Source organism: Mesorhizobium sp. WSM1343 (genome assembly GCF_055901535.1).
Genome location: NZ_CM148370.1, coordinates 4898425 through 4953800 on the forward strand (window position 1 = coordinate 4898425; position 55376 = coordinate 4953800).

Here is a 55376-nt window from a genome sequence, read left to right on the forward strand (position 1 = left end):
GCCGAAATAGACCGCGACGCCGGCCGCCAGAACCACCAGCATCACCGAGGAGATGACGAAGTTCATGAACACGACGACCTGGCTGCGTGACGCACGCGAGCGCTTCGGCGGCGGCGTGCCGGCCTCTGGCCGCAACGCCTCGCTGGCCGTTTTCGGCACGATCGGTCCGGATGTTGCCGGCCGTTGCCCGAATTCTCCGTTGCCTGCCGGATTTGTGTTCATTTCGCCCTACCGTTTGATCGCCCAACGAATCCCCAGCGGCAGAGTAGAGGCGAATATGGCAAAATTGGCGGCACGCCAAAGCGTCGCCCGGCAGCCGGACGATCAGCCATTGTAGCGCTGGAAGACCAGCGACGCATTGGTCCCGCCAAAGCCGAACGAATTGGACAGCGCCACGTCGATCTGGCGGGCGCGCGGCTTGTTCGGCACCAGGTCGATCGCGGTTTCGCGTTCGGGGTTGTCGAGGTTGATGGTCGGCGGCGCGACATTGTCCCTGATGGCAAGGATCGAGAAGATCGCTTCGGCGGCGCCGGCCGCCCCAAGCAGATGGCCGATCGACGACTTGGTCGACGACATCGAAATCTTCGATGCGGCATTGCCGACAAGCCGCTCGACAGCGCCGAGCTCGATCGTGTCGGCCATGGTCGAGGTGCCGTGCGCGTTGATGTAGTCGACGTCGGCAGGCGTAAGCTTGGCCCGGTTGAGTGCTGCCGTCATGCAACGGAAGGCACCATCGCCATCCTCGGCGGGCGCCGTGATGTGATGCGCGTCGCCGGTGAGACCATAACCCGTCACCTCGGCATAGATCTTGGCGCCGCGCGCTTTGGCATGTTCGAGCTCCTCGAGCACGACAACGCCGGCGCCCTCGCCCATGACGAAGCCGTCGCGGTCGCGATCATAGGGGCGCGACGCCGTTTGCGGCGAATCATTGCGTTCCGTCGACAGTGCCCGGCATGCGGCGAACCCGGCGATCGACAGCCGCGTCACCGGCGCTTCGGCGCCACCGGCGACCATCACGTCGGCATCGCCCCACATGATCAGCCGGGCAGCATCGCCAATGGCGTGCGCGCCGGTCGAACAGGCCGTGACGACGGCATGGTTCGGGCCTTTCAGCCCGTGCCGGATCGAAACCTGCCCGGAGACGAGATTGATGATCTGGCCCGGGATGAAGAAGGGGCTGATGCGGCGCGGGCCGCGCTCCTTGAGAACCATCGCGTTCTCGGCGATGCCCTCGATGCCGCCGATGCCGGAGCCGATCAGGACGCCGGTGGCGCATTGCTCTTCATGCGTCTTGGGTTCCCAGCCGGAATCCTTCAGCGCCTCGTCGGCGGCGGCAATCCCGTACAGGATGAAGTCGCCGATCTTGCGCAATTCCTTCGGCTCGAGCACGGCCTCGGGATTGAAGGTGGCATTGCTGCCGTCACCACGCGGAATGACGTGGGCGATCTTGCAAGCAAGGTCCTCCACCTCGAACTCGGTGATGCGCTTGGCAGCGCTGCGGCCGGTCAGAAGCTCCTTCCAGCTGTGCTCGAAGCCCATGCCGAACGGCGACAGCAAGCCAAGGCCCGTGACGACGACACGCCTCATCGCAGGTCCTCCCCGGTGATGACTGCAGAAAGCGTCAGGCCGAAGCCTTGTCGATGTACTTCACGGCATCGCCGACGGTCAGGATGGTCTCGGCCGCGTCGTCGGGGATCTCGACGCCGAATTCTTCTTCGAACGCCATGACGAGTTCGACCGTGTCGAGGCTGTCGGCGCCCAGATCATCGATGAAGCTCGCCTGCTCCGTCACTTTGTCGGCATCGACGCCAAGGTGCTCGATGACGATCTTCTTGACGCGCTCTGCGGTGTCACTCATTTGGGCATCCTCGTCTTTTGTTTGTCTGTCTTCGTTAGCGGGCAGAATGCCGCTAATCAAGCTGAAAGATGGTCCTGCCGGAAACGCAACGACTACGGACCGATTTTTGCCCGAACCGCCGGGTTGCGGGCCGCATTACACGAAAAATAGCTGAGGTCCAAGCCGAAATGGTCTCTTTACACAACCCGCCGGCGTTGCTGCAGAACCTCGTTCAAATCATAGCCATGCCGCCATTTACGTGGATGGTCTGGCCGGTGACGTAGGCGGCTTCGTTGGAGGCGAGATAAGCGACGGCGGACGCGACTTCGACGCTGGTGCCCATGCGCCGCGTCGGGATCGCCGCCATGATCGCCTCTTTCTGCTTGTCGTTGAGCTTGTCGGTCATTGCCGATTCGATGAAGCCTGGTGCAACGCAGTTAACGGTGATGTTGCGGGTGGCGATCTCCTGCGCCAGCGACTTGGAGAAGCCGATCATGCCGGCCTTGGAGGCGCAGTAATTGGTCTGGCCGGGGTTGCCGGTCACGCCGACCACCGAGGTGATGTTGATGATGCGGCCATGGCGGCGGCGCATCATCGGATGGGTGAGTTCGCGGGTGAGCCGGAAAACGGCGGTCAGATTGACCTCGATCACGCTGTCCCAATCGGCATCCGACATGCGCACGAACAGCCCGTCCTTGGTGATGCCGGCGTTGTTGACCAGGATGTCGACGCCTTCGAGATCGGCCTCGGCTTTCTGGCCGAGCGCCTTGACGTCGTCACGGTTGGACAAATTGGCCGGGAACAGCTTGACCCGGTCGCCAAGCTCGCTAGCCAGCGCGTCCAATTTCTCGATGCGGGTGCCATGCAGGCCGACGATCGCGCCTTGCGCATGCAGCATCCGGGCGATCGCCTCGCCGATGCCTCCCGATGCGCCGGTGACGAGCGCCTTGCGGCCAGTCAATTCGAACATTTTTGTCTCCTGATTGAGAAGAGAACACCCCTTTGCAGGGAATGGGATCAAATGGGGCTTTATGCAAGCGCTGCTAGCGTCGCCTCGACCTCAGCCGCCGAGCCGACCGACGCAGTGGCGATGTCGCGGTTGATGCGCCGCGCCAATCCCGAAAGCACCTTGCCGGCGCCAATCTCATAAAGCGTGGTGACGCCATTTGCGCCGAACCACTCCACGGTCTCGCGCCAGCGTACGCGGCCGGTTATCTGCTCGACCAGGCGGCGGGCGATCTCGTCCGGATCGCTGGTCGGGCTGACCGTGACATTGGAGAGGACGGGAACGACCGGCGCATTCTTTGTCACACCGGCGAGTGCGTCGCGCATGACGTTCGCGGCCGGCGCCATCAGCGCCGAATGGAAGGGCGCGGACACCTGCAGCATCAGTGCGCGCTTGGCGCCTTTCTCAGTGCACAGTTTCGCCGCCAGTTCGACCGCGGCCCTGGCGCCGGAAATGACCAGTTGGCCGCCGCCATTGTCGTTGGCGATCTGGCAGACGGAGCCTTTGGCAGCCTCGGCGCAGGCTGCTTCGACATCGGCCTGTTCCAATCCGATGATCGCCGCCATGGCGCCCTCGCCGGCCGGCACCGCCGCCTGCATGGCATTGCCGCGGATGCGCAGCAGCCTGGCGGCATCGGCAACCGAAACGAAGCCAGCGGCCGCGAGCGCCGAATATTCGCCCAGCGAATGACCGGCGACATAGGCGATCTTGCCTTTCAGCGAGAAGCCGCGCGATTCCAGCGCCCGGATCGCGGCCAGCGACACCGCCATCAGCGCCGGCTGCGCGTTGGCGGTCAGCATCAACGTCTCTTCCGGCCCTTCCCAGATCAGCTTCGACAGGTTTTCGCCGAGCGCGTCGTCGACTTCCTGGAAAATTCTGCGCGCCTCGGGAAAGGCCTCGGCGAGATCCTTGCCCATGCCGACTGCCTGGCTGCCTTGTCCAGGAAAGGTGAATGCAACGGCCATGCGCGGGCTCCCAAGGGCTGGTTTTGCTTGCCTGATAGACGAGTTTTTCTTGCCTGTGACGCAAGGCAGGCCGCCAAGTCAAGCCCGGTTCGACCCTGCTCGACGGCAGCTTCATCCGCCGAGTGCCTGTTCCGAAAGGCTTTTTGGCGATCACTCCTGATGAAAACCGCTCACGATTCGTTTGCTGGCTCTTCTTATTTTGGCCACAGGCGCTAGCTTTGCGTGACAATTCCATGACAATCGAGTGACGTGCTTGTCGCTGGGTGGGGAAGTTAAAGTGGCAAAGAGTTACAAACGCGCCGGCAAGGCCGCGCCACAGTTCCTGGAAGACGACCCCTCCACCGGCTATCTGCCGGGCAGGAGATGGCCGGTCGTGCGCTATGGGCTGATCAGCCTGGCGATCGCCGCCGTCCTGGTGTTTGCCATCGAACTGATCGTGCGCGGCGACTTTGCCGGCACGGTCTCCTTCTTCCTGCAGCCGCTCAAGCCGGGCTGGACCACCATCGTCGTGTTCGCGCTGATCCTGATCGGCCTCGATGCGGTGCTGGGCCGCAGCCATCAGAGCCTGATGATCGTCGCGCCGCTGACGCTATCGCTTGCCTTCGTCGGCCACCAGAAGTCGCATTATCTCGGCGATCCGCTCTATCCGACCGATTTCCTCTATGCCCGCCAGATCTTTGCGCTGTTGCCGCTTTTGGTGCGCGACCGGCCGATGACCGCGCTCGCCATGGTCGTCGGCATCGTCGCCGGCCTGTCGCTGCTCGTCTATGGCTGGCGGATGTGGCGCCGCAAGGTTCCCGCACTCAGCCGCAAGGGACGCCTTGCGCGGCTGACGCTGGCAGTGCCGCTGCTCGCCTTCTTCGTTTCGATCATGGACTATGCCACGTTCTCCTGGACCAGGGACCGGTTGCAGATCATCCCGATCATGTGGGACCAGAAGGAAAACTATGCCTCCAACGGTTTTGCGCTGGCCTTTGCGCTCAATGTGCCGATGGCGCATGTCTCTGCGCCGCCGGGCTATTCCGACAAGGCGATCGCGGCGATCGCCAGGCCCGATGTGACCGCCTCGGTGCCGGCCGAGAAGCCTGACATCATCATCGTCATGAGCGAGTCCTTCTGGGACCCGACCAAGCTGCCCGGCGTCACCATCACGCCCGATCCGATCCCCAATGTGCGGGCGCTGCGCTCCGGCTCGATGTTCTCGCCGGAGTTCGGCGGCATGACCGCCAATATCGAGTTCGAGGCGCTGACCGGCTTCTCCAACGCGTTCCTGCCGGCCGGCAGCATCCCCTACCAGCAATATGTGCGCACGCCGACGCCGTCGCTGGCAACCTTCCTCAAGAGCCAGGGTTATCGGGCGCGCGCCATCCATCCGGGCACCAACTGGTTCTGGAACCGTGGCGCGGTCTACGCCGATTTCGGCTTCAACGATTTCAAGTCGGAAGAGACGCTGCCGCCAATGCAAAAGCGCGGGCCACTGGCATCGGATGCCGCGATGACCGACGAGATCATCAGCGAGGCCGACGCCAGCGAAGAGCCGGTATTCTTCTTTGCGGTCAGCCTGCAAAACCACGGTCCCTACGAACCGAACCGCTATTACAGTCCCACGCACAGGGTGCAGGCGCCGATCAGCCAGTGGGCGCGCGAATCGCTGCTCAGCTACGCCGAAGGCTCAGCCGATGCCGATCGCGGTCTCGAACGCCTCGTCGAATGGGCAAAGACACGCTCCCGCCCAACCGTGATCGCCTTCTTCGGCGACCATCTGCCGCCGCTCGGGCCGGTCTATGTCGAAACCGGCTTCCTGAAGGACAATGTCGCGCCGCGCAAGGAAGCGTCGCCCGAGGCTGCCCTCGAGCATCATGAGACGCCGCTGGTCATCTGGTCGAACCGCACCGGGCCGGCTGAGCACATGGGCGCTGTCAGCCCGGCCTTCCTGCCCTATCATATCCTGAAGACGGCCGGCATCAGCCATCCCTACTACACCGGCTTCCTGGGCGAGATGAGCGAACACTACCGTGTCGTCGACCGCAATTTGCTGCTGACGCCGGCTGGCGAGGCCACGCCCGATTGGGCGCGGCAGAAGGAGATCGATCCGGCGATCCGCGATTTCCGCCTGCTGCAGTACGATATGATGTTCGGCAAACGCCACGCAGCGCCCGACTTCTTCCCCGAAACGGTCGACAAGATTGTCGCCGCGCATACGAGTTGAGGCCAGCGATTTCCTCAGAGCCTGCTGGTCCGTCTCGGTTCGCGTGTTCAGTTGGTCAATTGCAGCTTCGTGAAGTTGTTGGCGATCTGAAGGAACACGTTCGGCAGTTTGGTCGGATCGTTGACGGCATAATAGTTGCTCGGATCCGAGGCGCAGGCGCTGTAAAGCGCACGGTTGGCTGCGGTGTCGGATTGCAGCACCATGGTGTAGATCTGCACGCCCTCGTTCTTCAATTGCGTGCAAACGTTTTTGGTCCAGCCGTCGACATTGCGCGCAGCGGTCGTCTGGTTGTCCGATCCGAAGCGGCCGCCAGCCAGATAGCCATAGGATGTGTAATCCGACTTTGTCGGTTCTTGTTCGCTGGCGCCATAGACGACGTTCTCGCCGTCGGTGAGCAACAGCACGATCTTGCTGATGCCGGGCGTCTTCCACGGCGCTCCGTCGGTGTAGGGCGCGGCGGGCGACAGCACACGCATACCCCATGACAGGCCCTCGGAGACATTGGTACCCGAGCCATTCCACTCGGTCATCTGACTGGCCGCCTTGCGCAGCTTGTCGAAGTCGTCGGTCAGGGGGACCACCGGGGTCGGACACGCACGGTTGGGGCCGACAGTGACGGGAGAGCCGATCTCGGTGATGAGTTCCTTGGCGGGCGCAACATATTTGGCGATCTTTTCCCTGGCATCCCTGTCATCGGGCGACAGAAGTTCGATGAGATTGCCGAGCAGGTTGCTGAGATCGATGCCCAGAATGTTGATGCCCGACTGGGCAAGCCTGGTTTTGTCGCTGACATCGTTGAGATAGGAGTTGTTGTAGTATTTATCCGAATTGCCATAGGAGCCAGACGGCTTCTGGGCGTCTTCGGGATCATCCGGCGCAAAGTAGGGCACGAACAGCGTGTCGGGCTTGGCCGGGTCGGGTGGCGTGTCGGAGATATTGTAAGCGCCTGGCCGCGCCTCGACGCAACCTTTCCATCCGGTGCCATTCCATCCGGCATCGGCCCATCCGGTCTTCTTGAGCTGTTTGAAAAGCGCCATGTGGTTCGGCCGCTTGCCGTCGATGACGGGAAAATTGACGCCGTTGGTTGAGGACTTGCCGTCCATGTCGATCCAGGACGGGTCGAAGCCGTCGCCATTGACGTTGACGGCCGTCACGAAAGGAACCAGCGAGGCGCGGATCTTGCGCGTTGGCGATTTCGCCGCTTCGAGCGTGTCGAGCAACGATTTTGTCGCCGTCCTCAGCGCCGTCATCCGCGCGCCGGCCATCGAGCCGGTGTTGTCCAGCACCAGCACGACTTCGAGCTGGTTGTTCGATTCGACCGCCGAGGCATCGACCACGATGTGCTTGCTGTCGCCGAACAGGAAGGCGAAGTTGAGATGGACGTCCGCCGAGGCAACCGCCTTGGTCTTGACGAAGTTGACGCCCTTGTCGACAGTCAACGTCGCCTGCGCATTGTCGAGCTCGCCATGACCGACGATGTTGGCCTGGAAATAGCGGTTGAAAGCGTCATTGCGGGTGATGTCGAGATCGCCAAGGTGCGAAGAAGCAAGGTTTGCCGAATCGAGAGCGTTCTGCAAATTGCTCTTGGCCCGCATAAGGGTCGAGACATCGGTTGCGAAAGCGACTGCCGTCAGGATGACCGGCAAACCCAGTCCCAGCACAAGCGTGAAATTGCCGCTCTTCGAGCGCCAGAATTTGTTGAGAAGCATCCTTACCCCCGGAAATGCTTGCCGCTTTTGCGCGGTTGTCCGGGCTTTTGCGCCTTCCATGATGAATCGACCGTTGACGGCCAGGCTTCAACTCCACACAACCTGCTGGTGTGGTTAAGACGTGGTTGCCGGAAACCACGACTCCGGCCGTTGCTGCTCCCGATCGTCGCCTGCGACACACGGGAATGCCGCTTGCCCTTGCTTTGCGGCCGGATTGCTGTATAGACGCCCGCAATCTGCCGGTCCTTGCTGGGGGCTGAACGGAGGGCCGGAGGTTTTTCAGAACCTTCGTGTGAAGCCGGAAGTGCTTCCGCCTCCCGTGTCTCCGCTCTCGACCGTCTCGTCATGCTCCTTTCTTCCCCCTGCCCCTCGAGGGTTTGCGGGTCAGAGAAGTTGCAGAGGCTTTTGCCGCCGGGAACCGGGAGAGAAACGAAGAAAGGCATAAGACATAATGGCTCTTTACGAACATGTGTTTCTTGCCCGGCAGGACCTCTCGCAGCAGCAGGTCGATGCGCTTGTCGAACAGTACAAGGGTGTCATCTCCGCAAATGGCGGGTCCGTCGGCCGGGTCGAGAACTGGGGACTGAAGTCCCTCACCTACCGGGTCAACAAGAACCGGAAGGCTTACTACACGCTGATGGACCTGAATTGCCCGGCGGCCGCGCTCAACGAGATGGAGCGCCAGATGGGCCTGTCCGAAGACGTGCTGCGTTTCCTGACCATCAAGGTCGAGGCGCATGAGGAAGGCCCGTCGGCCATGATGCAGAAGCGCGAAGAGCGCTCGGAACGCGGCGGCTTCGGCGACCGTGACCGTGGCGATCGTGGTCCGCGTTCGTTCGGCGATCGTGATCGCGGCGACCGTGGCGATCGTCCGCCGCGCTCGTTCGGCGACGCCGGTGCCGATCGTGGTCCGCGCCGTCCGCGCGAAGGCTTTGAAGGGGGTGCAGAATAATGGTCGACATCAATCAGATCCCGACCCGGCGCCCGTTCCATCGCCGCCGCAAGACCTGCCCGTTCTCCGGCGCCAACGCGCCCAAGATCGACTACAAGGACGTGCGTCTGCTGCAGCGCTACATTTCCGAGCGTGGCAAGATCGTGCCGTCGCGCATCACCGCCGTCAGCCAGAAGAAGCAGCGCGAACTCGCCAAGGCGATCAAGCGCGCCCGCTTCCTCGGCCTGCTGCCCTACGTGGTTCGCTAATATCTCAAATGCGGGCGGTTCGCCGCCCGCTCTTCTCCCACGGCGACGGGCGCCGCAGGGTTGAACATCAAATCCCGGGTTGAGGTCAAAACCTCTAACTGCCGCACAGGCAGGACAGCGACACCAGCGCCAAAGGCGCTCAAGCTTCCTGACCTGTTCCCAAGACATTCGGCGCCGATCTCATCGATCGATTGGCGTCCAACCAAAGGAACAAATCCATGGACGTCATTCTTCTCGAACGCGTTTCCCGCCTCGGCCAGATGGGCGATACCGTCAAGGTCAAGGACGGCTTCGCCCGTAACTTCCTGCTGCCGCAGGGCAAGGCGCTGCGCGCCAACGAAGCCAACAAGAAGAAGTTCGAAGGCCAGCGCGCCCAGCTTGAAGCCCGCAACCTCGAGCGCAAGTCGGAAGCGGCCCAGGTCGCTGAAAAGCTCGACGGCAAGAGCTTCATCGCCGTTCGCTCCGCCGGCGAAACCGGTCAGCTTTACGGTTCCGTTTCGACCCGCGACATCGCCGATCTGCTGACGGCGGAAGGTTTTTCGATCAACCGCAACCAGATCCTGCTCAACCAGCCGATCAAGACCATCGGTGTCACCAATGTGGCGATCGCGCTGCATCCGGAAGTCGAGGTCACCGTCACGCTCAACATCGCCCGCACGGCCGACGAAGCCGAGCGCCAGGCCAAGGGCGAGACGCTGACCACCGCCGAAGCCATCTATGGCGACGACATCAACGACAACGCCCGGCCGGAGAACTTCTTCGATCCGAACACCGAGTTCGAGGGCGACGAAGACAACGCCTGATCACACGTCGCAAGCGATTGGAGCCATGGGGCTGATCACGACTTGACGCCAAGCTCCGATCACTTTGCCGTCATCCAGCCATGCTGGACCAATGCCCGGGCCTCGCGCCCGGGCATTTTTGTGCCAAATGGAACTTTTCGAACCCCTATATATTGTTGCAGACTATGGCGTCGCGCGTCCTTTGGCCGCGCAAAGCACGCTGTGCAACTTTGGTTCGGCGCAAGATCTCCGGCGAAATCGATCCCGATTTTCGCGGTCACGCGCCAAGGCAGCCTGTCTGGCCGAGAGGGGACATTTGGTCATGAATATTCTGTTGAAGCGCGTTCTCGACCGCTTGGTGCGCACCGGCAATCTTAGGGTAACCGGCCCCAAGGGCACGGCGGTGGTTTTCGGCGACGGCAGCGGCGAACCGGTGCACATGCACATCAAGACCGCGCATGCCGAGCGCGCCATCACCTTCGATCCGATGCTGGCGGTGCCTGAAGCCTACATGGACGGCGAACTCGACATTCTCGAGGGCGGCGTGCTGGGCGTGATGCGCATCGCCTTCCAGAACATGGGCAGCGGCGGCATCGACGCCACCTGGTCGAAGGCCATCGAAGGCCTGCGCCACGCCTTCCGCCGGCTGCAGCAGATCAACACCGCCTCGCGCTCGCGGCGCAACGTGCAGCGCCACTACGATCTGTCGGGCGATCTCTACCGGCTCTTCCTCGACGAGGACATGCAATATTCCTGCGCCTATTTCGAGCAGCCGGATATGACGCTCGACGAGGCGCAGGGCGCCAAGAAACGCCACATCGCCGCCAAGCTCCGGCTGAAGGCCGGCCAGACGGTGCTCGACATCGGCTCCGGCTGGGGCGGGCTTGGCCTCTATCTCGCCAAGGCGTTCGACGTCGACGTGCAAGGCGTCACGCTGTCGACCGAGCAGCATGGCGTCGCCACCGACCGGGCGCATGCGCAAGGGCTGGAAAGCCGCGTGCATTTCGAGCTGAAGGACTACCGCGAACTCAATGAGCGTTTCGATCGCATCGTCTCGGTCGGCATGTTCGAGCATGTCGGCGTCAACCACTATCGCACCTTCTTCGACAAGAGCGCGACGCTGCTCAAGCCGGATGGCGTCATGCTGTTGCACACGATCGGCCGTTCCGGCGTGCCGTGGGCGACCAGCGCCTTCATCCGCAAATACATCTTCCCGGGCGGCTACATCCCGTCGCTGTCGGAAGTGATGCCTGCGATCGAGAAGTCGGGCCTGGTCGTCACCGACGTCGAGATCCTGCGGCTCCACTATGCCGACACGCTGAAGCACTGGGGCGAGCGCTTCGCCGCCAATCGCGACAAGGCCAAGGCGATCTATGACGAGCGCTTCTGCCGCATGTGGGAATTCTATCTGGCGGCCTCGGAAGCCGCATTCCGCTGGCAGGATCTGGTGATCTTCCAGATCCAGATCGCCAAGAAGAACGATACGCTGCCGATGACACGCGACTACATGGCCAAATGCGAAAAAGCGCTGGAGATGCGCGATATGGGGCATCGTGAAACGGCTCCCGTCAAAAAGAGCCCGGCCGCCAAGCCGGCTCGCCGCCGCAAGGTTGCCGACCAGGAATAGCATTGCCGCTTGCCATTGCCGGCGCCGGCACTGAAAAAGGTCCCGTGACCGTCGCGGGACCTTTTTCATGACCTTTGTCCTCTATGCCGCCGCCGCTCTGGCCGAGATCGCCGGCTGCTTTTCATTCTGGGCCTGGTGGCGGCTGGAGAAGTCGCCGCTTTGGCTGCTTCCCGGCCTCGCCTCGCTTGCCCTCTTCGGCTTCCTGCTGGCGCTGGTCGACACGTCAGCCGCCGGTCGCGCCTACGCCGCCTATGGCGGCATCTACATCGTGGCGTCGCTTGGCTGGCTGTGGCTGGTTGAAGGCGTTCGCCCCGACCGCTGGGATCTTGCCGGTGCCGCGCTCTGCATTGCCGGTGCTTCGGTGATCCTTCTCATCCCGCGGGGCGCTTGAGATGGAGTTGCCTGCCTCCCTTCGCCAAGGTGTCGAGCGTCTGCTCGAAAACGTTCCGCTGGCGGTACTCAAGCAAGCGGCAAAGACGCTGTCCGACCGCTACCGCGCCGAGTTGCGCGACGGCCGTCTGCACATGGCCGAGGATCTGGCGGTGAAGGCCTATCTGGCGACGCGGCTGCCGGCGACCTATGCCGCGATCCGTGCCAGCCTCGACGCGCTGAGCGACGCCAAGCCTGCCTTTCAGCCCAGGACCTTGCTCGATGTCGGCGCCGGCCCTGGCACGGTGCTTTGGGCCGCGACCGATCTGTGGCCCGATCTCGAACAGGCGGTGTTGTTCGAAGCCAGTGCCGCCGTGCGTAAGGTCGGCGAGACGCTTGCCGGCAACACTATTGCCGCCCAGAGCAGATGGCTGGCCGGTGATGCCACCATCGACCTTGCTGACATCGAGCCGGCCGATCTGGTCACGTGCGCTTATGTGCTCGATGAAATCGCGCCGGCATCGCTGCCGAAACTCATTGACCGGCTCTGGCAACTCACTGGCGACACGCTCCTGATCGTCGAGCCGGGCACCCCCGCCGGCTGGCAGCGCATCCTTGCCGTGCGCCGGCAGCTGATTGAGGCGGGCGCGCATGTGCTTGCGCCTTGCGCGCATCAGGCGCCCTGCCCGCTGGTCCAGCCCGACTGGTGCCATTTTTCCCGCCGCGTCGCCCGCTCGCGCCTGCATCGGCTGGCCAAGGATGCCGACGTGCCGTGGGAAGACGAGAAATTCATCTACGTCGCGGCTTCTCGCGACGGCCCCACATCACACCAGGCACGAGTTCTTGCGCCACCGAAATCCGGCTCCGGCAAGGTTCTGCTCAAGCTTTGCCAGGACGACGGCACCGCCACCGAGCGCTTGTTCATCAAGCGCGACGGCGCCGACTTCAAGTTGGCCCGGCGACTGGACTGGGGCGACAGGCTGGACAACATCGCAAAATGAAGAGCGCCATTGTTCTTGCTTTGTTCCGACGAGTCAGATAGAGATCCGGGCCCTGTCGAGTCAACTGGAATCGGGGCACGCGAATACTCTCCTGTGGACGATTGGTTGTTCCTGTGAACAACGGGCATCAAGGTTCTTTGGTTGGGTAGTGATGCAGAAAGGTCAGCACCGACTCATCACGTTCTGATATCGAAAGGCCGGGATTGAAATCGGGGATATCATGGCAGAGGCAGCGCGAAAATTCGGCGTCGCGGAAACACCGCTTTATCGTGAAGCGCCAAACAACATCGAGGCCGAGCAGGCGTTGCTCGGCGCCATCCTCGTCAACAACGACGCCTTCTACCGCGTCTCTGACTTCCTCAAGGCCAGCCATTTCTACGAGCCGCTGCACCGCAAGATCTATGAGGTGGCGTCCGAGTTCATCCGTATGGGCAAGGTGGCGACGCCGATCACGCTGAAAACCTTCCTGCCGGCCGACGAGAAGGTCGGCGACATGACGATGGCGCAATATGTCGTGCGGCTGGCGGTCGAGGCTGTGACCGTCGTCAACGCCACCGACTATGGCCGCGCCATCTATGACCTTGCGACGCGCCGCGCGCTGATCACCGTCGGCGAAGACATGGTCAACATCGCCTATGACGCGCCGGTCGACATGGCACCCGGCGAACAGATCGAGGATGCCGAGCGGCGGCTGTTCGAACTGGCCGAAAACGGCCGCTACGATGGCGGTTTCGAAAGCTTTTCCGATGCGTTGAAGAATGCCGTCGACATGGCCAGCGCGGCCTATATGCGCGATGGCCACCTGTCCGGCATTGCCACCGGCCTGCGCGATCTCGACCATCGCATGGGTGGTCTGCAGCCTTCGGATTTGATCATCATCGCCGGCCGCCCAGGCATGGGCAAGACGTCGCTGGCCACCAACATCGCCTACAACATCGCTGCCGCCTATGAGCCTGCCCAACAGGCCGACGGCTCCGTCAAGGCGGCCAATGGCGGCGTCGTCGGCTTCTTCTCGCTTGAAATGTCGTCGGAGCAGCTGGCCACCCGCATCATCTCCGAGCAGACCGAGATTCCATCGTCGAAAATCCGGCGCGGCGATTTGACGGAAGCCGATTTCGGCAAGCTTGTCGCCTACACGCAGGAGAACCATAAGCGCCCGCTCTACATCGACCAGACGGGTGGTATCTCGATCGCCCAGCTCGCGGCGCGCGCCCGCCGCCTCAAGCGCCAGCGCGGCCTGGACCTGATGGTCATCGACTATATCCAGCTGATGCAGGGTTCATCTGCCAAGGCGTCGCAGAACCGCGTCCAGGAAATCACCGAGATCACCACCGGACTGAAGGCGCTCGGCAAGGAGTTGGGCGTGCCGATCATCGCGCTCTCACAGCTCTCGCGTCAGGTCGAAAGCCGCGACGACAAACATCCGCAGCTGTCCGACCTGCGCGAATCGGGCTCGATCGAGCAGGACGCCGACGTCGTGCTGTTCGTGTACCGCGAGGAATATTACATCAAGAACAAGGAGCCGGAGAAAGGCACGCCCGAGCATCTCGCCTGGGAGACGAAGATGATCGAGGTCCAGGGCAAGGCCGAAGTGATCATAGCCAAGCAGCGCCATGGACCGACCGGCACCGTCAGCCTTGCCTTCCAGGGCGAGTTCACCCGCTTCTCCGACCTCGCCGAGGAGCATCATCTGCCGGAAAGGTTCGAGTGACCTATTGAGACAGGTCCCATTCCTTGGCGCCCCCCTCTGTCCTGCTGGACATCTCCCCCTCAAGGGGGGAGATCGGATGGCATCGACGCTTTCGCCAATTTTTGGCGTTGAAAAGAAGGCGCAAGCGCTGAAGCTGCAAATCTCCCCCATCGAGGGGGAGATGGCCGGCAGGCCAAAGGGGGGCGCTGCCCCGCCAGCCTGTCACGGCGTGGCTTCCATCTGATGGCCAAATCGCGCGTCCAATTCATCTGCCAAAGCTGCGGATCGGTGCATCAGCGCTGGGCCGGCAAATGCGATGCCTGTGGCGAGTGGAACACGCTGGTCGAGGAAGGCACGTCCGGCGGCATCGGCTCAGGACCAGCCAACACGCGCAACGCCCGCAAGGGACGCGCCGTGGTGCTGACCACGCTGTCCGGCGATATCGAGGACGCGCCACGCATCATCTCGGGCATTGGCGAACTCGATCGCGCCACCGGCGGCGGTTTCGTGCGCGGCTCGGCGCTGCTGGTCGGCGGCGATCCCGGCATCGGCAAGTCGACGCTGCTCACCCAGGCGGCCGCGGCGCTGGCATCAAAAGGCCACCGCATCGTCTATGTCTCGGGCGAAGAGGCGGTCGCGCAGATCAGGCTGCGGGCGCAGCGGCTTGGCGTCGCCTCCTCTCCGGTGGAACTTGCCGCCGAGACCAATGTCGAGGACATCCTGGCGACGATCGCCGACGGCAAGCGGCCTGACCTCGTCATCCTGGATTCGATCCAGACGCTGTGGACCGACCTTGCCGATTCGGCGCCCGGAACCGTCACCCAGGTGCGCGCCGCCGCCCAGGCGATGATCCGCTATGCGAAATCCACGGGTGCGGCGATCGTACTGGTCGGCCATGTCACCAAGGAAGGCCAGATTGCCGGGCCGCGCGTCGTCGAGCACATGGTCGACGCCGTGCTCTACTTCGAAGGCGAAGGCGGCCACCACTACCGCATCCTGCGCACGGTGAAGAACCGTTTTGGACCGACCGACGAGATCGGCGTCTTCGAAATGTCGGACAAGGGCCTGCGCGAGGTCGCCAATCCGTCCGAGCTTTTCCTTGGCGAACGCCACGCCAAATCGCCCGGCGCGGCGGTTTTCGCCGGCATGGAAGGGACAAGGCCGGTGCTGGTCGAGATCCAGGCACTGGTCGCACCCTCCTCGCTCGGCACGCCGCGCCGCGCCGTCGTAGGCTGGGACGGCGCCCGGCTGTCGATGATCCTGGCGGTTCTCGAAGCCCATTGCGGGGTGCGATTCGGCAGCCATGATGTCTATCTCAATGTCGCCGGCGGCTACCGGATTTCGGAGCCCGCGGCAGATCTCGCAGTGGCGGCCGCCCTGGTTTCCTCGCTCACCGGTCTTGCCCTTCCCGCCGATTGCGTCTATTTCGGCGAAATCAGCCTTTCGGGCGCCGTGAGGCCGGTTGCGCATGCGCAACAGCGCCTCAAGGAAGCCGAAAAGCTGGGTTTTGGAAGCGCGGTTCTGCCCTCGGGCAGCGGGGAACTGGCCGGGGGGATCGGGGCCGGTTCTTTCCAGCCGACCGAGCTTGCCGACCTCGTGGCACGCATAGCCGGCTCACGCCGAAGCCGCGTGGACGAAGAAGACTAGAGCATCGGACCCAGAGCCCGATGTTCGGCGCTATAATGCGGCTCATGGAGTGGGGCGAAAGACATGCCGATTACGCTGCTTGACGGAATTCTCGTCGGCTTCACTCTGGTTTCGGCGATGCTCGCCATGGTTCGCGGCTTCTCGCGCGAAGTCCTGTCCGTCGTCTCCTGGGCAGCGGCGGCAGCGGCGGCGTTCTTCTTCTACAAGCCGGTCGTGCCTTACCTCGCTCCCTACATCGAGAATGAAAAGGTCGCCATGGCGGCCGCCGCCGGCGTGGTTTTCATCATCGCGCTGATCGTCGTCTCGGTCATCACCATGAAGCTCGCCGACTGGATCATCGATTCCCGGATCGGCGCGCTCGATCGTACGCTCGGTTTCCTTTACGGCGCCGCGCGCGGCATCCTGGTCGTTGCCGTCGCCCTGCTGTTCTTCAACTGGCTGGCCGGCGCCAAGGCGCCAGCCTGGGTCACGGAAGCCAAATCGCGGCCGCTGCTCGAACAAATCGGCGCCAAGCTCGAAAGCCTGCTGCCCGAGGATCCGGAAAACGCGATCCTCAAGAAGCTCAATCCGAATCAGCCGGCCGCCGAGACGCCAGCTGCTCCGGACGCACCGGCGGCGGATGCTCCGGCGGGCGGCGACGATACCAACGCGCCGGCGCCTGACGACAATGACGCAACACCACCGGCGAACAACGCCCCGGCCGCTCCGGCACCGGCGGCACCGGCAAACTGACGCCGAAAAACGGCGTCAGGATCTGACGATGGTGTGAACGACTGCACGGCCCGCGTTGCTTTCGGCGCGAACCCGCATTATATGGCGATTTTAGCGGAGCTTAAGATGGCAGACGCAGACGACGTGCTTTCCGCCGAGGCCGACGACCATTTCCACGACGAATGCGGTGTGTTCGGCATTTTCGGTCGGCAGGACGCTGCGGCCATCGTTACATTGGGCCTGCATGCGCTGCAGCATCGCGGCCAAGAAGCGGCCGGCATCGTTTCCTATGACGGCAGCCAGTTCCATGTCGAACGCCATGTCGGCCTGATCGGCGACACCTTCACCAAGCAGCGCGTCATCGACAGCCTGCAAGGCAACCGCGCCATTGGCCATACGCGCTACGCCACCACGGGCGGCGCCGGCATGCGCAACATCCAGCCCTTTTTCGCCGAATTGGCCGATGGCGGTTTCGCCGTCGCCCACAACGGCAATCTGACCAACGCCATGACCGTGCAGCGCGCGCTGCAGAAGCAAGGCGCGATCTTCTCCTCCACCTCCGATACCGAGACGCTTTTGCACCTCGTCGCCACCAGCAAGGAGCGCGATTTGAACTCGCGTTTCATCGATGCGGTGCGGCAGGTGGAGGGCGCTTTCTCCCTGGTGGCGATGACGGCCAAGAAGATGATCGGCTGCCGCGATCCGCTCGGCATCCGGCCGCTGGTGCTGGGCGATCTCGACGGCGCCTGGATCCTGGCCTCCGAAACCTGCGCGCTCGACATCATCGGCGCGCGTTTCGTGCGCGACCTGAAGCCCGGCGAGATGGTCGTCGTCACGTCCAAGGGCATCGAGAGCCTGTTCCCCTTCGAGCCGCAGAAGACCCGCTTCTGCATCTTCGAATATGTCTATTTCGCGCGGCCGGATTCCTCGGTCGAAGGCCGCAACGTTTATGAGGTGCGCAAGCGTATCGGCGCCGAGCTGGCGGTCGAAAGCCCGGTCGAGGCCGACATTGTCGTGCCGGTGCCGGACTCGGGCACGCCGGCGGCGATCGGCTTCAGCCAGGCGGCCGGCATTCCCTTTGAGCTCGGCATCATCCGCAATCATTATGTCGGCCGCACCTTCATCCAGCCGGGCGATTCGATCCGCCACATGGGCGTCAAGCTGAAGCACAATGCCAACCGACGCATGATCGAAGGCAAGCGCGTGGTGCTGGTCGACGACAGCATCGTGCGCGGCACCACCAGCCAGAAGATCGTGCAGATGGTGCGCGACGCCGGCGCCAAGGAGGTGCATATGCGCATCGCCTCACCGCCGACACGCGCCTCCTGCTTCTACGGTGTCGACACGCCGGAGAAATCGAAGCTCCTGGCATCGCGCATGTCGATCGAGGAGATGGCCGAGTTCATTCGCGTCGATTCGCTTGGCTTCCTCACCATTGACGGGCTCTACCGCGCGGTCGGCGAGGCCAGCCGCGACAACGACCAGCCGCAATTCTGCGATGCCTGCTTCACCGGCCAGTACCCGACCCGCCTGCTCGACTTCGAAGGCCACGACAATGTGCGCACGCTGTCGCTGCTGGCGACAAGCGGGACGTAGGCCGGACCGCCATCAGCGTTAGTCAATTCCCGGAATCCATCGCATGACCCTCGACCTTTCCGGCCGCGTTGCGGTCGTCACCGGCGCCTCGCGCGGCATCGGCTATTTCATTGCCAAGGAATTGGCTGCCGCCGGCGCGCATGTCATTGCGGTGGCTCGTACTGTCGGCGGGCTGGAAGAGCTCGACGACCAGATCAAGGCGGCCGGCGGCCAGGCGACACTGGTGCCGCTCGACCTCGCCGACATGGCCGGCATCGACCGCCTGGGCGGCGCCATCCACGAACGCTGGGGCAAGCTCGACATTCTCGTCGCCAATGCCGGCGTTCTCGGCGTCATTTCGCCGATCGGTCATGTCGAAGCAAAAACCTTCGAGAAGGTGATGACCATCAACGTCACCTCGACCTGGCGGCTGATCCGCTCGGTCGACCCTCTGCTGCGGCTCTCCGATGCTGGCCGCGCGATCATCCTGTCTTCCAACGCCGCGCACTCGGCGCGCGCCTTCTGGGCACCCTACGCGGCATCCAAGGCCGCGGTGGAGACGATGATGCGCTCCTGGGCGCATGAGACGCAGAGCCTGCCGCTCAGGGTGAACGCCGCTGACCCCGGCGCCACCCGCACCGCCATGCGTGCCCAGGCAGTGCCGGGCGAAGATCCCGAGACGTTGCCGCATCCCTCCGAGATCGCCAAGCGGATCATGCCGCTGGCCAGCCCGGACCTGAAAGAGACCGGATTGATCTTCCAGGCCAAGCACAATCGCTTCGTCGCCTATAGGCAGCCGGAATAAACTTGAGCCTTTTTTTGACGCATGTCGGTTTCCCAAAAACCGCTGCGCACTTTTAAGCGACATGCGTAGGGATTAAACAGGCCTCCGGAAACGTTTCTTCGACGTAGTCGAAGCCCAAACCGGAGGAACCACCATGCGCAAACTGCTTCTCGCCACCGCGGGCATCCTGATCGCAGCCGCGGGCGCCGCTTACTCGCAAGATGCCAAGATGAGCTTCTTCGTCACCAGTGTCGGTTCCGGCAAGGGTGCCGACCTCGGCGGCCTCAAGGGTGCTGACGCGCATTGCGCATCGCTGGCGGAAGCCGCCGGCGTCACCGGCAAGAGTTGGGCTGCCTATCTGTCGACCAGCGACACTGACGCCCGCGACCGCATCGGCAAGGGGCCGTGGGTGAACGCCAAGGGCGTCAAGATCGCTGACGACGTCGCCTCGTTGCACAGCGATGCCAACGGCATCACCAAGCAGACGGCGCTCAACGAGAAAGGCGAAGTGGTCAACGGCCGCGGTGACACGCCGAACCGCCACGACGTGCTGACCGGCTCCAAGCCCGACGGCACCAAGATCGCCGACCAGACCTGCGGCGACTGGACGATGAGCGGGGCGGAAGGCGCCGCGATGATGGGCCATCACGACCGTACCGGCCTCGACGATTCGGCAGCCGCCAAATCCTGGAATTCCTCGCACGCCTCGCGCGGCGGCTGCAGCCAAGAGGCGCTGAAGGGCACCGGGGGCGATGGCTTGTTCTATTGTTTTGCCACCAACTGAGCCGATTGCGCTTCGAAATCGGGCTGGGAAACCCGCCGTCACATCACGCGGCTGTGATTTGGCGGCGGGAAGCTGTGCCGCGGTCATGCTTTCGTCATTTCCTTGGAGTTGGTAGGGTCACCGCGACTCCCACAACAAGCGCCCAACTGGCAGAACAAGGAAATCCCCATGGCTACGACCGCAGCAGCGTTGGTCTGGTATCTGGTAATCGCCGGTCCGCAAGGCGGCATGGTCGTGCTGCCCAGCACCTTCGACAAGCGCGAACAATGCACCGCCGCCATCACCGAATATCAGAAGCAGCCGACACCGGCCGGCTGGTCGGTGCAATGCGTGCCGAGCGCCTCGCCCTTCACCGACGAGGGTGACGCCGAAGAACCGTCAGCACAGTAGGCGTCAGCGGCGTGCGCTGACCGTCAGTTCCGGCTTCTGGCTGATGGTCTGGAATACCACGCAATAACGCTCGGTCAGCTTCAGCAGCGAGTCTATCCGCTCCTGCGGCTCATCGGTGTCGAGGTTGAAATTGAGCCGGATGGCGCGAAAGCCGACCGGCGCATCCTTGGCGACACCGAGCGTGCCGCGAAAATCGAGATCGCCTTCAGCCTCCACCGTGGCGGCGCCGAGTTTGAACTCGAGCGCCGTCGCCACCGCCTTCAGCGTCACCCCAGCGCAGGCGACCAACGCCTCCAGCAGCATGTCGCCCGAGCAGAGCTCAAGGCCTGAGCCGCCTGTTGCCGGATGCAGGCCGGCGATGGCGAGCGCCCTGCCCGTCTCCACCTTGCAGGCAACCGACTGGTCGTCGATCGAGCCCTTGGCGCGAAGCGTGATCATGGCCTGCGAAGCGTCGTCACGATACGCCTGCTTCAGCGGCGCCTGCATGGCCTTCAGTTCGGTCGCATCCATCCGCTTTCCCCTTTCGTCGACTGCTTGCGTCACCGGCATGCGCCGTCCGGTCAAGATTTGCGCCGATCACCTTGGGAAGGCAATGCCATTCCGCAACAGGTGCCAGCCGCCTACACCGATATCCCAAATGGGACATTGACGGACAAGGTCCCAAAAACGTCTGATCCGGGCAAGTCATCACTCCATTTCCCGGCGGTCCCCGATGCCTCGAACCCTCTCGACAAGGCCGAAACAGGATGGGTTTCGCGCGCCCGGCGAATTCGAACCCAAGTCAGGCTGCTGGATGATCTGGCCGGAGCGGCCGGACACCTGGCGCCTCGGCGCCAAGCCCGCGCAAAAACTGTTCGCCGATGTCGCCGCGGCGATCGCGCAAAGCGAGCCGGTGACGGTGGCGGCTTCTGCTCGCCAGTGGCAGAATGCCCGAGCGCGATTGCCCGGTCATGTGCGCGTCGTGGAAATGTCCACCAACGATTCCTGGCTGCGCGACAGCGGTCCCAATTTCGTCGTCAACGATCAAGGCGACGTGCGTGGCGTCGATTGGATCTTCAACGCCTATGGCGGTTTTGACGGCGGCCTCTATTCGCCATGGGACCTGGATGACCTTGCGGCGCAAAAAGTGCTCGAAATCGAGAACATGGATCGCTACCGCGCACCTCTGATCGCCGAGGGTGGCGGGTTGCAGTGCGACGGTCAGGGCACGCTCATCACGACGGAGCAATGCCTGCTCAACCGAAATCGCAACGCTCATCTCGGCAAGGCCGAGGTGGAGCGCCAGCTTGGCGACTATCTCGGTGTCGACACCGTCATCTGGCTGCCACGCGGCTTTGCCTTCGACGAGACCGACGGCCATGTCGACGACGTTTGCTGCTTCGTGCGCCCCGGTGTGGTCGTGCTGAGCTGGACCGACAATCGGGAAGACCCGCAATACGATATCGTGCGCGAAGCCGAAGAGGTGCTGCGTTCGGCTCGTGATGCGAAGGGCCGCGCGCTGGAAGTTCACCGGCTGCCCCACCCCATGCCGATCGAGATGACGCCGGAAGAAAGCGACAGCGTGGACCGGCTGGATTCGACCTGGGCGCGACCGGCCGGAAACCGGATCGCGGCGAGCTACATCAACTACTATCCGGGCAACAGCGTCGTGGTGGTACCGCAGTTCGGCTGCGATCTCGATGTGAAGGCCAAGCGGACGCTGGCCAAGCTGTTTCCCGACCACCGGATAGTCGGCATCGAAAACTCGCGAGAGATCCTGCTGGGCGGCGGCAATGTCGCCTGCATCACCTTGCCGGTCTATGCCCCGCAACGACGTTGAGGGACGGAGCATGCCGAGAACACATAGCGAAAACGGAGGACATTTATGCGCGCTCTGATCTTCTCAACCCTGCTTGCCTGCGGCGTCTGCGCAAATGCGGCTTCGGCTGACGAGGAAAAGATCGTCAACGTCTACAACTGGTCCGACTACATCGCGCCGGACACGGCCGAGAAATTCGAGAAGGAAACGGGAATCAAGGTTCGTTACGACGTCTATGACGGCAACGAGGTGCTTGAGACCAAGCTGCTCACGGGCGGCTCCGGATATGACGTGGTCTACCCTTCAGCCTATCCGTTCCTCAAGAACCAGGTCAAAGCAGGGGCTTTCCTGGAACTCGACAAATCGAAGCTTGCGAACCACTCGAAGATCGATCCGCAAGCCCTCGCGCTGATCGCCGGCGCCGACCCGCAGAACCTGCATGCAGTGCCCTATATGGCGGTCACCGACGGCATTGGCTACAACGTCGCTGCGGTGAAGCAGCGGCTGCCGGACGGGCCGACAGATTCCTTCGCCATGGTCTTCGACGTCGATGTGGTCAAGAAGCTGTCCGATTGCGGTGTAGCTATCATCGATGCGCCGGCTGAAGTCATCCCGATGGCGATGAACTACCTTCACATCAACCCCAAATCGACCAGTCCCGACGACCTCGCCAAGGTCGAGGACCTGCTGGTCAAGGTGCGGCCCTACATCCGCTATTTCCATTCGTCGAAATACATCAACGACCTCGCCAACGGTGACATCTGTGTGGTGTTGGGCTGGTCGGGCGACATACTCCAGGCAAGGACCCGTGCGGCGGAATCCGTGAAGAAGCTGGAGATCGCCTATTCCATCCCCAAAGAAGGCACGCTCATCAACTTCGATACGATGGCGGTACCGAAAGATGCGCCGCATCCCGACAACGCCCAGGCCTGGATCAACTTCAATCTGCGGCCCGATATCGCCGCGGCCAATTCCAGCTATGTCTCCTACGCCAATGCGATACCGGAGTCCCTGCCGCTGATGGACAAGGCCATAGCCAGCGACCCCGGCGTCTTTCCGCCTGATGCCGTGAAGGCCAAGCTGTTCGTGGTGGACAACAACGACCCAAAGCTGCTGCGATCACAAAACCGCATGTGGACGCGCATCGTGACGGGACAATAGAGCAATTCCAGAAAAAGTGCGCAGCGGTTTTCCCGGGAAAAGCGCGTAGCGCTTTCCCTTGGGAATTGCGTCAAAGCAAAAAGACAGAGCCGGGCGGAAGCCGTCAGGCTCAAGCGGCTTCGCGGATGGCCGCCAGCAACTCGACCTGGGAGTGCACGCCGAGCTTGCGATAGATCTGCTTGATGTGGTTGCGGACGGTCCCGGGCGAGATGGCGAGGCATCGCGAAATCGTCTTGGCGTTGCCACCATCGACCAGATGCCGCGCAATCTCGGTCTCGCGCCTGCTCAGCCGCGAGCGAGCGTCACCGATTGCGGCCCCCTTGTGCCGGAAGCGGCACAGATGGAGCAATCTTTCCAAAATGAGCCTTGTCGCGCTGCTTGCCGCGCAAGCCGTCGCCAGATCCTGCTCGCCAAACGGTACTGCCCCGTTTCGCCTGAGAAAAGTGACATAGCCAGCGGTCAGCCGGTCTAGATTGAACACGCCGGTGATCTCGTCGAAACTGTCGGAAGGGCCGAAGAATTCGCGATAGTAGGGAGTGCGCTGGAAGTCGCCATTGCGGAGTGCCGACAGCGGCAACAGGAAATCCTGCCTTGTGCTGGCGAACCTCTGGAAGAAGGGATCCTGGCGATACAGTCGTGCATCGTAGTCGCGGTTCCAGCGATCGGGACCGGCATCGTCGATGGTCAGGGATGTGATGTCGCGACGGTAAAAGCCGACATAGGCGCGGTCGGAGCCAAGCAACTCGCTCGCCGCTGCCGTGAAGCGAGCCGACAATTCTTCGGGTGTCACGGCAACGGCCGCAGCGGCGACACCGCCGCTCCAGCGCCCAAACTGATCGAGGGAAAGGTTCGACTGCATTCCAATTCATACTAGGCATGATGCCGAAAAGTGTGAAGCGGTTTTCGGACGGCATCATGCTCCATCTGTTTGATTTAGAGCCGGATGATTTCAGGTCGATCGACCTGAAATCATCCGGCTCTAGCGCAAGCCGTTGCAAGTTCAAATCAGCCATTTCCTTTGACTTCGACCCTCTCGGCCATACCTATGCGGGAGTCGTTGTCGCGGAGCCATCATGCCGGTCAAATTGAAACTGATCTGCCTTATCCTGCCGATGCTCGCCGTCCTGGCGCAGCCCGTCCTGGCTGAAACGGCGGAGCGGCCGGCGCCCTCGGGCGGCGTGCTATCCCTGCTGCCGCCGCCGCAGACCACCAACCATTCGATCACGCTGGCCGGGCGCAAGCTGGATTACCAGGCAAAGGCGGCGACCCTGTCGCTGCTATCGGGCAAGGGCGACGTCACGGCGGAGATCTTCTACGTCGCCTACACACTGGAGCCGCCGGCAAGCGGGGCCAAAGACCAGCAGCGGCCGATCACCTTCGTGTTCAACGGCGGCCCTGGAGCAGCGTCCGCCTATCTGCATATCGGCGCACTCGGTCCACGGATAATCGCGACGGGAGCCGACGGCGAATTCCTGCCGTCACCGCAAAGACTGATCGACAATCCGGACAGCTGGCTCGACATGACCGATCTCGTCTTCGTCGATCCGGTGGGAACCGGCTATAGCCGCGAGGCACCGGGTCAGGACACGCGCGACTTCTGGGGCGTCAACCAGGATGCCGGCTCGATAGGCGCCTTCATCCGGCTCTATCTCGCGCAGAACGGCCGCACCGGGTCGCCGCTGTTCCTCGCCGGCGAAAGCTATGGCGGGTTCCGCGCAGCGCTGCTCTCCAGGACGTTGCAGGAAGATATCGGCATCAGTCCGAACGGCATCGTGCTGATCTCCCCGGCGCTGGAGTTCACGCTGGTGCAGCCCGACGAATTCGAGCCGCTGCATTGGGCGCTCGAACTGCCTTCACTGGCTGCGGTGCGCCTGCGCGCCGAAGGCGTCAGCGGCGACGCGTTGCGGGAGAAGCTGGCAGACGTCGAACATTATGCGATGGGCGATTACCTCACGGCAATCACCAGCGGACTGGAGCAAGGCAGGCGGCTGGCCAGCCAACGCGTGGCTGACATCACCGGCCTGCCGCTCGACCTGGTGCAGCGGAACTCCGCCCGCATCCCCACCGGCCTGTTCGCAAGGGAGTTCGCCCGCGCCAGCAGCAAGGTGCTCAGCCCCTATGACGCCACGATCGGCACGGCCGACATCGCGCCCGAGAGCGCCCGCATCGCCGGCCCGGATCCGGTGCTCGACCGCAGCGTGCCGGCGCTGACGTCGGCGTTCGTCGGCTATATCAGCGACGAACTGCATTTTCGCACCGATGTCAGCTATCGGCTGCTCAATGGCGAAATCAGCCACAATTGGGATTACGGGACCGGCGCCTCGCGGCAAGGCTATGCCGGGGTGATGGACGATCTGCAGCGCGCACGCTCGCTGAACCCTTCGCTCGGCGTCGTGATCGTTAACGGCTACACCGACCTGGTGACACCTTACCTCGCCTCGCGCTACCTGGTGAGCCAGATCCCGTCGCTCGCCAATGCCAAGCCCATCCGTCTCGATGTCGTCGAGGGCGGGCACATGATGTATTTCAGGTCCGACGGCCGGCGCGCGCTGAAAGAAGCCGCTTCGGAGCTTTATCAGGCGACGCAATAGACTTTGCGACAGTGCAGCTCGCCATGGACCCGTGCCCCAATATAAGCACCGGACTGGCGTAGCGCCGCAGGGGTTTTCGCCCGTATAGCTTGGTACCAAGGGAGTTGAATTCACGGCTCCCTTGTGTCGCTCCTCACAGCATTTCTGCCGCTCCGGCAAATTTGGTCCCACGCGCCTTATGGCCGATATCGCCATTCTCGAAACACGCGAGCGGGTTCTTGCAGGCATCCTGCTGACCGGTGCGGCCTATCTGCTGTTTTCGACACAGGATGCTTCGATCAAGCTGCTGGTCGTCGGCATGAGCGTCTGGCAGATCATGTTCTTCCGCAGCATCACCATTCTGGGCGCGTGCGCGGCGATCGGCGGACGACAGCTGTTTGCCGACACGATGCGCTCGCCGATCGTGCGGCCGATGCTGGTGCGCAGTGCCTTCACGCTTGCTGCGTGGCTCTGCTACTACAACGCCGCGCGCAGCCTGCAGCTCGCCGAACTGACCACCGTTTATTACGCGGCCCCGATCATCGTCACCGTGCTTTCGGTGTTCCTGCTCGGCGAAAAAGTGCCGATGCTGCGCTGGCTGGCGGTGCTGATCGGCTTTGCCGGCGTGTTCATCGCTTGCGATCCGACCCATCTCGGCCTGTCCGTGCCGGTGCTGCTGGTGCTGGCGGCCGCCTTCTTGTGGGGCATCGCCATCGTGCTCTTGCGCAGGACCGCCCTTGCCGAGCGCTCGATGATCCAGCTCCTGCTCAACAATTTCTATTTCCTGCTGTTTTCGGCGGTGCCGGCGCTGCTCTGGTGGCAGACGCCAAACCTGGCGCAATTGCTGCTGCTTGCCAGCGTCGGCGCACTCGGCGGCCTGGCGCAGTATCTTCTCTTCGAAGGCATGAAGCGCACGCCGGCCTCGGTTCTCGCGCCGCTGGAATACACCTCGCTGTTGTGGGCATTCGCACTCGGCTTTGCGATCTGGGGCGACGTGCCGCGCCGCGAAGTCTTCCTGGGCGCTGCGCTGATCGTCGCCGCCGGCCTGCTGATCGTCGGCACCGAGCATTCCCGCAAACGGCTGTGATGTGGATCGCCATCATTGCTGACACTACGATGTCAGGACCAAGCGGCGTAGGCTGGCGGCATGACTGAGATTGCAGCCGCCACCGACACCGCCGCGGAGCGGACACTCGGCATCATCCTGGTGTCGTCCTCAGCCGCCGTCTTCGGCCTGACGGGCGTGCTGACGAAATCAATCCACGCCGACCCGTTGACCATCATCTGCTGGCGCGGCTTTGTCGGCGCGATCCTGATCAGCCTCTATGTGCTGTGGCGGCGTCACCGTTCCGGTGGGCGTGAGAACCTGCGGCTTGGCTGGCGCGGCTGGCTGCTGGCGGTGGAAGGCGCGCTGGCCAGCATCGCTTTCATCTCGGCGTTCAAGTTCACCTTCGTCGCCAATGTCGCTGTCATCTATGCCACAGCACCTTTCGTCACGGCGCTGCTGGCCTGGGTTCTGACGCGCGAACCCTTCCGGTTGCAGACGATGGTCGCCGCCGCAGTGTCGCTGTGCGGCGTGGCGATCATGGTCTGGTCCGGCTTCGGCACCGGCAATCTGTTCGGCGACGGACTGGCACTGCTGATGACCATCGGCAGCGGCCTTTACATGATCATGGTACGCGCCTTCCGCGACACGCCCGTGGTGTGGGCCGGTGCGGTGTCGGCATTCCTGTTGTTCGTGCTCGGTTGGTTCGTCACCGATCCGCTGGCGGTTTCGCCGAGAGATGCCGTTCTGCTCGCCACTTTCGGCGCGTCCTTCGCGCTGTCCTCGATCCTGTGGACGGAGGGCGCACGGCTCATCCCGCCGGCCGAATCCGGGCTTCTCGGTTCGGCCGAAGTGCCGTTCGCGATCCTGTTTGCCTTCCTGTTCCTGGGCGAGATTGCACCAGCCGCCAGCATGATCGGCGGCGCCGTCGTGCTCACCGCAGTGTTCGCCCATGCGGGGCGGGATTGGCTGATGGCGCGCTCGCAACGCATGGCGTCAAATATTTCTTAAAAAAGTGACACAGTCATGGAACCATCATCCGGGTCAGGCATTATTGCTGCGACGGGCCATCCCCAAGTCCCCCCAAACCCCTCGGCCCGTCCTACTCCAAGCCGACCGTAAGGTCGGCTTTTTCTTTGCCGCTTGCCGACCGTAAGGTCGGCTTTCTCTTTGCCACTTGGGACCGCAAGGTCGGTTTCTTTGGGTATTCAGCCCGACAAGGCAAGGTTACCGCTGAGCAGGGTCGCCAGATCGGCTGCCGATCCATCGGCACCGGCGCGCAGCCGGATGGCGAACTCAGCCAAAGGCACCTGGGGCAGGCCAAGCTGGCGCGGCGCCTCGACAATCCCGGAATGGGCAAAGCGAGCCGTTCGCAGCGTCAGTGCGACACCGGCGTTCACGGCTGTGCGCAGGCCGGCCAGACTGGCGCTGCCGGCAGCAATGCGGTAGCGGCGGCCAGCGGCATCGAGTGCGGCAAGTGCCGCTTCGCGAAAACCGCAATATGGATCGAGCAGCGCCAGCGGCAGTTCCTCCTGCCGCGTGGCCAGCCCCTTTTGTGAGCATAGCCATATCATCGGCTCGCGCAGCACGCCGACTTCGTCCGGCGCTGCCGTCTGGCGCATGACGATCGCCAGATCGAGGCCGCCAGACTGCAGCGCCTGCGCCAACTCGGCGGAACGGCCGACCCGCAGTTCGATCCTGACGCGCGGATGGCTGCCGGCGAAAGCACGCAGCAGATCCGGCAGGCCGCTGTCGGCAAAATCCTGCGTCGTGCCGATGGCAACGCGCCCGGCAGCGCGGGCGCCCTTCAGCGCCAGCCAAGCCTCGCGATGGGCGGCAAGAATGCGCTTGGCGTGGCCGACGAGATCCTCACCCGCCGGCGTCAGACCACGTCCTCGCCCTTGCGCCGCCAGCAGCGGCTCGCCGACGACTTCCTCCAGCCGCTGCATCTGGGCGGTCACCGCCGAGGGCGAACGGCCGATGCTTGCAGCCGCCTGGGCCAGCGAGCCGCTGTCGACGAAAGCAAGGAAGGTTCGGAGCAGATCGGGATCGAGCGTTTCCATACTTCGATACTATCGAAGTATCATTTTAAAAACAATTCGATTTTTTTGACTAAAAGGTGGTGGCATGGTTGTTTCAACGGCGATCGGACGCCGCTCAAGCCAAGGAGAAGAAGAATGCCTATCATCAACATCAGCATCACCGGCAAACCTGACGCGGCGCTTTCCGCTCGCATCGCAAAGGAGGCCACAGAAATCACCGCGACGCAGCTGCGCAAGGACCCGACGATCACGGCAGTTGCCGTGTCCTATGTCGATCCGCAGCACTGGTTCGCCGGCGGCAAGTCGCTGGCCGAGCACGGCACCAACACGTTCTGGCTTGATATCAAGGTGGTCGACGGCACCAACACCAAGCTTGAGCTGGAGGCCTATCTGAAGGCGATCTTCGCAGCCTTCGGCCGTCTGCTGGGCGGCGTGCACGAGGAGAGCTACGCCTTCGTGCATGAAGTGCCGGCAGCCGCTTACGGCTATGGCGGCAAGACGCAGGAATTTCGTTTCATCAGTGGACGGCTGCAGGCGGCGTGAGAAGCAGCTTCCCGCACCAAGGGAAGCAAAAGCTCCGCATTGACCTTGCTCCCACATCGTCTAGGTTCTGGCCGACACGGCCGCAAAGAGCCGAGATGCTAAAAACGTTGGGAGAGACGCGGCATGATCCTGACACTGGCGCTGCTTGCGGGTCTTGTTCTGGCCTGGCTCCTGATTGGCGTGGCGGAAAAATTCCGCCTCGGCCTACGCTTCACCCAGGCGCTGCTCTATGTCCCGTTCAAGCTTGCCTACCGGATCGGAGACAGCCGCATCAGGATCGCCCGCAAGGCGCAGGCCCCAGTCATCTACGTCATCTCTCATCAATCGCGCTTCGAGCCGGCGCTGATGCTGTCGCTGCTGCCGGAAGACACGCTGCATATTCTCGATGAGGTCTCGGCGCGCTCGCCGTGGCTCGAACCTTGGCGCGAGCTTGGCCGTACCATCGCCTTCAACGCCGAACATGTCTTCGTCAGCCGCCGGCTGGTGCGGGTGCTGAAGGGCAAGGGCCGGCTCGCTGTCTATCTGCCGGATGCAGTCGAGCCCGACGTCAAGACGTTTCGGTTGTTTCGTGCCGTCACCCGCATCGCCATGCAGGCCGATGCCAAGATCGTGCCGATCTTCGTCGGCGGCGCGCGCAGCCTGCCGGTGTCGCTGACGCCTGGGGACAAGGCGCCACGACACTGGTTTCCGCAACTGTCGATCAGCGTGCTGGAGCCGATGACCATCACTGAGTTGGTGGCGCGCAACCCCGAGCAGGCCTCGAACACCAACGCGCTGTTCGACCGTGTCGCCGAGGCGCGGCTCTTCGGCACCAACCTCGATCGTGGCCTGTTCCTGGCCATGCGCGATGCCGCCGACCGCGTCGGCGCTTCGCATATCATCATCGAGGACGTGATCTCCGGCGCGCTGAGCTACCGCAAGCTGTTCATCGGCGCCCGCGTCCTGGGCAGGCGCTTCGAGGCGGTAACGGCTCCGGGCGAGGCAGTCGGCGTGATGCTGCCCAATGCCAATGGCGTCGTGCTGTCGCTCACCGGCCTTCTGTCGGCCGGCCGGGTGGCGGCGATGATCAACTACACGGCCGGGCCGGCGAGCGTCACCGCGGCCGTGCGCACGGCGGTGATAAGGACCGTGATTTCGTCCCGCGCGTTCGTCGAGAAGGCCGACCTTGCCGATATCGTCGCGGCGGTCGAAAAGGGCGGCGCCAGGCTTCTCTGGCTCGAGGATGTGCGGGAGAGCGTCACCGCGCCGGACAAGCTTGCCGCCGCCTTGCTGTGGCGCTGGCCGCTGCAGCGACAGGACGCGGCCAAGCCGGCGGTGATCCTGTTCACCTCGGGCTCGGAAGGCACGCCGAAGGCAGTCGTGCTGTCGCACAAGAACCTTTACGCCAACGCCATGCAGGCTGAGGCGCGCATCACCATCTCGCCCGCCGACATCCTGCTCAACGTGCTGCCGGTGTTCCATTCGTTCGGCCTGACGGGCGGCACCATCCTGCCGCTGGTCACCGGGGTAAAACTGTTCCTCTACCCCTCGCCGCTGCACTACAAGATCATCCCCGAGGTTGCGCGCAAGGTGAAACCGACCATTATGTTCGGCACCGACACGTTCCTCGCCAACTATGCGCGTACCGCCAAGGACGGCGATTTTTCCAGCCTGCGCTTCGTCGTTGCCGGCGCCGAGGCGGTGAAGCCGGAAACCCGCCGCGTCTATCGCGAACGCTTCCAGGCCGAGATCATCGAAGGGTTCGGGCTGACAGAGGCGGCACCGGTGGTTGCCGTCAACACGGCAATCCATGGCCGCGACGGTACCGTCGGGCGGCTGCTGCCGGCCATGCGCATGAAGCTTGAGCCGATCGAAGGCATTTCCGATGCCGGCCAATTGTGGCTCGACGGACCGAACCTGATGATGGGCTATATGACATCGGACCGCCCCGGTGAATTGCAGCCGCTGACGGGCTGGCACGACACCGGCGACATCGTCGCTGTCGACCGCGAAGGCTTCATCACCATTCGCGGCCGCGCCAAGCGCTTCGCCAAGATCGCCGGCGAGATGGTGTCGCTGGGTGCTGTCGAGATGCTGGTGCAGTCGTTGTGGCCGGAAGAACGCCATGCGGCGGTAGCGGTGCCGGACAAGAGGCGCGGCGAGCGCATTGTGCTGGTCACCACCGCCGACGACGCCAATCCCGACGAGTTGCGCAGATTCGGCAAACAAGCGGGCGCCGCCGAACTGATGGTGCCCAACGACATCGTCAAGGTCGAGGAAATCCCGGTGCTGGGTTCGGGCAAGACCGACTATGTCTCGACCCGAAAGCTGGCGATCGACAGGCTGGGGCTCGGCGTCGCGGCCTGAGTCGGATCAAGCACTTCCGCCGACCTTCTAACCTATATCCGAAGGCGGTACCTTCTCGCCCTCCAGCTTGGCGCGTTTCGAATAGGCGCGCACACTGAACGGCAGGAAGATCAGGTAGCCGGCAACCGAAGCGGTCAGCGTGTACCAGGGGTAGGTCATCAGCAGCAGTACGTAGAGCACGACACCCAGGATGATCGGCAACACCCTGTCGCCCGGGATTTTCAGGCTCTTGCCGGAATAGACCGGCAGCCGGCTGACCAGCAGGAAGGCGACCAGTATGGTAAAGCCGGTGGCGACGAAGGCCGCTGGACGACTGGGCTCCAGCCCTGTGCGCAGGAAATAGAGATAGAGCGGCAGCATCACCAGCACAGCACCAGCCGGCGCCGGCACGCCGACGAAATATTCGGACTGCCATATCGGGCGGTCGGCCTTCTCGTCGTCGAGCACGTTGAAGCGGGCGAGCCTTAGCCCGCAGGCGATGGCGAACAGCAAGGCCGCAATCCAGCCCGGCGAGCCGGCACGGTCGAGCAGGAAGGCATAAAGCACCAAAGCCGGGGCGACGCCGAAATTGACGATGTCGGCCAGCGAATCCATCTGGGCGCCGAATTTGGAGGTTGCCTTCAGCATCCGCGCCAAGCGGCCATCAATGCCGTCGAGGAAAGCGGCCAGCAGCACCATCACCACGGCCGGCTCGAAGCGGCCTTCGAAGCCGAAGCGGATGCCCGACAGACCGGCGCAGATGGCAAGCACGGTGACGAGGTTGGGCAGCACCATGCGCATCGGGATCTCGCGGATGCGCGGACCGCCGCTGGCATGGGCCTCGAACTTCTTATACTGCGTGCCCACGGCTCAGGAAATCCGCACGAGGGGTGTGCCGGCGACACCGCCGAATTCGGCCAGCACGGTTTCGCCGCCGACCGCTGTCTGGCCGACGGCAACGCGCGGCGTGGCGGTCAAGGGCAGGAAGACATCGACGCGCGAGCCGAAGCGGATCAAGCCGAAACGCTCGCCGGTGCCGATCGAGCCGCCCGCCTCGGCCCAACAGACGATCCGCCGCGCCACCAGGCCGGCGATCTGGACGGCGGCGATCGTGCCGTTGGGGCTTTCGATGACCAGGCCGTTGCGCTCGTTCTCGGTGCTGGCCTTGTCGAGTTCGGCGTTGAGGAATTTTCCGGGCCGGTGTTCGATCCTGACGATACGACCGCGTACCGGGGCGCGGTTCACGTGACAGGAAAAGACATTCATGAACACCGAGATGCGGGTCATCTCGACATTGCCGAGGCCGAGTTCGCGCGGCGGCACGGCCGGCCCGACCGCCGAGATGATGCCGTCGGCGGGGCTGACCACCAAGCGGTCGTCGACCGGCGTGACGCGCTCGGGATCGCGGAAGAAATAAACGCACCAGGCCGTCAGGATCAGACCGATCCAGAACAGGACCGAGGAGAAATAGCCGAGGAAAAGCGTCGCCGCGCCAAACGCCGCGATGAAGGGATAGCCTTCGCGATGGATCGGTACGAACGCGTTCTTGACCGTATCGACAAGGCTCATCAGCTAAAAACAGGCTCCGTTTCAAGTCCGGCCTCAATAGCCGAAAGCCCCCCTCGCCGCAACGCAACAATCGGCGGCGCGGGCGAACGGGCAAGGGCCTGTCGCCTCAGGATAGCCGAACGCTCCGCGTTCGTGAGGTCGCGACCGGCTCGCATGCCTGTGCCACTGGCGTCAGAATTTCGAGACAATCAGCCCAGATCAGTTGGCACCATCGGCTTCGGCGCGCACAAAATGTTCTTCGATCTCAAGCCTATGGGCATCCGCCAGCGGATCTTCGGCGCCCGACCTCAAGAGCGCGCTCCCGTTGGGAGAGGACACCAAAAACAGCAGTCTACCGTCAGCAGCAACTGTCCAACTGACGACCGATCCTCCCTCGCTCGGAATCAGCATCGATGGCAAAGCAACTGCTCCTGCCGTATCAATTCCAGCCCTGCGCAAAAGAAGGTCGAGGGCTGCTGGTGCCCCGTATTCATCAGCCAGTTCGATGACTGTCGCTATTGAATCAGCGCCGACATGCGACAGCTTCAGACCGACACGTGGAGCACCTTCGCCAAGTAACTAATCAACGCTATCGACCGGTCCGAGGTCGAGTTGCAGTTCTGTACCATCAGCAGCCAGGTACTGGTATGCAGCCGCATGCGTTGGCGTGACTACGCACAAACGCACCCTGCCGGCGTTGGTTACGACCGGAAATGTCATCTGCTTCTCGCCATCTATGTCCAACATCCGTCCTTTGCCGAGCCCGAGCTTAACCTCGGGCTGCGGCAAAGCTGCACAGGCGAGCCCGATGCCCACTTCAAGTCGGCTCGTCATCACTGCTTTCAGATGGAACACCGAACGATGGCGCAATCGAGGTTCGCGCCTGGAGTTGGCCATCACAATGTCAAGAGTGGCCTCCTGGCATTCGGCATCGTCGACAATCTCCAGTTCAGGCCAGGAGGCTATCCAACCCACTGCGCGGGCAAGCATCGGGACGCTGTCTTCCTCCTTGTAAAAAAGATCGTCGAGTCCATCAAGGAAATCAGCGCGGCCACCTTCGAATCCAGTCTGTTCCTCCGCTTCCTTGGGATGTTCCCGGACCCAAGCAACCATCTGTTTCAAAATAGCTAAATGGTTTTCTGCTCGCATTCCAGCCAAAGCCAAATGCACATCCGAGGTGACTTTATCGAGGTGATCACGGTAATTGTGAATAAATTGGCTATGGCCGCCATTAGCCACTTCCATCCCGTATAGGTAAGCGTGAAAAAACTGCCTCGCTGACGGCGGTATTTCGTGATCTTTGTAGAGGCCCTGATCAAACATTGCGGTCACGAAATCCATGACTGCAGTCACGAGGTCAGCAACGTAGTTTTCCTTAGCGGCGCGCTCGACTGCTGAAAACGGGACAACAATTGAAGTCACGCGCGGACTGGCCGTCGGTTGCTCCGGCTGGTGCGCCGAAATCGTTGTCGACTGCTGCAGCCTTTTCTTTCGCGAAAAAATTCCGAACATTCCAAAGCCTTCTTACCCGGAGGAAAGCAATACCGGTAGATCAGAGTCTGTCAGCAGAATATCACTTGGAAAAGTGGATAAAAAGGCGCTTGAAATTCATTTTCACTGCGTCTTACCAATATTTTGAAGAACACTTCAACCGATAGTTTGAAGAACACTCCAAAAACTGACCTCGAGGCTTCGTCGCGAACTCAGCAAAGAGCAGCCAAACCAAAATTATCGGTTCTGTGCCTGTCGGCAGACCGCTGCCTCGCCCGTCCTTGGTGAGACAGCGCCATCATGGACCATTTGGCGATGCTGACGCACTCAACAAGGAGTCCCCTACATGCAGAAACCACCTGCCCCCCAAGCGCATCTCGTCACTGCCGGTCTCGCTTTCGGCGAGTCGCCGCGCTGGCATGACGGACGGCTGTGGCTTTGCAACTGGGGCACCGGCGAGATTATCGCCGTCGATGCCGACGGCAACCGCGAGGTCATGCTCACCGTACCGGCTGTCCTGCCCTACTCCATTGACTGGCTGCCGGATGGCCGCCTGCTCGTCATCTCCGGCCGCGAAGGGCTGCTGCTACGACAGGAGGCCGACGGGAGCCTCGTCACTCGCGCCGATTTGCGTGACCTGTCGAAAAGCCCTTGGAACGAGATCGTCGTCGACGGGCGCGGCAACACCTATGTCAATGGCGGCGGACCGGCGCCGGCTTCTGGCGAGCATTTCAGCCCCGGCACCATCGTGTTGATCACGCCGGACGGCGCGGTCCGGCAGGTGGCGGAAAATATCGCCTTTGCCAACGGCATGGCAGTGAGCCCGGACAACAAGACGCTGATTGTCGCGGAATCCCATGCCAATCGGCTGACCGCCTTCGACATTGCCGCCGACGGCAGCCTTGCCAACCGAAGGGTCTGGGCCGACCTCGACGGCTATCCCGACGGCATCTGCCTCGATGCCGAAGGGGCGGCCTGGTATGCGGATGTTCCCAACAAGCGTTGCGTGCGGGTGCGTGAAGGCGGCGAGGTGCTGCAGACAGTGACCGTCGATCGCGGCTGCTTTGCCTGCATGCTGGGCGGCACCGACAGGAAAACGCTGTTCATTCTCGCCGCCGAATGGCGCGGCTTCGAGCATATGGTCAGCGACGCCCGCACCGGCCAGGTGTTCAGCGTCGAAGCGCCGGCACCTGGCATCGGCTGGCCGTAACAGCCTTGCTACAGCCCGGGAACCCTCTGATAGTTGGCGATGTCGGCGCGAACGCCGAGCCGGGCGATCGTCTCCTGCGGGTTGAAGGCGATGCGCTCGTGCGCGGCCTTGACGATCGGCACGACATTGTCGACGGCCGCCTGGCTTTCCCATTCGACGATGGTGACGAGGTTGAATTCGCCCGGCCCGGAGAATTGCTCGAGCAGGAAATCCTGCACGAAGCCATGCTGCAGGCGCAGCAATTCATGCGTTGTCCTGACCTTGGCGAGTATCTCCTCGCGGGCGCCGGCCGGGACGACGAATTTGTCCACCCTGAACACGCTGCCGCCGTTAACAGTCTGATTTATCTTGCTCATTTCGATTGCTCCGTTCCTGGATCATGGTGTTTTTTGGGCTCCAGGAACGGCCTACAATCTCAACTTAAGTTGAGATCAAGTGCAAAAATCAGATCACACGCCGAACCTTCAATTCACCTCCGACGTGCGCCGGCGGACGATGACACCAAGTTCGTCGCCTTCGCGAGCCAAGCGCAGCCGCTCTTCGGCCTCGGTCGCCTCGCGCTGGCGGTCCCACATCGAGGCGTAGAGGCCATGCTTGCGCATCAGCTCGGCATGGGTGCCGCGCTCGGCGATCTGGCCGTCCTGCAGCACGATGATCTCATCGGCCGTGATCACCGTCGACAGGCGGTGAGCGATGACGATGGTGGTGCGGCCACGGCTGACCAGATCGAGCGCGGCCTGGATCTCCTGTTCGGTGTGGCTGTCGAGCGCCGAGGTCGCTTCGTCGAGCATCAGGATCGGCGGCGCCTTCAAAATGGTGCGGGCGATTGCCACGCGCTGCTTCTCGCCGCCCGAAAGTTTTAGCCCGCGTTCGCCGACCATCGACTTGTAGCCGTCAGGCAATCGCTCGATGAACGGGCCGATCTGAGCGAGTTCGGCCGCCTTGCGCATATCCTCCTCGCTGGCACCGATGCGGCCATAGCGGATGTTGTAGGCGATGGTGTCGTTGAACAGCACGGTGTCCTGCGGCACCATGCCGATCGCCCCGCGCAGGCTCTCCTGCGTCACGTCCCTGATATCCTGGCCATCGATCAGCACCTGGCCGCCCTGCACGTCGTAGAAGCGGAACAGAAGCCGCGAGATGGTCGACTTGCCGGCACCCGAAGGCCCGACAATGGCGACGGTCTTGCCGGCCGGCACCTCGAAGCTGATGCCCTTCAGGATCTTCCGGTTCGGGTCATAGGAGAAGTGCACGTCGCGGAACTCGACCTTGCCGGCGCTGACCGCGATTGGCCTGGCATCCGGCTTGTCGACGATCTCCTGCGGCACATCCAGCAGATCGAACATCTGCTCGATATCGGTGAGCCCCTGGCGGATTTCGCGGTAGATGAAGCCGATGAAATTGAGCGGCACCGACAGCTGCATCAGCATGGCGTTGATGAAGACGAAGTCACCGACCGTCTGCGTGCCGGCCTGCACTTCGAGCGCCGACATGCACATGACGATGACGGTGCCCAGGCCGAAGATGATGCCCTGCCCGAAATTCAACCAGCCAAGCGAGGTCCAGATGCGCGTCGCGGCGACCTCGTAGCGTGCCATGGAGCGGTCGAAGCGCTCGGCTTCCATGCCCTCATTGTTGAAATATTTCACCGTCTCGTAGTTGAGCAGCGAGTCGATTGCCTTGGTGTTGGCGTCGGTATCGCTGTCGTTCATGTCGCGGCGGATCGAGATGCGCCAGTCGCTGGCGCGGACCGTGAACCAGACATAGACCCAGACGGTGACCGCGACGACGACCACATATTTCCAGCCATAGGTGTAGGCGAAGATGCCCGTGGTCAGCGCGAATTCGAGGATGGTCGGCGCCGTGTTGAGCATGATGAAGCGCACGATCGTCTCGATGCCCTTGGTGCCGCGCTCGATGATGCGCGACAGGCCGCCGGTGCGGCGCTCGAGATGGAAGCGCAGCGACAGTTGGTGCATGTGAACGAAAGTACGGAAGGCGAGCTGGCGCACGGCATATTGGCCGACGCGGGCAAACAGCGCGTCGCGCAACTGATTGAAGCCAAGCTGCACCAGGCGCACGACATTGTAGGCGACGACCAGCATGACGGGCGCCAGCAGGAAGCTCGGCAGCGGCGGCGCCGATTTGGCGTCGCCGGCCAGCGCGTCGGTCGCCCATTTGAAGAAATAGGGACCGGCGACCAGCGTCAGCTTGGCGACGACCAGCAACAGCGTCGCCCATGTGACCCGGGCTCTCAGATCGGCGCGATCCGCCGGCCACATGTAAGGCCACAAATTGAGCAGCGTCTTGAAAGTCGAGGAGTCGGAGACGGTTTTTTCGGCCATTTCTTGTGCCTTCTTCTTATTTCAGCGGCCGGAGCAGCAGGAATTGACGAGAGCGGCCACCGATGCGGAGACATCGGCGAGCGCGGCATGGTCGATCGCATAGCGCGAGCGCTGGCGATCGGGCTCGAAGCGAACCAGCCCGGCTTCGACCAGTATTTTCAGATGTTGTGACACGGTGGACTGCGCCAGATCTAAGCGGTCGACGACCTCGCGGCAGCAGCAGGAACTGCTCGTCGATAGGTGTTTCAGGATTTCGATCCGCGCCGGATGGGAAAGCGCTGCAAGTCGGGCGGCGACCGCACGGCTGTCCGGACCGCCGCATGATGCGTTTGTTTCCATCAGGGATTCTGCCATCGTTCATCGGCGATAGACGATGAACGGGCACGGGGCAAGCTAACCCTATGGGCAGAGCGCCGGAACCGCCAATCTCCCCCTCGTGGGAGAGATGTCCGGCAGGACAGAGAGGGGCGCGAAGGATCGCGACTTTCCACGATCAAAGCATTACGAGCAGCCGTAAGGTAGCTCGACCGGATTTGGCCGACAGGCTGGCGAGACAGCGCCCTCCTCTGCCCTGCCGGGCATCTCCCACAAGGGGGAGATTGCGCTCAACCGTCGGCGCTCAAACCCTACTCCGTCTTGGCGGGCGCTGTCGTTGCCTGCTCGCCCATGGCCTTGAGGTCGGCGGCTTCGCCTTCCTTCGACTTTTCCGGGACCTTGAACACCTGGCCCGGCCAGATGCGGTCGGGATCACTGATCTGGTCCTGGTTGGCGAGGTAGATGGTCGAGAAGCGTACGCCGTGGCCATAGACGCGCCGCGAGATCCGCCACAGCGTGTCGTTGCGGCGGATGATGACGGCGCCGTCGGCATGTTCAAGCTTGGGCGCCACCGTCTCGGGCACATCGCTTGGCGGCGTCGCCTCCGCCATAACGGCCGGAGCCTCGGTGGCGGGAGCAGGCGTCGTGGCCGCGGCCGGTGCCTCGGCGGCGGTAGGTGCGGCCGGCTTGGGCTGAACGGGCTTCGGCGCCGAGGGTGCCACGGCGGCGATCGCTTCGCCGGGCTCACGCTCGAACGGTACGGCCGCGCGGGCCACAACTGTCACACCGTCGGCATCGAGGCCGTCGACATGGATTGTGTAGCTGCCGACCGGAACGTCGCGCGTCGCCTCGACCAGGAAATGACCGTCCGTCGAAGTTTGCGCGTCACCGAGCAGGATGTCGTTGGCATAGGCGCGCACCTTGCGGCCGGCATCGGCGAGGCCGGCGACAAAGATCTTGCTGCCGTCGATCTCGACCGCCTCGACGACGATCTTGGGCTCGGTCACGCCTGCAGCGGGCGGCGTCGCCGGCGCTGCAGGAGCCGGTGCCGCGTCGACCACGGCTGGCGCTGGGGCGGCTGGCGCCGGAGCGGTTGCGGGGGCTTCGGCTGTGGGAGCAGCCGGCGCGGCGGCCGGAGCAGCCAGCTTTGTCTCGGGTGCGGGAACGGTCAGCAATTCGGCCGGCTTGCCCGGCTCCTCGACCATGGCCAGCACCTGGCCGGCCGCATCCTTGGGAACCGACACGACGGCGGTCTGCACCGAGGGCGTTACGACGTCACCGGCGGTCGCGCGCAGCGCGATCGTATAATCGCCGGGCTTCAGCGGATCATCGAGAATGATAACGAAGGCGCCATCGGGACCAGCGACCGTCGAGCCAAGCACCGTCGAGCCATTGAGGATTTCGACCTTGGCGTTGGGTGCCGCATTGCCGGCGACGACAATCGAGCCATTGCTTTCGACGCGCACGACATCGAAGGACGGTGCGACCGGACCGGTCGCAGCAGGCGCCGCCGCGTCCGCGGCCGGTGCGGCGGGTGCCGTTGCCTGGGGCACTGCGGCGGGAGCCGCCGGGACTTCAGCGGCGGGCAGCCGCGCTTCGGTGCCGGGATCGGCCGATTTTGCCGCTGCGGGCGGCGTCTGCGCCGCCACTTGCGCCGGCGGCGTGGGATTGAGATACGGGTCGAGTGCGCCCGCTACATAGGCGGTTCCCGCGGCCGCAACGGTCCCACCCGCCGCGAACAGGAACGCCTTCAGTGGATTAATTGCCATATTTCCCTACCCCTTAGCCACCTAACGCCGGTCTAGCCTGTTTTAGCAATACCGACAAGAAAAAGCCCAGGCCGTTAACCCTTGGGGCTTGACCGCGCTTTCAGACCCAATCACCAATCATCGACATGAACACGATTCGATCCGTCTGCGTCTATTGCGGCTCGTCTCCGGGCCGCGATGAAATCTATATCAAGGCCGGACACCTGCTCGGGCGCTCAATTGCCAAAGCGGGATTGCGGCTGGTCTATGGCGGCGGCACCAAAGGCATCATGGGCGCTGTCGCCGAAGGCGCGCTCAAGGCCGGCGGCAAGGTGACGGGCATCATTCCGCGCTTCCTGATCAACAAGGAGGCGAGCGAAACAGCGCTTGACCGGCTCGATGAACTCTTGATCACCGACAACATGCACGAGCGCAAGCACAAGATGTTCGAGAAATCCGACGCCTTTGTGGCACTGCCGGGCGGCATCGGCACGGTCGAGGAGATCGTCGAGATCATGACCTGGGGACAACTTGGCCATCATCGCAAGCCGATCGTCTTCGCCAATGTCAAAGGATTTTGGGATCCGATGCTGGCGCTGCTCGATCACATGGCCGCCGAAGGCTTCATCCACACCGCGCAGCGGGTCAAGCCGCTGGTCGTCGACGACCCCGAAGCGATCGTCGCCGCCATCATGGTAGCCGGATCGTCCGTCGACGCCCCGACCGAGGGCGTGCAGTCGGTGATCGATAAGATGTAGGGGAATAAGGCAGTAGGGCAGTAGGGCAATATGTGACAACAAGTGAATTGCCTGGAGGTCTCTGCCCTACTGCCCTACTGCCCTACTGCCCTACTGCCCTACTGCCCTACTGCCCTACTGCCCTACTGCCCTACTGCCCTACTGCCCTACTGCCCTACTGCCCTACTGCCCTACTGCCCTACTGCCCTACTCCCCTACTGCCCTACTCCCCTACTCCCCTATTCCCCTCTTCCGCCGCAGCCTGCCGCAAATCGGCAATCACCGCGCGCCGGTCATGACGCCGCCAGGCGAGATGGAGTGAAACCGTGCGGTCGAACCACGGCAGGTCGCGAAACACGATCCGCGGCGGCGCAGCGGCACGCAGGCTGGCTTGCACCGTCGCCAGGCCGAGACCCGCGCTGACAAGGCCGAGCGAGGTCAGCGGGTCCGCCGTCTCATAGGCGATGTCGGGCAAGAAGCCGGCTTTGGCGCAGGCGGCAAGGAACTGGCCGCGATTGGTGTCGTCCGGCTGGCGCACGACGGTGATCCAGGTGCGACCGTCAAGATGGTGAGGCCCGATCTCTGGCACTTCAACGAGTGGGTCATCTTCGGGGATCGCCAGCACCAGCGGCTCATGCCGCAGCGCCATGGCGGCGACATCCGGATCATCATCGGGTGGCGGCGAGTAGACAAAGCCCAGATCCAGCGACCGCTGCCGTAGCCCTTCCAACTGCGCCGCCGAACGCAGGCTTCTCAGCTGCAGGTGGAAATCCGGCCGGTCGCGACGGAACTGGCGCAGCATCCCGGCGACAAGCCCGGCATGAACGGCCCCTTCGACATAACCGATGGCGAGCCGGCCGACGGCACCGCTGGCCAGGTTGCGGCCGAACTCCTCCACACGTCGCGCATTGGACAGCAGCGCGCGGGCCTCGGTGAGGAAGGCGCGGCCCTCGGCGTTGAGATGGACCCGCTGCTTCGACCTCTCAAAGAGGGAAACACCCAACTGCTCCTCGAGCTGGATGATCTGCCGGCTGAGTGGCGATTGGGAAATATGCAGCATTTCGGCTGCGCGCCCGACATTTCCGGTTTCGGCGACCGTGACGAAATAGCGGAGCTGGCGCAGGTCGAACATTTCTCCTCCAAGGCTCAAGTCCCTTTGGGTCTCAACTTTGGCCTAATCAGTCTTGGACTGTCTGACCAGCCAAAAGCGATAATCGGCCATCCCAACCAAAGGAGACCGCCATGCAGTTCTTTGCCCTTCTCGCTCGCAACACCGAAAAATTTACCGATGCCGATTTCGCTCCACTTCTGCCCGGCGAAGCCGAACAGCGGCGCACGCTCTACGCCGAAGGGGCGGTACGTCAGGTGTGGAACCGAGGCGACATCCCGGGCAGCGGCATGATGCTCGAGGCTGCTGATGATGCTGAGGTTCGCGGCCACCTCGCCACCTTGCCGTTGGTCAAGGCCGGCATGATGGACATTGCCGCAATCGTGCCCCTCAAGCCCTACCCCGGCTTCGGCCCGAAGCACTGACAGGGCACATCCGGGGGTGACGAAGGCGTCACCCCCGGATTGACACGGGGGATCGACAGACTGTGATCGGCTGTCAAGAAACCGTCACACGAAACCGGCTTCGCGCGTGCTAGGAATCAGTATCAGGCAGCCGCCGTGCGGCGCCATCTTCGGAACATGCATCTGGCACCGCCCATGGACATCACTCTCGCCCCGGAAGGCACCGATCTGTCGCCCTACCTGCCCGACGAGCACGGACTGTTCTTCATCTATCACTTCACCGCTGAGGGCGTGCGAACCAGGGACGCCGCCGCCGCGCACTGGACATGGCGCAGCTACCAGCTTTCCGACATGCGGGCCCGTCACGAAATCGGCGCCGATCGGGCTTTGCCGGCACCGGCGCGTGAAGCTTTCCTGTCCGCCAGCCATGGCTGCCACATCGACCTCGAGGACGACTGGCTCTATGGCGATCTGCCGGACCTGCGCCATGACTATTCGGCGGAAGCGGGCGGGCTTGGCCATTTCCGCTTCGCGCTCAATGACACGATGCTGGTCGGCGCCCGCAAGCAACCGCTGCAGTCGGTCGACAACATCCGCAAGGCGATCGAGAATGGATCGCGCAAGTTCCGCTCGCCAGCCGAGTTGATCGAGGCTGTCGTCGGCCAGTCGTTCGATGGCATGGTGGCGGAACTTGCGGCACTCGGCGACAGTCTCGACGGCATCGAAGACCGTATCGTCTGCGACGCATGGCACAATGAACGGCAATCCCTGGTCGACGCGCGCCGGCATCTGGTGGTGATCCACAGGCAGATGGCGACGCTGACCAATCTGTTCCGTCACCTTGATCATTCGCACCGCAACGACCTGCCAGACAGCATCAACGACATGGCCGCGCGCCTTTCACACCGGGCGCAGACGCTGCACTATGACGGCGAGCAATTGCAGGCGCGCGCCCGGCTATTGCAGGACGAGCTTATGGCAAAGCTGACGACGCAGTCGAACCGGCTGCTGTACGTCCTGTCGGTGATGACGGCGGTGCTGTTGCCGATGACCATCATCTCAGGCCTGTTCGGCATGAACGTTGGGGGCCTGCCGCTGGTCGACACGCCAATGGGCTTTTGGGTGGTGACTGCTGTGTCGATGGTGATCGCGGGCGCGACCTATCTCTTTGTCAGGCGGCTCGGACAGATGTAGCACCCGCCGGCAGCTTTCACGCAGTGGCGCGAAGATCCTCGATGATGGTGCCGGCGGCGGCCACTTCCGCTTCGTGATCGGGCTCGCGCCAGGCCTCGGCAAGCCCAGCCGCATGCCATTCGCGCATCGCCGGCAGAGCAAGCAACTGCGCCGGATACGCTGCAGCCGCACCCTCGAAGGAGAGCCCATAAGACTGTGCGCGGAACGCCACCGGGGCAAAGAAAGCATCTACTGCGGTGAAATGAGCGCCCGCCAGAAATGGCCCGCCGAAACGAGCAAGACCATCATTCCAGAGGTCGTCGAGGCGAAAGAGGTCCTGCTTCAGCGCATCGGACATCGGAAACGGCTCTACCCGCACGCCGCAACTCATCGGACAGGCGCTGCGCAATGCGGTGAAGCTCGAATGCATCTCGGCGGCGGCCGAGCGCGCCCAGGCGCGCGCCTTGGCTTCGACGGGCCACACGCCATGGTGGCGTTCGGCCAGATATTCGACGATGGCCAGCGAATCCCAGACCGCCCAGCCGTCGTCGACCAGGCACGGCACGCGGCCGCTCGGCGAGAAGGAACGGTACAGATCCCAGCTCGATCCGGTCGGGAATGGCGTCAGCCGCTCCTCAAATGGGATATCCAGCGCGCGCATCAGCACCCAGGGCCGCAGCGACCATGAGGAATAATTTTTGTTGGCGATATGCAGCAGGTACATCGAACCCCCTTACCGTGCGGGCTGCGGCGCGGCGCGTCGCGCTGTCGTCAACATCGACCAGGAATAGACTGCCAAAGCCGCCCAGATCAGCGCAAAGGCGATGGCCTGGATGGTGCCGAAAGGCTCGTCGAAGATCAGAACGGCGATCAGGAACACCATGGTCGGCGCGATATATTGCATGATGCCGATGGTTGACAGCCGCAGCAGCTTGGCGCCGAAGGCGAACAGCAACAACGGCACCGATGTGACTGGACCGCAGCCGATCAGCAACGCCGTATCCGTGCCACTGCTGGACACGATGTGGTCCTGTCCGGTCGCGATGAGATAGACGATGTAGCCAAGTGCCGGCACCGACAGCAGAAGGACTTCGAGCAAAAATCCCTGGCTCGGGCCGATCGGCAGCGTCTTGCGGAAGAAGCCGTAGGCGGCGAAGGAAAACGCCAGTGCCAACGACACCCAGGGCAGCTTGCCGCCTTCGATGGTCAGCACGGCGACGGCGACGGCCGCCAGCACCACCGCCGCGATCTGCAGCCGGTCGAGCCGCTCGCCGAGCAGCAGCGCGCCGACAACGACGCTGACCAGGGGATTGATGTAGTAGCCGAGCGCGGTTTCGACGGTGCGGTCGACCGCGATCGCCCAGACATAGATGCCCCAGTTGACCGAGATCAGCGCCGCCGTCAGCGCGGCCATGGCGATGGTGCGTGGCGAACGCAGCGCCGCCTTGAAATCCGCCGTGCGGCCGGCCCAGATCAGAACGGCGGCGGCGATCGGCACCGACCAGACGATGCGATGGGCAATGACTTCCGCGAGCGGCAGATGAGCGACCGCCTTCATGTAGAAGGGCAGCAATCCCCATAGCAGATAGGCGCCGAGCGCCAGCAGAAAGCCGCGCCGGGCCTTGGACTCTGCATCCAGGGTAATTGCTTCAGTGGCCATGGACCAACGCTATGGCCCAGTCACCTTGGCAAGACCATCGCAAAGTTCTGATGGATCAATGGACTTTCGCTGATGGTTCAACCCTATTCGGCGGCCACCAGTCCGGCCATCTCGCGGTTCTTCATCAGCTTGTAGACGATGGAATCCATCAGCGCCTGGAACGAGGCGTCGATGATGTTCTCGGAAACTCCCACCGTCCACCAGCGTGCGCCGGTGCCGTCATGCGATTCGATCAGAACGCGGGTGATCGCCTCGGTACCGCCATTGAGGATACGCACCTTGAAGTCGGCCAGCTCCATGTCGGCGATCTCGCCCTGGAATTTGCCGAGGTCCTTGCGCAGCGCGATGTCGAGCGCGTTGACCGGGCCATGCCCTTCGGCCACCGACATCTTCTCCTCGCCATCGACCACCACCTTGACGATCGCTTCGGAGACCGTCTTCAACTGGCCGTTGGCGTCGAAGCGGCGCTCGACCATGCAGCGGAACGAGGTGACGTTGAAGAATTCCGGCAGGCCGTGCAGCATCTTGCGGGCGAGGAGTTCGAAGCTGGCATCGGCGCCTTCATAGGCATAGCCCTCGGCCTCGCGCTCCTTGACCACGGATATCAGCGCGTCGAGCCGGTGATCGTCCTTCGGCACCTCGATGCCGCGTCGCCTCAGCTCGGCGAGGAAATTGGCCTTGCCGCCCTGGTCCGAGACCATGACACGGCGGCGGTTGCCGACGGTTTCGGGGGGGACGTGCTCATAGGTCGCCGGCTCCTTGGCCAGTGCGGATGCGTGGATACCCGCCTTGGTGGCGAAGGCGGAAGCGCCGACATAGGGCGCTTGCGCCTCTGGCGCTCGGTTCAGGAGTTCGTCAAATGCGCGCGACAACCTGGAAATGCCTGTCAACGCCTCAGCCGAAATGCCAGTTTCGAAACGATCGGCGAAGGCCGGCTTTAGCGCCAGCGTCGGCACGATCGAGATCAAATTGGCGTTGCCGCAGCGCTCCCCGATGCCGTTGAGCGTGCCCTGGACCTGGCGCACGCCAGCCTCGACAGCGGCGAGGGAATTCGCCACGGCCTGGCCGGTGTCGTCATGGGCATGGATGCCGAGATGATCGCCTGAAATGCCTGATAAAATAACCTTCTCGACGATGGCGCGGACTTCCGATGGCTGCGTGCCGCCATTGGTGTCGCATAGCACCACCCAACGCGCCCCGGCATCATAGGCGGTCCTGGCGCAGGCCAGCGCATAGTCGGGATTGGCCTTGAAGCCATCGAAGAAATGCTCGCAGTCGACCAATGCCTCCTTGCCGGCGGCGATCGCCGCCTCGACGGAGGCCTTGATGGCGTCGAGGTTCTCCTCATTGGTGCAGCCGAGCGCGACACGGACGTGGTAGTCCCAGCTCTTGGCGACGAAGCAGATGGCATCCGATTTCGATTGCACAAGAGACGCTAGGCCGGGATCGTTGGACGCCGACACCCCTGCCCGCTTGGTCATGCCGAAGGCGACGAATTTGGCGCGCTCCGTGCGCTTCTCCTGGAAGAAGGCGGTGTCGGTCGGGTTGGCGCCGGGATAGCCGCCTTCGACATAGTCGAGGCCAAAAGCGTCAAGCAGTTTTGCGATGGCGATCTTGTCCTCGACGGAAAAGTCGATGCCCGGCGTCTGCTGGCCATCGCGCAATGTGGTGTCGAAGAGATAGAGGCGCTCGCGGGTCATGGTCATTTGCCTGCAAACTTGTCCGTCGCGCGGATCAGCCGGTCGAGGATACCCGGCTCCGAATAAGCATGACCGGCGCCCTCGATCAGATGGAAATCCGCCTTTGGCCAGGCCTTGTGCAGCGCCCAGGCATAGCGCGCCGGGCATGGCATGTCGTAGCGGCCATGGACGATGGTGCCGGGGATGTCGCTCAGCCTGTGCGCGTCGCGCAGCAATTGTCCCTCTTCCAGCCAGCCGGCATGGACGAAATAGTGGTTCTCGATGCGGGCGAACGCGGCGGCATAGTCGTCCTGCCCAAACGGACCGCTTGTCTCCGGCTCGGGCAACAGCGTGATCGTTTCGCCTTCCCACAGGCTCCAGGCGCGGGCCGCCTCGATCTGCGCCTTTCGATCCGTGCCGACCAGCCGCTTGCGATAGGCGGCCATCATGTCGCTGCGCTCGGCCTCCGGGATCGGCGCCAGGAAGCGCTCCCATTTGTCCGGGAACATTTCCGAGACGCCGAACTGATAGTACCATTCCAGTTCCGCACGCGTCAGCGTGTAGATGCCGCGCACCACCAGTTCGCTGACGCGTTCTGGATGGGTCTCGGCGTAGGCGAGCGCAAGCGTCGACCCCCAGGAGCCGCCGAACACCAGCCATTTGTCGAAGCCGGCCATTTCGCGCAGCCGTTCGATGTCGGCGACCAGGTGCCATGTCGTATTGGCTTCGAGCGAGGCGTTGGGCGTCGATTTTCCGCAGCCACGCTGGTCGAACAGGATGACATCGTAGAGCTTCGGGTCGAACAGCCGCCGGTGTTTTGGCGAAATGGTGCCGCCCGGCCCGCCATGCAGGAACACCGCCGGCTTGGCGCCTTTGGTGCCGGAACGCTCCCAGTAGACCTGGTGGCCGTCGCCGACATCGAGCATGCCGGAATCGAACGCCCCGATCTCGGGATAAAGCGTACGCAATTGACTGCTCATAGTTGTAAACCTTTGGTCGGCCAGTCCGGCGTTTCATGGTCTGGGTGCTGGAAGGAGATGATGGATTCCTGCCTGTTGTAATAATCAGGATCCTGGTGGACGGGCTGATCGAAGATCGTCTCCACCCAGGGCAACCGCGCGGCATAGTTGACCTGGATCTGCGGTGCCAGGTCCGAACGGTCGTCGAAGGCACCGATCGCGATTTCCAGCCCGCCGGGCTGCCGATATGTCAGCGGCGTGCCGCAGCGGGCGCAGAAACCACGATCGATGTTGACCGACGACTGGAAGTAACTCGGCTCTTCATGGGTCCATTCGACGCCATCTCTGGGCACCGTGACCAGCGCGCCGAAGAACGAGCCGAACTGCTTCTGGCACATGCGGCAATGGCAGATGGACGGACGGCCGAGCGCTCCATGAACGCGGAAGCGCACGGCGCCACACTGGCAGCCGCCGGTTCTTACCTGATCGGTCATGATCTTTCCTTTGGCGGCCATTGTTCGGTGTCGTGGTCGGGGTGCTGGTAGGAAACGAGATCGGCCAGATAGGAGGCCGACGACATGTCGGCCATGGTGTCCTCGCCCGGCAGTTGCGGGATCGAGTCGACATAGGGCAGCTTTGCCTCGATCCCCCATTGAATCAGCGGCACGATCTCCGCTGGATTGTCGAACGCACCGATGGCGAGGCCAACCCCGTCCGGCGCGGTGAAGGTCAGCGGCGTGCCGCAATCGGCGCAAAAACCGCGATCGACATGGTTGGACGAACGGAAGTATTTCGGCTCGCCGCGCGTCCAGTCGAGCCTGGCGCCACGCACCGAAACCAGCGGCGCGTAGAACGCGCCGAACGCCTTCTGGCACATGCGGCAATGGCAGACCGAAGCGTCGCCCAAAGCGCCTTCAACGCGAAAGCGCACCGCGCCGCACTGGCAGCCGCCGGTGTAGATCGGTCGGTTGTCGAGGCTCATCGCTGATCACTCCGGCGCATGGCAGACGGCCTCGACGTTGTTGCCGTCGGGATCGAGGACGAAGGCGCCATAGTAGTCCGGGTGATAGTGCGGGCGCAGGCCCGGCCCGCCATTGTCCTTGCCGCCGGCGGCAAGCGCCGCAGCATAGAAGGCTTCGACCTCGGCGCGGCTGCGCGCGGTGAAGGCGACGTGCTGATGGGCCTTCTGACCATCCTTGCCTTCCTGCAGCCAGAATACCGGCCGATCGCGACCGTAGCCACCGACCTTTTTACCGCCGGTGTACTCCAGCGGCACCATATACAACAGCGCGGCACCAAGCGGCGCCATCGCCTTGTCATAGAAAGCCTTCGAAGCGTCGAAATCGGCAACGTTGATGCCGAGATGATCGATCATCTTTTTACCTCCCAGGTGGTGATGCGTTCGCCTGTGACCGGATCCTTGCCGTCCTTCAACTGTATCCCTTGGGCCAGCAGGTCGTCGCGGATGCGGTCGGCTTCGGCCCAGTTCTTGGCGGCGATGAACGCGAGACGCTTGGCGATGGCCTTGCCGACGTGGCCTTCATCAACCTTCGCCGACGCGACGTCGAAGCCGAGGAACAGCAGCGACGCCTTCAGCGATGCAGCGGCATCGTTGCCGTCCACTGCCTCGCCGGCCAACTGGGTCAGGACCTGGAAGGCGGCATAGGTGGCGAGATCGTCCGACAAGGCGTCGATGATCTCCACGGGCACCTGTCCCGCCGCCGTCGGCGCGAGGTCGGCTCCCCGCTTCCATTTTCGCAGGGTGTTCTCGGCCTCTTCCAGCTTGCGCACGGAAAAGTCGATCGGCTCGCGATAATGCGTCATCAGCATCGCCAGCCGCAGCACCTCGCCCGGCCATTTGCGGCCGCCGAAGGTCTCGGTCTCCAGGAGTTCGTTGATCGAGTAGAAGTTGCCGAGGCTCTTCGACATTTTCTGCCCTTCGACCTGCAGGAAGCCGTTGTGCATCCAGATGTTGGCCATCATTTCGGTGCCATGGGCGCAACGCGACTGGGCGATCTCGTTTTCATGGTGCGGGAAGATCAGGTCGAGGCCGCCGCCATGGATGTCGAAGACCTCGCCGAGATAGGCGGCCGACATCGCCGAGCACTCGATGTGCCAGCCCGGCCGACCCCTGCCCCATGGCGAATTCCAGCCCGGCTCCTCCGGTGACGACAACTTCCAGAGGACAAAATCGCCGGGATTTTTCTTATGCGCGTCGACGGCGACGCGAGCACCGGCCTGCTGCTCGTCGAGATTGCGCTTCGACAGCTGGCCGTAGTCGGGCATCGACGCCGTGTCGAACAGGACTTCGCCCGCAGCAATATAGGCATGGCCGCGTTCGATCAGGCTTTGAATCAAGGTGATCATGTCGACCTTGCCGTCGGCACGGGGCTCGACGAATTCGGTGGCGCGCGGCTCGACCGTCGGCTCTAGGCAGCCGAGAACCGCCACGTCGCTGTGGAACTGGTCGGCGGTCTTTTCGGTGACCCGCCTGATCGCCTCATTCAACGACAGCGTGCCGGAAGCGATCTCGCCGCCGAAATCGCGCAAAGCGCGCGCATTGATCTTGTCGTCTACGTCGGTGATGTTGCGCACATAGGTGACGTGCGTCTGCCCATAGAGATGGCGCAGCAAGCGGAACAGCACGTCGAAGACGATCACCGGCCTGGCATTGCCGATATGAGCAAAGTCGTAGACGGTCGGGCCGCAGACATACATGCGCACGTTCAGCGGATCGATCGGGACGAAATCCTCTTTCGTCCGCGTCAGCGTGTTGTAGAGGCGCAGGCCCTGCGATGCGTCGGACATTCGTGCCTTCCCGGTTCAGAACTCAATTCGACGAAGCCAGCCCTGCGCGAACGCAAATCAGGCTCCAGCCTGCTGGCCGGGGCGTTTGTCCAATCTGGGGAGAGATGAGGCGAAAACGTCCGGACCAGCGCGAGGCTAGCCAATAATGCAAATGCCACAAATGGCGAAAGACGTTTTCATGGGCGGCTTTATCGCCTTGGCTTGTGTTGCCGTCAAGTCGCAAGTTTCGGCAAAACCGTCGCTGGGTCACAGGTAATGATGCACTGAAACATTTTATTAAACATGTCGGCACAGTCATGAAACATTCGCCGGCTAGATCAGCAGGCGTCACGATTTGGTCAGAATCGGCCATCAAACGCAGACACGAAAATGTTACCAGGGAAGAGAGACATGCCCCGAACCAAGCAGGAAGCCAACCGCGCCAAGCAGCCGGCGCTGGCCAACCACTATCGCGCAATCGGCCCGGCCGCGATCGTCGCCGCCCTTCTCCATACCGCCAAGAAGAAAAAGCCGGCGCAGAAGATCGTTTCGCCCCGCGCTGCCTGAAGGGATGGGCGGCCGGCGCCAATGGCGCCAGAAATGAAGGCGCCGACGCGCGCGCCCTCTGCTAGAACAACGTCATCTGACTGTCGTCCGCGCCGGACTTCTGGCGCTTGACCTTCTCGGGCTCCGGCCCGATCTCGCCCCGCTCCTGAATCTCCGGTCCGGTGTTGGCGACCTTGTTGACGAGGTCGGAGACCGGAATTGCCTCGAAGAAATCGAGCTGTGCCGGTCGCAACAGATCGGCGACATCGCGCGGTTCGAGCGTGCGGCAATCCAGCCAACGTGCGAAATCCCTGGGATCGATCACCACCGGCATGCGGTCGTGGATATGCGCGATGTCGGCATTGGCGTTGATGGTCAGGATGGCGCCGGTGTCCATTTCCGAACCGCCCGGCTCGGCATAGGTCTCGATCAGCCCGGCGAAGGCAACCAACCCGCCATGCCTGGGGCGTATCCAGTAAGGCTGCCCCTTCTTGCCACCGGTTTGCCGCCATTCATAAAAGCCGGACGCCGGCACCAAAGCGCGGCGATGGCGCATGGCGGCCTTGAACGACGCCTTTTCGGCAGCCCCTTCGGAGCGCGCGTTGAACAGCAGCGGAAACTCGCGTGTATCCTTCACCCAGGTCGGGATCAGCCCCCAGCGCACCAGCATTGGCTGCCGGTCCGGCAGATTGGAGCCCGGCGCCTGCGGAGGGCCGGCGACCGCCATCAGGATCGGCTGCGTCGGGGCGATGTTGTAGCGCGCCGGGAAATCCTCAAGCCCCGCCACGTCCAGAAAGGCAGCGGTCTGATCCGGCGTCGCGGTCAAGGCGAAACGTCCGCACATGGTCGATTGGTGCCCTTCGAAAGGTTCGGTTTCTGAAAGTGGCGATGGAACCGGCGTTGCGCAACCGCTAAAACTTGTCCACGCTGGCCGGTCCACAACTGACCGGCCTTCAGTCTGATTGGGAATCCATGAACGAAGCGCGCAAAATACTTCCGGCAGTCTCGGTCGCCGTCGTGCGGGCAGACACCGTGCTTCTGGTCAAGCGAGCCCGGCAACCGTCGCAAGGGCTCTATGCCTTTCCGGGCGGCAAGGTCGAACCTGGTGAGACGCTGGAGGCAGCGGCAGAGCGCGAACTTCAGGAAGAAACCGGTTTGCGTGCCACAAATTATCGCCCGCTGCGGGAAATCCACATCGACGGCCGGGATGACAGCCACCCGGTCGATTATCTCCTCACAGTCTTCGGCGCCGCCTATGCCGGCGGCGAGGCCGTGGCCAGCGACGATGCGGAGACGGCGGCCTTCTATACGCTCAGCGAGATGGCGGCGCTGCCGCTGGCAGGCTCGGTATTCGCAGTCGCCGAAGACTTGTTGGCCCCCGGCGGAAACGCCGGACTGCTGTCCTGAAATCAACTTGCGGGCGACAAATTGTTTCGCCACAAAGACTTATGCTGTTTAGCAGAGCCACACAGCTGGTAGAGAAGGCTTATGAATCGTCCATCCATGCTCCTCGCCCTGTGTCTTGCGGTCGGCGCGACCGTTTCGATACGGCCCGCGCTCAGCGCCGAGTCGCCGTTCGAGCCCGGGTTGATGCGGCTGGCGGAGGTTCTGGGCTCGCTGCATTTCCTGCGCAATCTGTGCGGCGAGAAGGGCGACCAGTGGCGTGTCGAGATGACAAAACTGCTCGATTCGGAAAATCCGGACGCCGAGCGGCGCGCCCGCTTCATTGCCAGCTTCAATCGCGGCTACCGCTCCTTCGGCGGCATCTATACGAGGTGCACGCCCTCGGCGACCGAAGCCATCAGCCGCTACATGAAGGAAGGCGAGACGCTGTCTCGCGATATCGCCTCGCGTTACGGCAACTAATGCATGTCGCCCAAAAGTGGCTGCGGTTTTGGGAGAACGACACGCATAAAAACGAAAACCTAAAGCGCCTCGCCTGAATCCGTTCAAACGCGGCGCGCTTTAGGCACTCGCTCATCGACAACTATCCGAACCATTGCTGGGTACAGCCGATATATCGGCTTGTGCCAAGCGATATCTTGGTGCAATCCTCATGTTGCACTTCTGCAACAGTATTAACGAAACCTTACCGCGCGAAAGCGGAATTAACTCAAACTGAAGGTTTTCGCCCCGCAGGCCGCCCCAATCGGCTAAGTTTGACTCGAACTGAACGCAGCTTCGCACAAGGCAATCGGGCTTTGTAAAAGACGATCAAAAAAATGTCGTATTTACAAATACTTAATTGTCCCTGCGTGTGAAATGAACAGATCAGGCCTGATCCACATCAATGGATCGCAGCTTGAAAGGGTGGACATTCGCTTATGGAACATGGTGTCAACGACATCGACGCGCTGGTCAGGGAAGAAAAACGCTTGACCGCCGTGGAAAGCCACAGCGAGGCCTGGGCGGAAGGTCTCTCCGCCGGGATAGAGCCCGAGATCATTGCCGAAGCAGCGCTCGAAACAGCCTTCGGCGAGATGTTGCGTGCCAATGGCGAGACCTCGGCCCTTGCCCTGCTCGACCGTATGCGTGAAAAGGTGATTGCTGGCGCCTTCGAACCTGAACGGCTGCGGCACTGAACCGACGTCCGGTTCTTTGACGGCAATATGCCGCTCGGGCGTCATGCCCGTAAGCAGGGAGAAACGGGCAGTGAGTTTTTCGATGTCAGGCAAGCCGCGTGGCTTGGTCCTTCGCATCTCTTTCGCCGCTTGCTGTGCCGCGATTCCCCTGGTTGTGTGTCTCGCGAGCAGCCCCGCCTATGCGCTGAGCGAAATCAAGCGCGAAGAGCTCCCCCCGACGGTCACGCCGCCGGCCGACGACATGTCGCCCCCCGGAAGCACCGTGCCAATGCCCAACCCGGTCGGGATGCCGCCGCCGTCTAGCCAGCCGACTGCTCCTGCCGAAGCCGAGCCGGACAGTCCGGCGGATGGCGGCGTGACCAGGCCACGCGTCGATCCGGACACGCCGGTGCCCGAGGTCATCTACGATCTCGGCAAGCTGCCGGAACCAGTGCGGCGCATGCATGATTTGATCGTCGAAGCCTGCAAGGGCGGCGATATCGAAAAGTTGCGGCCGTTGATCGGCACGGGCGACAACACAACGCAATTGTCCCTAACCGACATTGATGGCGATGCCGTCGCTTTCCTCAAGGGCCTCTCGGGCGACCCGGACGGCCAGGAAATCCTGGCCATCCTGGAGGAGGTGCTTGATGCCGGCTACGTCCACCTCGATGCCGGCACGCCACAAGAGCTCTACGTGTGGCCGTATTTCTTCGCCCTACCGCTGGACAAGCTGGACGCCAAGCAGCGGGTCGAACTGTTCAAGATCGTCACCGCTGGCGATTTCGACGACATGAAGCAGTTCGGCGCCTATATTTTCTATCGCGTCGGTATCACCCCTAGCGGACAATGGTCGTTCTTCGTCGCCGGGGATTGAGAGCGGCTCTTCCCACCCACGGGGGTAGGGAGCCTAGCGGGGCAATGCCTCAGAAAACTCCACCGCCCTACCCTGGCTTGGCGTGGCGATCTCGCCTTCCCACATCACGCGGCGGCCGCGAATGACGGTGCCGACCGGCCAGCCGACCACTTCTCTCCCGTCATAAGGCGTCCAGCCGGCTTTCGAGCCGGCCTGCGCATTGGTGATGGTCTGGCGCCGCTTCATATCGACGATGGTGAAGTCGGCCTCGTAGCCGGCAGCGATGCGGCCCTTTCTCGCCATGCCGAAGATCCGCTGCGGGCCGTGGCTAGACAGGTCGACAAAGCGCTGCAAGGTCAGCCGGCCGGCATTGACGTGGTCGAGCATGATCGGCACCAGCGTCTGCACGCCGGTCATCCCCGACGGTGAGGCCGGATAGGGCTTTGCCTTCTCGGCCAGCGTGTGCGGCGCGTGGTCGG

The 55376-nt window shown here is 62.9% G+C and carries 58 protein-coding genes (2 of these 58 only partly in view); 31 read left to right on the top strand and 27 right to left on the bottom strand.

All coding sequences use genetic code 11. The features are described 5' to 3' along the window. The 5 genes from mltG to fabD form a co-directional block, all read right to left on the bottom strand. Positions 1–222 carry the start of an endolytic transglycosylase MltG gene (gene mltG / locus AC0NIL_RS24090; RefSeq protein WP_013532514.1) on the bottom strand. It extends 1044 nt beyond the left edge of the window, so 222 of the gene's 1266 nt are visible here — the first part of the coding sequence; its start codon is at positions 220–222; its stop codon lies off the left edge, out of view. 102 nt (positions 223–324) lie between these two features. Further along, positions 325–1587 carry a beta-ketoacyl-ACP synthase II gene (gene fabF / locus AC0NIL_RS24095; protein ID WP_275953583.1) on the bottom strand — a complete coding sequence of 421 codons (1263 nt, stop codon included), beginning with the start codon at positions 1585–1587 and terminating at the stop codon, positions 325–327. A 34-nt stretch (positions 1588–1621) separates the two neighbouring features. Next, positions 1622–1858: an acyl carrier protein gene (locus tag AC0NIL_RS24100; protein WP_006203723.1), complete on the bottom strand. Its 237-nt coding sequence runs from the start codon at positions 1856–1858 to the stop codon at positions 1622–1624. A 211-nt stretch (positions 1859–2069) separates the two neighbouring features. After that, the gene (gene fabG / locus AC0NIL_RS24105) at positions 2070–2807 is read right to left on the bottom strand and encodes a 3-oxoacyl-[acyl-carrier-protein] reductase (protein ID WP_275953585.1); all 738 of its coding nucleotides are present in this window, start codon (positions 2805–2807) and stop codon (positions 2070–2072) included. Between the two features lie 59 nt (positions 2808–2866). Continuing rightward, a complete protein-coding gene (gene fabD, locus AC0NIL_RS24110; protein WP_224621685.1) occupies positions 2867–3808 on the bottom strand; it encodes an ACP S-malonyltransferase in 942 nt (313 codons plus the stop codon). Between the two features lie 253 nt (positions 3809–4061). On the opposite strand from fabD, the gene AC0NIL_RS24115 reads away from it, so the two are divergent. Beyond that, positions 4062–6017: an LTA synthase family protein gene (locus tag AC0NIL_RS24115; protein ID WP_013532518.1), complete on the top strand. Its 1956-nt coding sequence runs from the start codon at positions 4062–4064 to the stop codon at positions 6015–6017. Positions 6018–6064: 47 nt separating this feature from the next. Here the strand turns inward: AC0NIL_RS24115 and AC0NIL_RS24120 are convergent, their stop codons facing one another. Then, positions 6065–7726 (bottom strand): pilus assembly protein, encoded by a 1662-nt coding sequence (locus tag AC0NIL_RS24120; protein ID WP_063167703.1) that lies wholly within the window; start codon positions 7724–7726, stop codon positions 6065–6067. A 451-nt stretch (positions 7727–8177) separates the two neighbouring features. Here AC0NIL_RS24120 and rpsF point away from each other — a divergent pair, with 451 nt between their 5' ends. The 14 genes from rpsF (at position 8178) to AC0NIL_RS24190 (ending at position 20286) form a co-directional block, all read left to right on the top strand. Beyond that, complete coding sequence (gene rpsF, locus AC0NIL_RS24125; protein ID WP_013532520.1) at positions 8178–8678, top strand: 30S ribosomal protein S6; 501 nt, start codon at positions 8178–8180, stop codon at positions 8676–8678. Continuing rightward, the gene (gene rpsR / locus AC0NIL_RS24130) at positions 8678–8926 is read left to right on the top strand and encodes a 30S ribosomal protein S18 (protein ID WP_006203718.1); all 249 of its coding nucleotides are present in this window, start codon (positions 8678–8680) and stop codon (positions 8924–8926) included. Before rpsF ends, rpsR begins: the two co-directional genes overlap by 1 nt. A 218-nt stretch (positions 8927–9144) precedes the next feature. Continuing rightward, entirely contained in the window at positions 9145–9729 is a 585-nt protein-coding gene (rplI, locus tag AC0NIL_RS24135) for a 50S ribosomal protein L9 (RefSeq protein WP_013532521.1), read from the top strand. Between the two features lie 301 nt (positions 9730–10030). Further along, positions 10031–11335, top strand: a complete 1305-nt coding sequence (locus tag AC0NIL_RS24140) for an SAM-dependent methyltransferase (protein WP_013532522.1) — start codon at positions 10031–10033, stop codon at positions 11333–11335. Between the two features lie 67 nt (positions 11336–11402). Then, positions 11403–11726: a YnfA family protein gene (locus tag AC0NIL_RS24145; protein ID WP_275953587.1), complete on the top strand. Its 324-nt coding sequence runs from the start codon at positions 11403–11405 to the stop codon at positions 11724–11726. A 1-nt stretch (position 11727) separates the two neighbouring features. Further along, a complete protein-coding gene (locus AC0NIL_RS24150) occupies positions 11728–12705 on the top strand; it encodes a small ribosomal subunit Rsm22 family protein (protein ID WP_275953588.1) in 978 nt (325 codons plus the stop codon). 220 nt (positions 12706–12925) lie between these two features. After that, positions 12926–14416 carry a replicative DNA helicase gene (locus tag AC0NIL_RS24155; RefSeq protein WP_013532525.1) on the top strand — a complete coding sequence of 497 codons (1491 nt, stop codon included), beginning with the start codon at positions 12926–12928 and terminating at the stop codon, positions 14414–14416. Positions 14417–14492: 76 nt separating this feature from the next. After that, the gene (locus AC0NIL_RS24160) at positions 14493–14639 is read left to right on the top strand and encodes a hypothetical protein (RefSeq protein ID WP_198032117.1); all 147 of its coding nucleotides are present in this window, start codon (positions 14493–14495) and stop codon (positions 14637–14639) included. Further along, entirely contained in the window at positions 14639–16042 is a 1404-nt protein-coding gene (gene radA, locus AC0NIL_RS24165) for a DNA repair protein RadA (protein ID WP_013532526.1), read from the top strand. Before AC0NIL_RS24160 ends, radA begins: the two co-directional genes overlap by 1 nt. A gap of 63 nt (positions 16043–16105) precedes the next feature. Continuing rightward, positions 16106–16774 (top strand): CvpA family protein, encoded by a 669-nt coding sequence (locus tag AC0NIL_RS24170; RefSeq protein WP_063171789.1) that lies wholly within the window; start codon positions 16106–16108, stop codon positions 16772–16774. 105 nt (positions 16775–16879) lie between these two features. After that, a complete protein-coding gene (gene purF / locus AC0NIL_RS24175; protein WP_013532528.1) occupies positions 16880–18349 on the top strand; it encodes an amidophosphoribosyltransferase in 1470 nt (489 codons plus the stop codon). Positions 18350–18392: 43 nt separating this feature from the next. Continuing rightward, positions 18393–19133 (top strand): SDR family NAD(P)-dependent oxidoreductase, encoded by a 741-nt coding sequence (locus tag AC0NIL_RS24180; protein ID WP_275953589.1) that lies wholly within the window; start codon positions 18393–18395, stop codon positions 19131–19133. A gap of 133 nt (positions 19134–19266) precedes the next feature. Next, positions 19267–19896 (top strand): hypothetical protein, encoded by a 630-nt coding sequence (locus AC0NIL_RS24185; protein ID WP_473573777.1) that lies wholly within the window; start codon positions 19267–19269, stop codon positions 19894–19896. A gap of 168 nt (positions 19897–20064) precedes the next feature. After that, the gene (locus AC0NIL_RS24190) at positions 20065–20286 is read left to right on the top strand and encodes a hypothetical protein (protein WP_013532531.1); all 222 of its coding nucleotides are present in this window, start codon (positions 20065–20067) and stop codon (positions 20284–20286) included. A 3-nt stretch (positions 20287–20289) separates the two neighbouring features. Here the strand turns inward: AC0NIL_RS24190 and AC0NIL_RS24195 are convergent, their stop codons facing one another. After that, positions 20290–20796: an OsmC family protein gene (locus tag AC0NIL_RS24195; protein WP_027162698.1), complete on the bottom strand. Its 507-nt coding sequence runs from the start codon at positions 20794–20796 to the stop codon at positions 20290–20292. Positions 20797–20998: 202 nt separating this feature from the next. Between AC0NIL_RS24195 and aguA the strand changes: the two genes are divergently transcribed. Continuing rightward, complete coding sequence (gene aguA / locus AC0NIL_RS24200; RefSeq protein WP_063171787.1) at positions 20999–22105, top strand: agmatine deiminase; 1107 nt, start codon at positions 20999–21001, stop codon at positions 22103–22105. Between the two features lie 45 nt (positions 22106–22150). Then, entirely contained in the window at positions 22151–23245 is a 1095-nt protein-coding gene (locus AC0NIL_RS24205; RefSeq protein ID WP_013532534.1) for a polyamine ABC transporter substrate-binding protein, read from the top strand. A 109-nt stretch (positions 23246–23354) separates the two neighbouring features. Here the strand turns inward: AC0NIL_RS24205 and AC0NIL_RS24210 are convergent, their stop codons facing one another. Further along, on the bottom strand, positions 23355–24104 hold the full coding sequence (locus AC0NIL_RS24210; RefSeq protein ID WP_275953590.1) for a helix-turn-helix transcriptional regulator: 750 nt from the start codon (positions 24102–24104) through the stop codon (positions 23355–23357). A gap of 214 nt (positions 24105–24318) precedes the next feature. On the opposite strand from AC0NIL_RS24210, the gene AC0NIL_RS24215 reads away from it, so the two are divergent. The 3 genes from AC0NIL_RS24215 (at position 24319) to AC0NIL_RS24225 (ending at position 27871) form a co-directional block, all read left to right on the top strand. After that, positions 24319–25836: a S10 family peptidase gene (locus tag AC0NIL_RS24215; protein ID WP_275953591.1), complete on the top strand. Its 1518-nt coding sequence runs from the start codon at positions 24319–24321 to the stop codon at positions 25834–25836. 178 nt (positions 25837–26014) lie between these two features. Next, a complete protein-coding gene (locus AC0NIL_RS24220) occupies positions 26015–26902 on the top strand; it encodes a DMT family transporter (RefSeq protein WP_275953592.1) in 888 nt (295 codons plus the stop codon). A gap of 60 nt (positions 26903–26962) precedes the next feature. Next, positions 26963–27871 (top strand): DMT family transporter, encoded by a 909-nt coding sequence (locus AC0NIL_RS24225; protein WP_275953593.1) that lies wholly within the window; start codon positions 26963–26965, stop codon positions 27869–27871. Between the two features lie 197 nt (positions 27872–28068). Here the strand turns inward: AC0NIL_RS24225 and AC0NIL_RS24230 are convergent, their stop codons facing one another. Next, positions 28069–28923 carry a LysR substrate-binding domain-containing protein gene (locus tag AC0NIL_RS24230; protein ID WP_275953594.1) on the bottom strand — a complete coding sequence of 285 codons (855 nt, stop codon included), beginning with the start codon at positions 28921–28923 and terminating at the stop codon, positions 28069–28071. 114 nt (positions 28924–29037) lie between these two features. Here AC0NIL_RS24230 and AC0NIL_RS24235 point away from each other — a divergent pair, with 114 nt between their 5' ends. Both AC0NIL_RS24235 and AC0NIL_RS24240 read left to right on the top strand, forming a co-directional pair. Continuing rightward, positions 29038–29445: a tautomerase family protein gene (locus AC0NIL_RS24235; RefSeq protein ID WP_275953595.1), complete on the top strand. Its 408-nt coding sequence runs from the start codon at positions 29038–29040 to the stop codon at positions 29443–29445. A 123-nt stretch (positions 29446–29568) separates the two neighbouring features. Further along, positions 29569–31791, top strand: coding sequence for an AMP-binding protein (locus AC0NIL_RS24240; protein ID WP_275953596.1), 2223 nt, complete (start codon positions 29569–29571; stop codon positions 31789–31791). 27 nt (positions 31792–31818) lie between these two features. Here the strand turns inward: AC0NIL_RS24240 and AC0NIL_RS24245 are convergent, their stop codons facing one another. From AC0NIL_RS24245 to AC0NIL_RS24255, 3 genes are all read right to left on the bottom strand, one after another. Beyond that, on the bottom strand, positions 31819–32637 hold the full coding sequence (locus tag AC0NIL_RS24245; RefSeq protein ID WP_013532542.1) for a CDP-alcohol phosphatidyltransferase family protein: 819 nt from the start codon (positions 32635–32637) through the stop codon (positions 31819–31821). Positions 32638–32640: 3 nt separating this feature from the next. Next, entirely contained in the window at positions 32641–33339 is a 699-nt protein-coding gene (locus AC0NIL_RS24250) for a phosphatidylserine decarboxylase (RefSeq protein WP_013532543.1), read from the bottom strand. 558 nt (positions 33340–33897) lie between these two features. Continuing rightward, a complete protein-coding gene (locus tag AC0NIL_RS24255) occupies positions 33898–34830 on the bottom strand; it encodes a DMP19 family protein (protein WP_473573778.1) in 933 nt (310 codons plus the stop codon). Between the two features lie 325 nt (positions 34831–35155). Here AC0NIL_RS24255 and AC0NIL_RS24260 point away from each other — a divergent pair, with 325 nt between their 5' ends. Next, a complete protein-coding gene (locus AC0NIL_RS24260) occupies positions 35156–36019 on the top strand; it encodes an SMP-30/gluconolactonase/LRE family protein (RefSeq protein WP_013532545.1) in 864 nt (287 codons plus the stop codon). An 8-nt stretch (positions 36020–36027) separates the two neighbouring features. Here the strand turns inward: AC0NIL_RS24260 and AC0NIL_RS24265 are convergent, their stop codons facing one another. The 4 genes from AC0NIL_RS24265 to AC0NIL_RS24280 form a co-directional block, all read right to left on the bottom strand. Beyond that, complete coding sequence (locus AC0NIL_RS24265) at positions 36028–36375, bottom strand: antibiotic biosynthesis monooxygenase (RefSeq protein WP_013532546.1); 348 nt, start codon at positions 36373–36375, stop codon at positions 36028–36030. Between the two features lie 108 nt (positions 36376–36483). Continuing rightward, positions 36484–38364: an ABCB family ABC transporter ATP-binding protein/permease gene (locus AC0NIL_RS24270; protein WP_013532547.1), complete on the bottom strand. Its 1881-nt coding sequence runs from the start codon at positions 38362–38364 to the stop codon at positions 36484–36486. A gap of 21 nt (positions 38365–38385) precedes the next feature. Continuing rightward, positions 38386–38718, bottom strand: a complete 333-nt coding sequence (locus AC0NIL_RS24275; RefSeq protein ID WP_013532548.1) for an ArsR/SmtB family transcription factor — start codon at positions 38716–38718, stop codon at positions 38386–38388. 272 nt (positions 38719–38990) lie between these two features. Continuing rightward, positions 38991–40448: a LysM peptidoglycan-binding domain-containing protein gene (locus tag AC0NIL_RS24280; protein ID WP_473573779.1), complete on the bottom strand. Its 1458-nt coding sequence runs from the start codon at positions 40446–40448 to the stop codon at positions 38991–38993. Between the two features lie 125 nt (positions 40449–40573). Here AC0NIL_RS24280 and AC0NIL_RS24285 point away from each other — a divergent pair, with 125 nt between their 5' ends. After that, the gene (locus tag AC0NIL_RS24285; protein ID WP_013532550.1) at positions 40574–41185 is read left to right on the top strand and encodes an LOG family protein; all 612 of its coding nucleotides are present in this window, start codon (positions 40574–40576) and stop codon (positions 41183–41185) included. A gap of 202 nt (positions 41186–41387) precedes the next feature. Here AC0NIL_RS24285 and AC0NIL_RS24290 read toward each other — a convergent pair whose 3' ends face one another. Continuing rightward, positions 41388–42296, bottom strand: a complete 909-nt coding sequence (locus AC0NIL_RS24290) for a LysR substrate-binding domain-containing protein (protein ID WP_275953598.1) — start codon at positions 42294–42296, stop codon at positions 41388–41390. A 110-nt stretch (positions 42297–42406) separates the two neighbouring features. On the opposite strand from AC0NIL_RS24290, the gene AC0NIL_RS24295 reads away from it, so the two are divergent. Continuing rightward, entirely contained in the window at positions 42407–42697 is a 291-nt protein-coding gene (locus AC0NIL_RS24295) for a muconolactone Delta-isomerase family protein (protein ID WP_013532552.1), read from the top strand. A gap of 174 nt (positions 42698–42871) precedes the next feature. Then, complete coding sequence (locus AC0NIL_RS24300; protein ID WP_064993161.1) at positions 42872–43870, top strand: transporter; 999 nt, start codon at positions 42872–42874, stop codon at positions 43868–43870. 16 nt (positions 43871–43886) lie between these two features. Here the strand turns inward: AC0NIL_RS24300 and AC0NIL_RS24305 are convergent, their stop codons facing one another. From AC0NIL_RS24305 to cysS, 8 genes are all read right to left on the bottom strand, one after another. Beyond that, positions 43887–44573 (bottom strand): glutathione S-transferase family protein, encoded by a 687-nt coding sequence (locus AC0NIL_RS24305; RefSeq protein ID WP_275953599.1) that lies wholly within the window; start codon positions 44571–44573, stop codon positions 43887–43889. A 9-nt stretch (positions 44574–44582) separates the two neighbouring features. Then, positions 44583–45509, bottom strand: a complete 927-nt coding sequence (rarD, locus tag AC0NIL_RS24310) for an EamA family transporter RarD (RefSeq protein WP_013532555.1) — start codon at positions 45507–45509, stop codon at positions 44583–44585. Positions 45510–45592: 83 nt separating this feature from the next. Next, positions 45593–47215 (bottom strand): citramalate synthase, encoded by a 1623-nt coding sequence (gene cimA / locus AC0NIL_RS24315; RefSeq protein WP_275953601.1) that lies wholly within the window; start codon positions 47213–47215, stop codon positions 45593–45595. Beyond that, the gene (gene pip, locus AC0NIL_RS24320) at positions 47212–48168 is read right to left on the bottom strand and encodes a prolyl aminopeptidase (RefSeq protein ID WP_275953602.1); all 957 of its coding nucleotides are present in this window, start codon (positions 48166–48168) and stop codon (positions 47212–47214) included. Before pip ends, cimA begins: the two co-directional genes overlap by 4 nt. Then, the gene (locus tag AC0NIL_RS24325) at positions 48165–48641 is read right to left on the bottom strand and encodes a GFA family protein (RefSeq protein WP_013532558.1); all 477 of its coding nucleotides are present in this window, start codon (positions 48639–48641) and stop codon (positions 48165–48167) included. The genes pip and AC0NIL_RS24325 overlap by 4 nt, the downstream gene beginning before the upstream one ends. Beyond that, a complete protein-coding gene (locus AC0NIL_RS24330; protein ID WP_013532559.1) occupies positions 48638–49129 on the bottom strand; it encodes a GFA family protein in 492 nt (163 codons plus the stop codon). The genes AC0NIL_RS24325 and AC0NIL_RS24330 overlap by 4 nt, the downstream gene beginning before the upstream one ends. 6 nt (positions 49130–49135) lie before the next feature. Then, positions 49136–49522 (bottom strand): VOC family protein, encoded by a 387-nt coding sequence (locus AC0NIL_RS24335; protein ID WP_013532560.1) that lies wholly within the window; start codon positions 49520–49522, stop codon positions 49136–49138. Continuing rightward, complete coding sequence (gene cysS, locus AC0NIL_RS24340; RefSeq protein WP_275953603.1) at positions 49519–50955, bottom strand: cysteine--tRNA ligase; 1437 nt, start codon at positions 50953–50955, stop codon at positions 49519–49521. The genes AC0NIL_RS24335 and cysS overlap by 4 nt, the downstream gene beginning before the upstream one ends. A 390-nt stretch (positions 50956–51345) precedes the next feature. On the opposite strand from cysS, the gene AC0NIL_RS24345 reads away from it, so the two are divergent. Further along, the gene (locus AC0NIL_RS24345) at positions 51346–51501 is read left to right on the top strand and encodes a hypothetical protein (RefSeq protein WP_013532562.1); all 156 of its coding nucleotides are present in this window, start codon (positions 51346–51348) and stop codon (positions 51499–51501) included. Positions 51502–51562: 61 nt separating this feature from the next. Here AC0NIL_RS24345 and AC0NIL_RS24350 read toward each other — a convergent pair whose 3' ends face one another. Continuing rightward, positions 51563–52324, bottom strand: coding sequence for an SOS response-associated peptidase (locus AC0NIL_RS24350; RefSeq protein ID WP_013532563.1), 762 nt, complete (start codon positions 52322–52324; stop codon positions 51563–51565). A gap of 128 nt (positions 52325–52452) precedes the next feature. Between AC0NIL_RS24350 and AC0NIL_RS24355 the strand changes: the two genes are divergently transcribed. The 4 genes from AC0NIL_RS24355 to AC0NIL_RS24370 all read left to right on the top strand — a co-directional run bounded on the left by AC0NIL_RS24355 (position 52453) and on the right by AC0NIL_RS24370 (position 54918). Next, the gene (locus tag AC0NIL_RS24355) at positions 52453–52887 is read left to right on the top strand and encodes an NUDIX hydrolase (RefSeq protein WP_024503054.1); all 435 of its coding nucleotides are present in this window, start codon (positions 52453–52455) and stop codon (positions 52885–52887) included. Between the two features lie 81 nt (positions 52888–52968). Beyond that, on the top strand, positions 52969–53346 hold the full coding sequence (locus tag AC0NIL_RS24360; protein ID WP_275953604.1) for a TIGR02301 family protein: 378 nt from the start codon (positions 52969–52971) through the stop codon (positions 53344–53346). 458 nt (positions 53347–53804) lie between these two features. Next, positions 53805–54062: a hypothetical protein gene (locus AC0NIL_RS24365; protein ID WP_008874920.1), complete on the top strand. Its 258-nt coding sequence runs from the start codon at positions 53805–53807 to the stop codon at positions 54060–54062. A gap of 82 nt (positions 54063–54144) precedes the next feature. Further along, complete coding sequence (locus AC0NIL_RS24370; RefSeq protein WP_473574123.1) at positions 54145–54918, top strand: hypothetical protein; 774 nt, start codon at positions 54145–54147, stop codon at positions 54916–54918. Between the two features lie 33 nt (positions 54919–54951). On the opposite strand, the gene AC0NIL_RS24375 is transcribed toward AC0NIL_RS24370, so the two are convergent. Continuing rightward, a protein-coding gene (locus AC0NIL_RS24375) for a dihydroorotase (RefSeq protein ID WP_063167701.1) crosses the window boundary here: on the bottom strand, positions 54952–55376 show its 3' end. The gene runs 907 nt beyond the window's last position; only the last 425 of its 1332 coding nucleotides appear in the window; its start codon lies beyond the right edge, outside the window — the gene reads right to left on this strand; its stop codon occupies positions 54952–54954.

Bases quoted from the DNA above. Each gene is read 5' to 3' on its own strand.
- fabF (WP_275953583.1), bottom strand. From the start codon at position 1,587: ATGAGGCGTGTCGTCGTCACGGGCCTTGGCTTGCTGTCGCCGTTCGGC.
- AC0NIL_RS24100 (WP_006203723.1), bottom strand. From the start codon at position 1,858: ATGAGTGACACCGCAGAGCGCGTCAAGAAGATCGTCATCGAGCACCTT.
- fabG (WP_275953585.1), bottom strand. From the start codon at position 2,807: ATGTTCGAATTGACTGGCCGCAAGGCGCTCGTCACCGGCGCATCGGGA.
- fabD (WP_224621685.1), bottom strand. From the start codon at position 3,808: ATGGCCGTTGCATTCACCTTTCCTGGACAAGGCAGCCAGGCAGTCGGC.
- AC0NIL_RS24120 (WP_063167703.1), bottom strand. From the start codon at position 7,726: ATGCTTCTCAACAAATTCTGGCGCTCGAAGAGCGGCAATTTCACGCTT.
- rpsF (WP_013532520.1), top strand. From the start codon at position 8,178: ATGGCTCTTTACGAACATGTGTTTCTTGCCCGGCAGGACCTCTCGCAG.
- rpsR (WP_006203718.1), top strand. From the start codon at position 8,678: ATGGTCGACATCAATCAGATCCCGACCCGGCGCCCGTTCCATCGCCGC.
- rplI (WP_013532521.1), top strand. From the start codon at position 9,145: ATGGACGTCATTCTTCTCGAACGCGTTTCCCGCCTCGGCCAGATGGGC.
- AC0NIL_RS24140 (WP_013532522.1), top strand. From the start codon at position 10,031: ATGAATATTCTGTTGAAGCGCGTTCTCGACCGCTTGGTGCGCACCGGC.
- AC0NIL_RS24145 (WP_275953587.1), top strand. From the start codon at position 11,403: ATGACCTTTGTCCTCTATGCCGCCGCCGCTCTGGCCGAGATCGCCGGC.
- AC0NIL_RS24150 (WP_275953588.1), top strand. From the start codon at position 11,728: ATGGAGTTGCCTGCCTCCCTTCGCCAAGGTGTCGAGCGTCTGCTCGAA.
- AC0NIL_RS24155 (WP_013532525.1), top strand. From the start codon at position 12,926: ATGGCAGAGGCAGCGCGAAAATTCGGCGTCGCGGAAACACCGCTTTAT.
- AC0NIL_RS24160 (WP_198032117.1), top strand. From the start codon at position 14,493: ATGGCATCGACGCTTTCGCCAATTTTTGGCGTTGAAAAGAAGGCGCAA.
- radA (WP_013532526.1), top strand. From the start codon at position 14,639: ATGGCCAAATCGCGCGTCCAATTCATCTGCCAAAGCTGCGGATCGGTG.
- AC0NIL_RS24170 (WP_063171789.1), top strand. From the start codon at position 16,106: ATGCCGATTACGCTGCTTGACGGAATTCTCGTCGGCTTCACTCTGGTT.
- purF (WP_013532528.1), top strand. From the start codon at position 16,880: ATGGCAGACGCAGACGACGTGCTTTCCGCCGAGGCCGACGACCATTTC.
- AC0NIL_RS24180 (WP_275953589.1), top strand. From the start codon at position 18,393: ATGACCCTCGACCTTTCCGGCCGCGTTGCGGTCGTCACCGGCGCCTCG.
- AC0NIL_RS24185 (WP_473573777.1), top strand. From the start codon at position 19,267: ATGCGCAAACTGCTTCTCGCCACCGCGGGCATCCTGATCGCAGCCGCG.
- AC0NIL_RS24190 (WP_013532531.1), top strand. From the start codon at position 20,065: ATGGCTACGACCGCAGCAGCGTTGGTCTGGTATCTGGTAATCGCCGGT.
- AC0NIL_RS24195 (WP_027162698.1), bottom strand. From the start codon at position 20,796: ATGGATGCGACCGAACTGAAGGCCATGCAGGCGCCGCTGAAGCAGGCG.
- aguA (WP_063171787.1), top strand. From the start codon at position 20,999: ATGCCTCGAACCCTCTCGACAAGGCCGAAACAGGATGGGTTTCGCGCG.
- AC0NIL_RS24205 (WP_013532534.1), top strand. From the start codon at position 22,151: ATGCGCGCTCTGATCTTCTCAACCCTGCTTGCCTGCGGCGTCTGCGCA.
- AC0NIL_RS24210 (WP_275953590.1), bottom strand. From the start codon at position 24,104: ATGCAGTCGAACCTTTCCCTCGATCAGTTTGGGCGCTGGAGCGGCGGT.
- AC0NIL_RS24215 (WP_275953591.1), top strand. From the start codon at position 24,319: ATGCCGGTCAAATTGAAACTGATCTGCCTTATCCTGCCGATGCTCGCC.
- AC0NIL_RS24220 (WP_275953592.1), top strand. From the start codon at position 26,015: ATGGCCGATATCGCCATTCTCGAAACACGCGAGCGGGTTCTTGCAGGC.
- AC0NIL_RS24225 (WP_275953593.1), top strand. From the start codon at position 26,963: ATGACTGAGATTGCAGCCGCCACCGACACCGCCGCGGAGCGGACACTC.
- AC0NIL_RS24230 (WP_275953594.1), bottom strand. From the start codon at position 28,923: ATGGAAACGCTCGATCCCGATCTGCTCCGAACCTTCCTTGCTTTCGTC.
- AC0NIL_RS24235 (WP_275953595.1), top strand. From the start codon at position 29,038: ATGCCTATCATCAACATCAGCATCACCGGCAAACCTGACGCGGCGCTT.
- AC0NIL_RS24240 (WP_275953596.1), top strand. From the start codon at position 29,569: ATGATCCTGACACTGGCGCTGCTTGCGGGTCTTGTTCTGGCCTGGCTC.
- AC0NIL_RS24250 (WP_013532543.1), bottom strand. From the start codon at position 33,339: ATGAGCCTTGTCGATACGGTCAAGAACGCGTTCGTACCGATCCATCGC.
- AC0NIL_RS24255 (WP_473573778.1), bottom strand. From the start codon at position 34,830: ATGTTCGGAATTTTTTCGCGAAAGAAAAGGCTGCAGCAGTCGACAACG.
- AC0NIL_RS24260 (WP_013532545.1), top strand. From the start codon at position 35,156: ATGCAGAAACCACCTGCCCCCCAAGCGCATCTCGTCACTGCCGGTCTC.
- AC0NIL_RS24265 (WP_013532546.1), bottom strand. From the start codon at position 36,375: ATGAGCAAGATAAATCAGACTGTTAACGGCGGCAGCGTGTTCAGGGTG.
- AC0NIL_RS24270 (WP_013532547.1), bottom strand. From the start codon at position 38,364: ATGGCCGAAAAAACCGTCTCCGACTCCTCGACTTTCAAGACGCTGCTC.
- AC0NIL_RS24275 (WP_013532548.1), bottom strand. From the start codon at position 38,718: ATGGCAGAATCCCTGATGGAAACAAACGCATCATGCGGCGGTCCGGAC.
- AC0NIL_RS24280 (WP_473573779.1), bottom strand. From the start codon at position 40,448: ATGGCAATTAATCCACTGAAGGCGTTCCTGTTCGCGGCGGGTGGGACC.
- AC0NIL_RS24285 (WP_013532550.1), top strand. From the start codon at position 40,574: ATGAACACGATTCGATCCGTCTGCGTCTATTGCGGCTCGTCTCCGGGC.
- AC0NIL_RS24290 (WP_275953598.1), bottom strand. From the start codon at position 42,296: ATGTTCGACCTGCGCCAGCTCCGCTATTTCGTCACGGTCGCCGAAACC.
- AC0NIL_RS24295 (WP_013532552.1), top strand. From the start codon at position 42,407: ATGCAGTTCTTTGCCCTTCTCGCTCGCAACACCGAAAAATTTACCGAT.
- AC0NIL_RS24300 (WP_064993161.1), top strand. From the start codon at position 42,872: ATGGACATCACTCTCGCCCCGGAAGGCACCGATCTGTCGCCCTACCTG.
- AC0NIL_RS24305 (WP_275953599.1), bottom strand. From the start codon at position 44,573: ATGTACCTGCTGCATATCGCCAACAAAAATTATTCCTCATGGTCGCTG.
- rarD (WP_013532555.1), bottom strand. From the start codon at position 45,509: ATGGCCACTGAAGCAATTACCCTGGATGCAGAGTCCAAGGCCCGGCGC.
- cimA (WP_275953601.1), bottom strand. From the start codon at position 47,215: ATGACCATGACCCGCGAGCGCCTCTATCTCTTCGACACCACATTGCGC.
- pip (WP_275953602.1), bottom strand. From the start codon at position 48,168: ATGAGCAGTCAATTGCGTACGCTTTATCCCGAGATCGGGGCGTTCGAT.
- AC0NIL_RS24325 (WP_013532558.1), bottom strand. From the start codon at position 48,641: ATGACCGATCAGGTAAGAACCGGCGGCTGCCAGTGTGGCGCCGTGCGC.
- AC0NIL_RS24330 (WP_013532559.1), bottom strand. From the start codon at position 49,129: ATGAGCCTCGACAACCGACCGATCTACACCGGCGGCTGCCAGTGCGGC.
- AC0NIL_RS24335 (WP_013532560.1), bottom strand. From the start codon at position 49,522: ATGATCGATCATCTCGGCATCAACGTTGCCGATTTCGACGCTTCGAAG.
- cysS (WP_275953603.1), bottom strand. From the start codon at position 50,955: ATGTCCGACGCATCGCAGGGCCTGCGCCTCTACAACACGCTGACGCGG.
- AC0NIL_RS24345 (WP_013532562.1), top strand. From the start codon at position 51,346: ATGCCCCGAACCAAGCAGGAAGCCAACCGCGCCAAGCAGCCGGCGCTG.
- AC0NIL_RS24350 (WP_013532563.1), bottom strand. From the start codon at position 52,324: ATGTGCGGACGTTTCGCCTTGACCGCGACGCCGGATCAGACCGCTGCC.
- AC0NIL_RS24355 (WP_024503054.1), top strand. From the start codon at position 52,453: ATGAACGAAGCGCGCAAAATACTTCCGGCAGTCTCGGTCGCCGTCGTG.
- AC0NIL_RS24360 (WP_275953604.1), top strand. From the start codon at position 52,969: ATGAATCGTCCATCCATGCTCCTCGCCCTGTGTCTTGCGGTCGGCGCG.
- AC0NIL_RS24365 (WP_008874920.1), top strand. From the start codon at position 53,805: ATGGAACATGGTGTCAACGACATCGACGCGCTGGTCAGGGAAGAAAAA.
- AC0NIL_RS24370 (WP_473574123.1), top strand. From the start codon at position 54,145: ATGTCAGGCAAGCCGCGTGGCTTGGTCCTTCGCATCTCTTTCGCCGCT.